The following is a 57,671-nucleotide window of genomic DNA, read 5'->3' as shown; positions in this document are numbered from 1 at the left end:
TTCTTTGTATTGGGGGGTGAGACCGCATTTTGAGGCGGTGTTTACAATCATTACTTTCTTGCCTTTGAGGTCGGCAAGGGCAAAGGGTTTTCCGTTGATATCTTCTACAGTAAACTGATAAATAGTTTGATTATCAGCGTTATTTTGTGCTTGTAGGTTTTCCATAGTGAGGATGAATAAAGTGATAATAAAAATGAAGTATTTCATAGAAAAATTAAAATTTGTGGCAAAGTTACGCAAAAGGTTTGATTTATTAAAGAAAAACTTTATATTTGCCCAAAAATTAATAACTATGTTTTCAGAAAAAGCTTTTAAAATATTTGAAGAAAGTATCGCGCAATACCATATTGCCGACGATGTATATCAGTCTTTTACAAACCCTTATCCATCAACCGACTTGCTCAATCACTTGCTCTATCGCAAGAATTGGATTGACACCGTGCAATGGCATTACGAGGATATTATTCGCGACCCACATATCGACCCAGTGGTAGCCCTTGACCTCAAACGCAAAATTGATGCTTCTAACCAGGATCGTACCGATATGGTAGAGTATATAGATAGCTATTTTTTAGACTTGTATAAGGAGGTGAGACCACTTCCTGAGGCTACTATCAACACCGAGAGCCCTGCGTGGGCAGTGGATAGGCTTTCGATTTTAGCACTGAAAATTTATCATATGCAGGAAGAAGTAAACCGCCCCGATGCCACTCCTGAACATCGCGCTAAATGCCAAGAAAAACTGAATGTTCTCCTCGAACAGAAAAAAGACCTCTCTACTGCTCTCGACCAGCTTTTAAACGATATCGCCACTGGCAGAAAGTATATGAAAGTCTATAAACAAATGAAAATGTACAATGATGATGAGTTGAACCCAGTACTGAGAGGAAGTAAATAAGAGATAATAAAAACTGCCCCAAACAATTTGAGGCAGTTTTTTATTTGTTAATTTTCAAATTTGCTAATTAACGAATACTTGCTTTGAGGTATTCTCTATTAAGGCGTGCGATATTTTCAAGTGAAATACCTTTAGGGCATTCTACTTCGCAGGCACCAGTGTTGGTACAGTTACCAAAACCTTCGTGTTCCATTTGGTTTACCATATTGAGTACGCGCTCGGTAGCCTCTACACGACCTTGAGGAAGGAGGGCAAATTGCGATACTTTAGCAGCTACAAACAGCATAGCCGAAGAGTTTTTACAAGTAGCCACACAAGCTCCACAACCTATACAAGCCGCAGCGTCCATAGAGCGGTCGGCATCGCGTTTAGGGATAGGAATAGCGTTGGCATCTTGCGTATTACCAGAAGTGTTCACAGAGATATATCCCCCTGCTTGTTGAATGCGTTCAAAAGCAGTTCTATCTACCATCAAGTCTTTGATAACAGGGAAAGCAGTAGCGCGCCAAGGTTCAATAGTGATGGTATCACCATCTTTGAACATACGCATATGCAACTGACAAGTAGTTACCCCACGGTCGGGTCCGTGAGCTTCCCCATTGATAAAGAGCGAGCACATACCACAGATACCTTCACGGCAATCGTGGTCGAATGCTACAGGTTCTTCTCCTTTTTCAATGAGTTGTTCGTTGAGTACATCCAACATTTCCAAAAAAGACATATGGTCTGAAATGTTGGTTACTTTATAATCTACCATACGACCTTTCTCTTGCGAGTTTTTTTGTCGCCACACTTTGAGTGTTAGGTTCATCGTTGCCATATCTTTCTATTTATAACTACGTTGTTTAAGTTCAATATCTTTAAATACAAGAGGTTCTTTATGCATTACCTCTTCACTAGGGTTGTAGGTATTCACTACTTCTTTAGGATTACCGGTGTACTGCCAAGCCGCTACATAAGCGTAATTCACGTCATCGCGGAGGGCTTCCCCATCAGGAGTTTGATACTCTTCGCGGAAGTGTCCACCACAAGACTCGTTACGCTCTAAAGCGTCTTTAGCAAATAACTCACCAAGTTCAAGGAAGTCGGCTACACGACCCGCTTTTTCAAGCTCTACGTTCATACCAGTGAGTTCACCAGGTACTTTTACGTTTTTCCAGAAATCTTCGCGTATTTCGCGTATTTCTTTGATAGCTTCTTTCAAGCCTTCAGCATTACGCGCCATACCTACTTTATCCCACATCACTTTACCAAGTTTTTTGTGGAAGTAATCTACAGAGTGGGTACCTTTATTGTTGATGAAGTAAGCCAAACGCTCTTTTACGATGCGTTCTGCTTCGTCAAACTCAGGAGTATCAGTAGGGATTTTACCGGTACGGATATCAGCGGCTAAGTAATCGCCAATAGTGTAAGGTAATACAAAGTAACCATCGGCTAAACCTTGCATCAAGGCAGAAGCTCCTAAACGGTTTGCCCCGTGGTCGGAGAAGTTTGCCTCACCAATAGCATAACAACCAGGTATAGTGGTCATCAAGTTGTAATCTACCCAAATACCACCCATAGTGTAGTGAGTAGCAGGATAAATCATCATTGGTGTTTTATAAGGGTTTTCGGCTACAATCTTTTCGTACATTTGGAAAAGGTTGCCGTATTTAGCTTCTACGATTTTTTCACCGCGTTTTGTAACTTCTTCTTTAGTAGGTTCTACACCGTGGATTTTACATTGTTCTTTACCGTAACGTTCGATAGCAGAAGAGAAATCCAAATAAACAGCTTCACCTGTTTCGTTTACACCATAGCCTGCATCGCAACGCTCTTTAGCAGCACGTGAAGCTACGTCACGAGGCACGAGGTTACCGAAAGCAGGGTAACGGCGCTCCAAGTAGTAATCGCGGTCTTCTTCAGGAATTTCAGTAGGTTTTTTGCGTTTTTCGCGTATCGCTACTGCATCTTCCATTTTCTTAGGCACCCAAATACGTCCGTCGTTACGCAAAGATTCAGACATCAAAGTTAATTTAGACTGATAGTCGCCTGAACGAGGGATACAAGTAGGGTGGATTTGAGTGAAACAAGGGTTAGCAAAGTAAGCACCTTTTTTGTGGATTTTCCAAGCTGCGGTAGCGTTAGAGCCCATCGCATTGGTTGAAAGGAAGTATACGTTACCATAACCACCAGAGGCGATAACTACAGCGTGAGCAGAGTGGCGTTCAATTTCACCAGTAACAAGGTTACGAGCGATGATACCACGAGCTTTGCCGTCTACTATTACCACATCGAGCATTTCGTGGCGGTTGTACATATCTATTTTACCACGAGCGATTTGGCGGTTCATTGCGGCATAGCAACCGAGCAAAAGCTGTTGTCCCGTTTGCCCTTTGGCATAGAAAGTACGAGAAACCAATACCCCCCCGAAAGAACGGTTATCTAAGAGTCCGCCGTAATCACGAGCAAAAGGCACGCCTTGAGCCACACACTGATCGATGATATTGCCAGATACTTCAGCAAGGCGATATACGTTAGCCTCACGAGCGCGGTAGTCACCCCCTTTTACAGTATCGTAGAACAAGCGATAGTTAGAGTCGCCATCGCCCATATAGTTTTTAGCGGCATTGATACCTCCTTGAGCAGCAATAGAGTGCGCACGGCGAGGAGAATCTTGGTAAGCGAAAGCTTTCACGTTGTAGCCTAATTCAGCAAGGGTAGCTGCAGCCGAACCACCAGCCAAGCCAGTACCTACCACAATCACGTCAATATTACGTTTGTTAGCAGGGTTTACGAGGTTGATATGGTCTTTATATTTCGTCCATTTGTCCGCTATAGGACCTTCAGGAATTTTAGAATCTAATATACTCATAAGATTAAGCTTTTATTAAAAATTTAATGTAATGGAAGAGGGCTATAAAAATAAAGCCTCCGCAGATAATGTAAGAATACCAATTACCTACACTGCTGATGAGCTTTTTGCGAGCATCGTCTTTCCAGCCCATAGATTGGAAAGCAGATTGGAATCCGTGCAACAAGTGCAAGCAAAGGAAAACAAAGCATAATACATAGAATCCCACACGTAGAGGGTCGTGGAATTTCTCTACCAATTCATCGTAGTAGCGGGTAGGGTCTGGAGCTAATTGCTCAATGTACTTGTAATTCATTTCACCTACCCAAAAATCATAGAGGTGAAGCCCTAAGAAAAGAAGAATTACAATTCCCGAAATGATCATATTACGAGACATCCAAGTGGAGTTAGCTCCCCCATTATAGCTGTAATATGCCTCACTACCACGAGCTTTTTTGTTTTGGATTTCCAAGACAAATCCCATAATGAAGTGGAACAACACCCCAGCGAGCAATACAGGTTGCATAGCAAACTGAATTAGCGGGTTAGTACCCATAAAGTGGGATAACTCGTTGAAAGTACTCTCACTAATCACTGAAGTAAGGTTTACCGCCAAGTGAATGATTAGAAAGAGAATGAGAAAGAGTGCCGAGAGAGCCATCGCCACCTTTCTTGCAACAGATGTTTTAAATAATCCTGCCATTCGTTTTATAGTTTTTTTATATATTTACGTTAAATAATTTCGCTACAAAAGTAAGGTTTTTTAATTATGTATACAACAAAAAATATACAAAAAACATTAATTTATATTCGGTTTAAAAAAGAAGAAGAAAGTTATTTGCTGAAAGTAAGGTATTAACAAATTTTAGAAGTTAAAAATTAGAAGCTAATTGCTGAATTGCTGAATTGTCAAATTGACTAATTGTTTGATCTCTTTTTCGGTATTAAAACTGTGTAAACACACCCTTAAACGCTCTTGTCCTGCAGGTACCGTAGGGGCTAAAATAGGCAATACCCCTATGCCTTGGGTTTGCAAACGCTCGGCAAGGGCTTTCACGCGATCGTTGCCACTTACTACCATTGCTTGGATAGCTGAATCGGAAGGAATAAATCCTTCAATGCCGTATTGGTTTATCAACGATTTGAAATATTCTATATTGTGGTGAAGTACGTTCATTGCCTCCGTTTGTTGCAATTGTTCGTAACCTGCGCGAATAGTCGCTACACTATGCGGACTCATAGCTGTTGTATAAATAAATGAGCGTGAGAAGTTTACCAAATATTGTATCACCTCATCATTAGCAACCACTGCTGCTCCGTGAGCCCCTAAGCCTTTGCCAAAGGTGACAATGCGCGCGAAGATTGCTGTTTCTAATCCTAAGGCTTGTACTAACCCACAGCCGTGTTTGCCAAAAACACCTATAGCGTGTGCCTCATCCACTGCTATATAAGCGCCATATTGTTGTGCTAAAGCTACCAAACGCACTAAATCTGGGCTGTCGCCATCCATTGAAAAAACGCTTTCAGTAGCGATGAGCACTGTTTTATCACCCGTAGCAAACTTTTTAAGCAGTTTTTCCAAATCGTCTAAATCGTTGTGTTTGAACTTGTACGAATGTGCTAAACTGAGTGAAATACCATCGCGTATAGAAGCGTGACTATAACTATCATATAAAATTACATCGCCACGACCTACGATGCAAGAGAAAAAACCTACATTGGCATCATAGCCCGAATTGTACAAAAGAGCCCCTTCAGCGTTATGAAAATCAGCGATATAACGTTCAGTTTCTGTGAATAAATGAGAGTTCCCCGATAGCAATCGAGAGCCTGTTGCACCGTGAGGTGTTGTGGCGCTTATTAGTTGGCTAACACGTTCAGTGATAGTGGGATTTGTGCTAAAACCTATATAATCATTAGAGTAGAAATCAATAGCAAATGATCGTTCACTAAGTTTGCGCAAGGCATTGTTCTTTTGGCGTTCAGTTAATTTTTCTCGGATGTGTTTCATATTGCAAAAGTAGAAAATAATGACGAATTACGAATTACGAATGACGAAAATTTGTTACCTTTGCCACATACTAAACTTCTTTAAGTTAGCTTATTATGCTGAAATTATAGGACAAACGGTAGATAAGGAATATCAATATTTTGTAAGAATAGGTTTAGAAAACGGTGGATTTGATTACGAAAAAGAGTTTAAAAAACGCAACTATTACAATATCCCCGATTTTAAACAAGTGTGGGAAGATACGCGTTATGGCGGTACTTGGTAACTTGGAATGCCTGAATGAAAAAACAAAGTTTTCTAATTCTCTAATTTGCTAATTAACAAATTATTTATAACTTTGCCCATTGTAAAATTTTAACTTATCACTTTTAACCTTTAACTTTTATGAAAAAATTGTATTCGATGCTCCTCGGCATCTTTCTATCAGCAGGTTTTACCGCTTGCAATCAACCTCAAACCAACTCTAAACCTGAAACTTCTAATGCACCTATAAAGTTAGAAACACCTCAGCGCGCTCAAGGTCAAACTGATGTGTTGAACCTCACGACCAATAAGTTAGATACAGTACGTGTGGGGATTATCGGTCTGGGAATGCGCGGTTATAGTGCCGTGGAACGCTATATGCACATTGAGGGGGCTAAAATCACCGCCCTTTGTGATATCCGTCCTGAGATGGTGGAAAAAGCCCAGCAAGTAATTGAAAAAGCAGGTCACCCACGTGTGCCTCAATACACGGGCAGTGAAGATGCTTGGAAAGCCCTTTGTGAACGCCCTGATGTTGATCTTGTTTATATAGTAACCGACTGGAAGCACCACACCCCAATGGCACTCTACGCAATGCAACACGGCAAACACGTGGCTATAGAAGTGCCTGCAGCGCTTGATATGGATGAGATTTGGGCGCTTATTGATACGAGTGAAAAAACACGCCGCCACTGTATGATGCTCGAAAATTGTGTGTACGATTACTTTGAGATTACAACCCTTAATATGGTACAACAAGGACTCTTAGGGGAGGTGATTCACGGCGAAGGCTCTTATATCCACAATCTCGATGAGTTTTGGACAGAATATTGGAATAATTGGCGTCTCGATTATAACCATAAACACCGTGGTGATGTATACCCTACACACGGTATAGGTCCTGTTTGTCAGGCATTAAATATTCACCGCGGCGACAAGATGAACTACTTGGTTTCGGTAGATACTAAACCTTTTAGAGGTAAGGAAGTATACCAAAAAGTAACAGGTAAAGACGCTGCTGATTTCCAAAATGGCGACCTTACCATTACAATGATTAAAACTGAACAAGGTAAAACTATTCAAATTCAGCACGATGTAGTAACACCACGCCCGTATTCACGTATGTACCAACTCACCGGAACCCAAGGTTTTGCTAATAAATACCCTATGGAAGGCTATTTGTTACAGCCCGAAAGTGTGGCAAAAGCCGAAGTTCCTAATCACGAAAATCTATCGGCTCACAACTTTATGCCTGAAGATGCTAAAAAAGTATTGATGGAAAAATACAAACCACGTATTTTGAAAGATTTGGAAGAACAAGCTAAAAAAGTAGGTGGTCACGGCGGTATGGATTTCATTATGGATTACCGTCTTATCTACTGTTTGCGCAATGGTTTGCCTTTAGATATGGACGTATACGATTTAGCCGAATGGTGCTGCTTAGCACCTCTTTCCAAACTGTCACTCGAAAATGGCAGTGCTCCAGTAGAAATCCCTGATTTTACTCGTGGTGCTTGGAATAAACAAAAAGGTTATAAACACGCGTTCGTTAATTAGTATCCCCACCCCTTTCCCTCCCCCAAGGGGAGGGGGTAGGATAATATATTTTTTTAACTATTTATATTGCATTCTCCCCTCCTTGGGAGGAGGTGGGGGAGGATTATAGAGCTTATGTCAAATGTATTACGCCTTCCTGCGGAACAACTCTACGCTAAGGAATTAGAGGCTTTAAAAGAAGAGGATAAAAAACAAGAAAAGCCCATAGGCTGGCAATTGTCGCCTAAAGCTGTGCTGAAATTTGTAACTGGTGGTACTGCCTGCGGGGTGGAAATTACTCCTAAGTACATCGGTCATAATCGCTTGGTGGAAATCGCTATAGCTACACTCCTTACCGACCGCTCTTTGTTGCTCATAGGTGAGCCAGGAACTGCCAAATCGTGGCTTTCCGAAAACCTTACAGCTGCCATTTGCGGCGATTCGGGCAAAGTGATTCAAGGTACTGCGGGTACCAGTGAGGAGCATATACGCTATTCGTGGAACTACGCAATGCTTTTGGCTAACGGTCCATCGCACGAAGCCTTACTTAAATCACCTATTTATCGCGCAATGGAAACAGGAACTGTCGCTCGTTTTGAGGAGATTTCGCGTTGTGCTTCTGAAGTACAAGATGCATTGATTTCTATCCTATCGGAAAAGAATATAGCCATTCCTGAACTCAGTGAAGAATTGCCAGCTCAGCGTGGTTTCTCTATTATTGCCACAGCTAATACCCGCGACCGTGGTGTAAACGAAATGTCATCAGCACTTAAAAGACGTTTCAATATCATTGTGCTACCTGCTCCTGCTACTTTAGAAACTGAAGTATCTATCGTAACCAAACGCGTAGCCGAAATTTCTAACAACTACAAGCTGAAAGCCGCCTTGCCAAGCAATGAAGCCATAGAGAAGATTGTAACAATTTTCCGCGAATTGCGCAAAGGAGCTACTTTAGACGAAAAACAAAAGCTCAAATCGCCTAGTGGAGTTATTTCTACCGCCGAAGCTATTTCGCTTATCACCAATAGTATGGCATTGGCAGGTAGTTTTGGCAACGGCACTGTAACCGATGAAGATTTAGCATCAGGATTGCAAGGAGCTGTGGTAAAAGATGAAGACAAAGATAAAATGGTGTGGAAGGAATACCTTGAAAATGTAATGAAGAAACGCGGAGCATCGTGGCGTGAACTCTACAACCAATGTTCGGCAATGAACAATTGATAATTATTACATTGGTATATTGGCAAAATTGCACATTTCCACATAGTAATAAATAAGCGAATTGTATTCAGGATGTGCTTGCATCCACTGATGTAAGATAGGTATAAAGGTGGCGATAATTTCTTTATCGCCACTTTTTAATATATGTTTGCTATAAGTTCGGTAAATTTGTTCTGCTAAAGGCGTTATAAGCGTACCTTGGTATGATTTAGGCGCAAAATCTTCAGCGCGCAGAAAAGGCATTACATCAGTAATTACTTCTAAATATTCATCGCGGTCTTTATAAGCTTTGTGCAACTGCTCTGCTAAGGCAGAAAACGCTTCAGAAGGCATCGTGAAATACATACCTTTCAAACTTTCGTACAGCACATCAATGAGTGCTATTCTTCCCGTTTTACGCAACTGAGCGAAGAGTTTTACATATTGCCAAAGCAGTTGGTCGGTGATGAGTACTTCTTCAGTGTTGAAATGCAGGTCTTTGAGAGATTGTACATATTGCAGGAAAACATCTAAGTCGTTTTCGGCTACTGCCCTCTTACAAAAATCGTAATATACCCAGCCCAACGAATATTTGTTGATACTGCTGTCGTTTTCCTTAAATTCCTCGAGAGCGATACGCAATGCTTCATCCAATTCACCTGCCTTTCGCAAAGCTGTTACTTCACTTACCATCATTTCTTTACAACTCTAAAAAGGGTGATTTTCTCATTGCCCGAAGCAACCATAGTTTGCTCATCTACAAAAAGGAGTGCGTGATAGGATTTATCCGAAAGTTGTTGCCAACTTTTGCCTTGGTCGTTAGAGAAGAAAAGACCATTAGGCGAAGTTGCTACCAAAGCATTTCCCTCACTATTAGGGATGTATTGCACACAGCTCGCATAACCAATAGCCTTATCGGTCGCGATAGGCTGCCAAGTTTTACCCCCATCGAAAGTGAGTGCGCCAGAGCCTTTGCGCTCTGTAGGTTGTTCATAATCACCACCGAGAACGATGCCCTGCTGGTCGTTGTAGAAAGCTATGGTGAAAGCCCCTTGAGTAGCTTGCCCTTGAACGAGAGGTAGCGTAGCGAGGTCTTGCCATTTATAGCCCTTGTTGTCCGAGAACAACACCCTGCTCTTACTGCCACCTGTTACTACCCATAGTTTGTTGCCATAGTGCGCCAAAGCCGAGTTGCTAGCGGCAAATACACTTTCACCCTCTTCGAGTTGGGGTGATTGTGACCACGTGAGTTTCGTCCATTGTTGTCCGCCATTGAGCGTTGTTACTACCGATAGGCGATTGTCGATAGGGTCGCCAATAGCAATACCAAATTGGTCGTCCGTAAAGCGCAATACATCGTAGAAAACATCGGGGTGTTCCTCGCAATATACTTCTTCCATACCACTTTGTTCAGCTTTGTAGAGCAAGGCAGGGTTGCCGATAGAGAGCATAAAAAAGTTCTGACTTGTCGCTGCCACCGCACGAAAATCGGAAATCACCCCGCGATTCTTCAAGTTAGAAGTCGCAATAGTTTGGTTTTGAGTGTTGATAAAACCAAAGGTAGCATCGGAGCCTGCAAAAGCCACGTTTTTCTCTAAGAGCACTATTGCTCGCACGCTTATCTTCTCTAACGGAAAGGACTTTACTTCTACCAATTTGATAGTAGTGTCGTTATAAGGATTAGAGTGCTTACACGCCACAAGGCAAAGCAATATAAAAATAATAGCAATATGTTTCATACATCAGTGATAAACAAAGGCAAAGATAATGTTTTTGGTTGGAATAACAAAGAAAGAATATATTTTTTTATCACTGACACGATTTGTCAGAGTAGTGCCTTATCTTTGCCCCGTGAAACCAAAAAACTAATAAAAAATGGTATACTTAGAAACTTTTTATTTCCCTTCAGTAGAAAAAGAGGAAGAAGAACTACAGAGGTTTTTCTATAGTGAAGAAGACAGGCGCCCTATAGAGCCAGCACTTAATTACATTGCTCAAAATGTTTATCCGTTTAGCCTTTTAGCCTATCATCTTAGTTGTTTAGATTTTGAGCCTATTACTATCCTTTATGGAGGCAATGGTTCGGGTAAATCTACTATTTTAAATGTAATTTCAAACAAATTGCATATTTCGAGAGAAGCACCTTACAATTCGTCATACTTGATGGAAAAGTACGTAAAAATGTGTTCTTTTAAGAGCAATTTTTACTATACAAATAAAGATTTAGATCTTGTAAATAAGACTAATTACAAGTACGATATTTTAGAAATTAGCAAGATGATTACTAGCGATGATGTGTTTAAAAAAATGATAGACAAACGCCTTAGAGATGACCAAAAACGCTTTAAGAGCGATATGATTATTGAAGAGAAGAGAGCAGCAGCAGGAACAGTGCCTAAGTCTATCAATTTGGAGGATGAGACAAGTATAGAACGTTTTAATGATTTTCTCAGTATGCGAAAAAGTAGCTATACCGAATACATCAAAAAAACGATAGGGGATATAGGACCTTCATTTTCTAATGGCGAAACAGGACTGATGTACCTTATGGAGCAGATTTCCAATCCAGGTCTATACTTATTAGACGAACCTGAGAACAGTATGTCGTGCGAAACGCAACTCAAATTAGTAGAGTTCATTGAGCTTTCAGCACGAGCTTTTAATACGCAGTTTATTATTGCAACACATTCACCCTTTTTGCTTTCTATTCCTAATGCAAAAATATACAATCTTGATACCCGCCCTGTAAGTTTATCTAAATGGTGGGAACTTGAGAATATGAAACGTTACTTTGAAATTTTTAATAAATACCAAACCGAATTTCAAAAAGCATTGTAAATCATTTTTATTACTAATTAATCTAACTGCTTGTGCGGCTCGCACCCTATTAATATTATGGCAAATTATAAAAATCTCCGTTTCCAATTCCTATTGGAACTTTTAAAAAACAGAGGCGAAAGTGGAGCTTCTTTCGCCGATATCAAAGATTATATCGAACGCCGCTTTGAAGATAAAGATATTCCTTTTGACTACAAGGAACGCACCTTTGAGCGCGATAAAAAAGATCTCCTAAGAGAGAGAAATATACGGCTCAATTACGAACGTTCTAATAATATTTATTCTATTAATTGGGAAGATGTAGATGAGTATCAAACACAAATGATGGAGCACGATTGGCTGATGGAAGCCTTGCGGCAAAATTCCTACAATCGTCAGTTTATACACTTTGAAAAACGCCCTACACGCGGACTCAATTGGCTCTACGGACTTATCTATGCCATCGACAATCACCAACTATTGGAATTTACTTATCACAAGTTTCGCGAAGATACCTATTTGTCTCATATTGTACAGCCCTACGCTCTCAAAGAGTTTGATTACCATTGGTATTTGTTAGCGCGCGATATGGTTAATAATACCGAAGAAACTACTATAAGTGTCTTTGCGCTCGACCGCATTAGCGATTTGGATATTCTCAAAAAAACATTCACCCCTGCACCTTTTAATGTAGAGGAACACTTTTGCAATGCTTACGGAGTGATAGCCTTACCTGCCCCACCTGAAGATATTATTCTCCGTTTTGACCGTCATCAAGGTAATTATGCCAAGGTACACCCTTTGCACCCCTCTCAAGAAATCCTTACTGACAACGCTGAAGAGTTGGTGATACGCCTACATCTTACCCCCTCCTACGATTTCGACCAAAAGTTACTTTCGTTAGGTAACCGTGTGCAAGTGGTTGAACCTCATTGGTATCGTGAGCATATTATAATGCGACTCAAGCAAGCACTTGATAATTACAAATGACGAAATACAAAATACGAATGACAAATTGGCAAAATGCTTTAAATGTTAAAATTAAGATTTTATTAGGAATTATTAAAGAATATTTTTTTACATTTGTCGCCTGAGAAAGAAGAAATTTTTTACACTGTTGCTTTTTGGCAGAGTAAGAGTATAATTTTGCAGCGTGAATATCAAAAACATATTATTAACTTTTAATCATTAAATCTTATGGCATTATATCGAGTAACTGTAACCCGTACCGTAGTCAGCAATGGCATATGCTTAGAACCCGGAATGTCTGTAGACATACCTACCCAAACCACCACCAACCCCGTATCAGTAAATGGCGGTCGTGAAGTAATAGCCGCTTTCCAGCGCATCTATGGTATAGATGTAAGCAAGAGTTATGGTATTTTCAGAACGGCACTGAGAGTTGAGAAAGTGGGGTAATAGCATTGAATACTAATTAATAAGAAATATATGATGAATATTGATTTAACAAATATTGGAATAATAAAACGAAATACTTTTAGAGATTGCACTTCTCTAAAGTCTATCTCAGTAAACGATAATAGTTCTACTAAAGTGAATTGTAAAGCTACTATTGATAAGAATTCTATCAAACAGCAATGTGATAAAGGACTTTTAAAAAACATTGTTTTGTCAAATAGTTTAACAGCTATAGGAAACAATGCTTTTTCAGGATGTAAATCATTAGAATCAGTAGAATTACCTTCTAATGTAATAATAATTGGAGAAAATACATTTGAGAAATGTGAAAAATTAGAAAAAGTTAATTTCTCAAGAACTTCTTCAAAATTAGTAGGGAGGAAAATTGAAGCAGGAGCTTTCTCTTTTTGCTCTTCTTTAAAAACTATTGCATTACCTAACAATTTAGAATTAATAGAAGAACAAGCCTTTTTAGATTGTACTGCTTTAAAACAAATTGAAATACCTGAAAATGTCAAAGAAATTAAGGATAGAGCTTTCTTGGGTTGTAACTCATTAAAGACTGTTACTATTACGGCTAAAGAGCCTCCTTCTTTAGGCGAAAAAGTCTTTCCTATTGAAGGGGTAACTTTTAAAGTACCTAAAGGAAGCATTGAAAAATATAGAAATGAAAATTGTTGGTTTCAGTATAAGGAAATGATACAAGAAGCTTAATACTATTGTTTAACATTAAATTTAATTTTTATGATTGCAATTGCTATATTGCCTTTAATTTGGTGGCTTTTGCCTTCTCTTATATGGGGAGGATTAGCAGGAGGATTAGCGGGGTTTGTTAGTGCTGCTATTATTGAGTCTCTTAAAGATAATAGGCGTTTTACTATCCTTGGAGAAAGAGCCTCTGGGAAGACTACTTTACATCACTTTTTAACAACTGGAGAAGTTTATATGGGAGAGTATAAACAGACTTCTCGAGAAAAAACAGCTAAAAATACTCTAAAGCTAAAAGATTATGAGCTAATTGTTAATGAGAGTGTAGATATTGGAGGAGCAGAGTTTATGCGTGACCAGTGGGAGAAATTGATTAATGAATCTAATGTGATTTGTTACCTAATTAGGGGGGATAAGGTTTTCGAAGGAGATACAAAATATATAGATTTGATTAAAGAGCATATTTCTCAAATTTTCGATACCAAAAAACCAGAACATAATTCTAATGCTGAAAAAGCAGAACATAATTCTAATGCTGAAAAAGCAGTACAAAAACTGTATTTATTGATTACTTTTTTGGATATGATTCCTCAGTATTCGGAAGACGCTGATATGGTTAAGAAGCAAATAGATGAAACTTTAAAAACATCAGCTTTCAAAAAAGGGACTAAAGCTATTTATGGTAGCTTGAAAACTCAAGAAGAAACAGAACGATTAGTTTATGAGCTAATAAATGATATTTTAGAAAGTTCAAAAAAATAAGTTATGAATATAAAAGCGTGGATACAGAGTTCTAACGAAAATGAAGATGATTTTGTGTTAGAAAATGGTAAGCTTCTCCCTATTGAAGATAAAATAAAAGGGAGAGAGTTTGTAAATTTAATGTTTGATATTAAAGAAAATGGAAAGGTTAAACATCAGGAACCTTTTTTGGAAATTGTACAGTCAAAAAAAGATAAGAATCTTTTTTTGATAGATATGAGTGCAGAGAATAAAGATATTCATCAGAGACGAGTAGCCGTTATGCTTTTAGTTGAAGGCTATGAAGAGACTGAGAGCAGTGAGTTTAAGAGATTGATAGAGGAAACTTTTAAAAGCACTACACCACAAACACAAGTTTCAGAAGAAACCATTGAGAAAATGATACAAACTATTGAAGGAGCAAAAAAGAACTTAGAAAAAAGTTTCTTTTCTAACCCTATTGTAATAGGAGCTATCATTGTAGGAATCATATTACTAATTTTAGCATTAAGCAAGCTATGAAAGCATTAGAAGAATACGCACCCAATGAAAGGAAAGTAGTCTATTTTATTGATGATATAGACTATAATAACTTAGGTTATAAAGAAGAAGGAAAAGAGTTACTCACGAACCCTGAAGTACTTCTTGTGCCTTTAAAAAGAACAGAGGAGTTTTTGGATAATTATACTATTATTGAGGATATTCAGCCTTACAATGGTATGACGCTAACCATCTCTCCTTACGACCGTACTAAATATTCTGAAGTCATAAAAGCTAACGAAAATTTTGCAGTAGAAAAGTTAGCAAATATACTTAGAATATGTCATTTGATAGGCGCTAAGAGTGTAAAGACAGAAAAGGTTTTTGCAGCAAAACACTCTACTGAGGAAAGTGCACATTTAGGAGGAAATATAAAAGCAGTTTCAGGGAGTATAGATGCTAAATCAACTTATCTTAATGAAATGGTTAGTAAGCTGAAATACGATGCTACCTACTCAGGAGGACAATGTGATTACGAGGCTGCAAGACGGTATTTGCGAAAATCACGATTATCGGGTGATAGGTTTTTAGAGGAATTGGTAGAGATGGCTAATGCTTCTAACAATAAATTACAAAGAATATCCCAAGAGATTTCTTTAAGTAGTAATATGGAAAGTACTAATGAGTTATTGTCGAAAATTAGCTTTCCAGTAGCAGGAGGTAAATTTCAACTTGATGAAAAAAAAGTTTCAGAAGAAAAATATTACTTAACTATAGAAATTGAATTTTAAAATTGTTAAACCATTAAAAAGTATTTAAATATGGAATTAATTGTACTTAAAGGGAAAGCTCATTCAGGCAAAACAGCTACAATCAACTATGTTTACAATGAATTAATAAAAAGAAATTGGAAAGAAGTAGTACCCTATACAGAAATCAGTCATGGAGACTTTTGGGCAGTTCTTAAAAAGAATGAAATAATACTCGGAATAGTTTCTCAAGGAGATTATGTTGGAGAAAAAGAAAATTCAGTTGAAAAACATTTGGAAAATATGAAAAAATATAACTGTTCAAAAGTTATATGTACAATAAGGAAAAATTTAATGAAAAAGGTGAATTTTAATTTAGGAGCAGGGAATAATAAAAATACTATTATTCTTGGAAAACCAATTCAAATGAATCATATACGAGAAATTAATCAAAAAGTAGAAGAAATCTTAGCTTTAGTATGATTTATAACTTACACCCCGAACTTACTCCCTTTATTGGGAAACTTTACCCTAAAGCACCCTTAAAAGTACTTTTCTTAGAGGAAAGTCACTATTTACCTGCTACTTATAATCATAAGGTAGGGCAGGAGTGGTATGAGCGTAGTACGGCAAGTTATGGCTTTAGTACCGAGGCATTGGCGTGGCTCAATACAGCGGCTATCATCAGGCACGATGTGATAGAAAGTAGCTATAAAAACCCTGCTCATAACATCTACCGCAATATAGGCAAGGTGTATAGCGAGGTGTTTGCCAAAGGAGATTATCCGCAGGCGTTGGAATACATAGCTTTTGGTAATTACTTTTTGCGTCCGGCTGAGGTGTGTGGCGAGAGTATCATCATAAACAGCTGGGACGAGGAAGTGCGTAGCTTTCAGCAGTTGGTAGCTTTAGAAAAACAGCTACAGCCTGCACTTATCGTTTTCGTGAGCAAAAAAGCTTATGAGTCGTTTGTGCGAGTTGCCCAAGCAGAAGGAGCAACTGCCTTACTTGCCAAAGCCAAGAGTGTACCTCACCCCAATAGTGCGTGGTGGAATCGTTCTATTACACAATATGAGGGACGTACGGGGAAAGAAGAGCTAGGAAGAGTGCTTAGAAATCCTTTATCTTGCTGAGGTCAAGGAACATTTGGCGTATATTTAGATCTTTATCGTTTTCTGTTAGGAATTGGAAACCAAATCTTTCATAAAAAGGAATAGCTTTCTTGTAAGCATCAATAGTAATCAATCGGCAGGCGTGTTTCTGGTTTATATGAATACAATCTGCAATAATTGCATTGACAATCAATGCACCAAGTCCTTTTCCTTTAAAAGTCTTGTCAATCGCTAAACGTCCTATTTTAATAGCAGGAAAACCTTTTAAATGGCGTTTGGGATGTGGTACTAATTCGCGTAAGAAGTTTTTATATTGTGTTTTAGAAGCAAAATTTGTTTCTTCCACTCGAAAACTATCACTTAAAAGACTATAATAACCTAAAGTTCTCTCATCATTTTCTATAATGAATGTAGTCGCAAGCATTTCTTTAGTGTATGGTATAGCTTCATTAAACAGAAAGTCGTTCAAATCATCGTCTTCACAATCAAAAGGTTTAATGGTATGGTTTTCTGTGAGTAACAAAATACCGCCATTATCAGGGTTATTTGTTGTCATCATCTTTTCTTTTAAAAAGTTCTCTAAAGCGTGTGGCTTCTTCTTCTATTTTTTTACGGTTTAGAACAATACCTTTTTCTTTAAGATAATTGTCGTAATTAGCTATTTTCTCCCAAAAAGCTTCGGCTTCTTTTCCAAGTAAGGTGGGAGTAGGTTGGATACTTGTTGCCATCTTTTATAGAATTATTAGTTAGAATTTTTGGCAAAAATACGAAATAATTGTCAATCAACAAAATCACTTTTCACTTACCACTTCTCCTAAATCCAAATAAACTAAGTATTTTCCTTTTACTTGCCAACCTATGGCTGTTAGGTTTTGTTGGTAATGCTGTAGTTGGTTGCGGTATTGGTCGTTGGGGTGTCCGGTTTTGTAATCTATGATATAGACTTCGCGAGTGGTGGGGTTGTAGGCAAGCCGGTCGGGACGGAAATAGTTGCCATTAGCGTCTATAAACTCGCGTTCCATAAAGTATTCGTAGTCCTTACTAAAGAAGGGTGCTAAAGTGCTGTCGCTGAGTAATCGCGCCATTTGGGGGTGCAATAACTCGTATTGTTCGGCAGTGAGTGTGCCCTCTTGTAGTGCATCGTTTAGCACAGTATCGAGGTCGGTGGCATAAGTGATTTTCGAGAATAACTCGTGAATGAGGTTACCGCGCTCCAAGGCTTCTTGTTGGTGAGTGTCCCATAATAGGGAAGCTCCCGTCGCAATCTTGTAGTTTGGCTGCTGCCAACCTTTTTGAAAAGGAATAGGTGATTCTTCAGCTGCTGCTTTCTCTTTCTTCTCGGGAAATACAGGGTTTCCAAAGGTATATTCCACTACATTCTCATTCCACTGTTTGTTTTCTTCTAAAAACTCTTTAAAGAGCGTACCATACGTTCCAGCACTGCCTTTGGGGAGCGAGGTGATTACATAAAGAAACGATTCGGGGCGCGTCATCGCTACATATAGCACATTTAGTTGGTCGAGGAGGTTTTGTTCGTGCAATTGTGTCATCAGTTCTTCGGCTTGCGGGTCGTAGTTCACTAAACTTTTATTGCTGTTTACCAGCAGATAGTCAAAGCCGTTAAACTGCTCGTGGTCTACGGGAAACCAAAGTTTTTCAGTGTGAGTGTCAATGAGTTTGCTATCGGCGAAAGCATAGATAATCACGGGGGCAGAAAGCCCTTTGCTCTTGTGAACTGTCATCACGGTAATGGCGTTTAATCCTTCGGGTGAACTGATACTGAGTTTTTCTTGCTGGTCGTCCCAAAACTCCAGAAAATCGGCTAAGCCTCCTTTGCGCGCATTCTTAAAATCGAATACAATATCCATAAAATGGGTGAGATAAGCATCGGAAGGACGGGCGAGATCAAAGCAATTTACCGCCAAAGCAACTCCTTCATACAGAGAATATTGGTTGAATAACTCTATAGAAAACTGAAAATCGGCAAGGAAAGTATTTACAGGCTCCTCTACATATTTGCTGAGGAATAAGTGAGGGTCTTTAGTTGATTTAAAACGCAGATAATCAAAGAGTAATTGCAGTTTGAGTTCTTCACTTTCGGGGTGATAAAGCAGGCGTAATAGGGTGACGAGAAATTGTACCGATGCCACGTTTTTCAGCAATAGCGAATCGGGGGAAATCACATTTCTTTGGTGTTCTGAAAGGAAAGAGGCAACAGCAGCTCCTTCGCGGTTAGTGCGCACCAATATCGTAATATCCTTATCGGCAGCCCCTGCACGGTTAGCGTGTTCTATTTTCTCTAAAATGGCTTCACAATAGCTGTGTTCGCGCGGTGAGAGTATAACGGCATTACTGTTGTTATCCTCTTCCGTAAACATATCCTCTTCTTCTGTAGTGATAAAAGAGAGATTGAAATAACCTTTGGGTAAGGATTGTTCTTTTTTGTTTTTGGGATATTCTTGTGCAGCGTTTTTATAAAGGTTTTTGTAAGTCTCACTTTGGAAAAGGTCTGCTGCAAAGTTGAAAAAGAGGTTGTTGAAATCGATAATAGCTTCTAAACTTCGGAAGTTTTTGTCGAGGTCTTTTACTTCTCCTTTGATGAGAAAAGGGTTTACTTCATTGTTATACAGACTCATAAACTGTTCAGCCTTGCCTCCTCGCCAACGGTAAATGGATTGTTTGGCATCACCCACAAGCAATACCGACCCGCGTTGTTTGTTTACCTCACTTTGTACAGCATTGAGGATAAGCGGTATAAAGTTCTGCCATTGCAGCACTGAAGTATCTTGAAACTCATCGATGAAATAGTGACGGAATTTCTCGCCAATACGCTCGTAGATAAAAGGTACGGGCTGGTTGCTGAGTTCCGAAGAAATCACCCCGTTGAACTCCCATATAGGCAAGATGTTTTCTTCTTCTTTAATGTTTTCTATTTCTTTTTGTATGCGGTTGAGCAAAGCCAAAGGCACAACATATCTCAGCGCGTTGTTAGCAAAAGCAAGGGTGCCAAAAGCCTCTTTGATAGCCAAAAACAGGTTGGCTATCACCTCTTGCAAACTGTCTATCAGGGCAGTGTCGTACTTCTTAGCTGCCGAATTAGCATAAAGCGGTTCGCCTTGTAATAGATTGTTTTGCCAACCAACGCCCCACGAAGGTTCCTTAGGGTTGTTGGCGGTGAGTTTATCGAAGAAATCGTATAAATAACCTCTGTTAAAAGCACCTCTGTCTAAACTGTGGTCGCGCATCAGTTGCATAAAGTCATCAGCGGAAGTTTTAATCGTTTTTAGGGCATTGTTGCGCTGGTTGAGTAGGGTGTTTTTGAGGGCTTTAAAATCAGATATTTCCTTGCCTTTCAGCAATTGTAAAGGCTCATAATAGTTTTCGTTAGTGAGCATTTCGGCTACGTCAAGCAGTTCTTTAGTAGTATCCCAATTCTTGTCGTCGTCTATTTTTTCGTTAGCAAAATCGATGAGTAGCTGGGTGAGTTCAGTATCATTCCCTGCTTTACTCATCAAATTATCTACCGCGCGCTCTAGTAAAGCCTTGCTATCCAATTGCACTTCAAAGAAAGGATTGAGGTGCAAATCGTGTGAAAAGCGGCGTATCAGTTGGTGGTTGAAGCCATCGATAGTGCTGATATTAAAGGCTGCGTAGTTGTGCAGTATATGCTCCAAAGTTTTAGCTGAACGCATTCTCAGTTCCTCATCGGGGAGCTTCAAATCCTTTGCTAACTCGCTAAACATAGGGTGAGGATTGGTGAGCATTTTGTCCTCACTGAATACGCCTAAAAGCTCAATGATGCGGTTCTTCATTTCAAAGACCGCCTTATTGGTGAAAGTAATGGCGAGCAATTGCCTAAACAAATCGGGGTATTTGCTGCCGAGGATAATTTGCAAGTAAGCCTTTACGAGGCTATAGGTTTTTCCAGAGCCTGCCGAGGCGTTGTATATAGTATAATTTGCTGGTTCAGTCATTTGTTAATTGTTAAAACTGTGCTGCAGGAGCGGTATCATTATTGAGTTTTTTGTCTATAGAGTTGTTTTTTCCTTTAGAGAAATCGTAGCTAACACCGAAGACTAACATATTGCGGTTGTTCTCTATGTGGGTATAGCTATGTTGGTTTACCAAACCTTCGTAACTGCTCTTCATTTTGTATTCCGAAGGCATTCCTAACCAAAACACGCCACCTTTAAGTGTCCAATTACCTAACTGGTATTCTACAAAAATATCATTGTTATTTTCATAAGTGCTCATCGTATTCCCATCTATGTAATAAATAGGAAAATTGAAACTGTAATCAATCCTCAAATCTTTATAGGTGAAAGTAAGTGATAGGTTGTTGTCGATATAATCATTGCGGGCACGTAGTCCAGCATCAGTAACCAAAGTTTCACGTGTAGGGGCTATATTAGCTGAAAATACAAATAAATCATTCTTTAATGGTTTAAAAGTGCCATCTAATGAAAAACCAAACTCCTCGTGATATTTACTATTTTCATAAGTGCTGAGTAGTCCGTTGCGCACGGGGTCTTTGATATAAATATCAGTAATCACACGTTGGGTGTTTTTGTAGAAAGGTTGAAGGTTAAAATCGGTGTACTCATTGTTGAAAGTATAAGAGAGTCCAGTCCAAAATATATGTTGTGATTTTAAGTAAGGATTTCCTGTCTCCAAGATGTTCGGCGCTTGTTGTGCTATATTGCTACTGAGTTCTGCACTACGCGGACTGCGGGGTACATAGTAACTTGTGAGGCGTAAACTCTGGTTATTAGCGAGTTCATAACCTAACACTACCTTCGGCGTAAACACCCATTCGGTAAAAGTGTTTTCGGCACTACGATTGTGGGTGTGGGTAAGCCCAGCACTGGCTCTGTACATAAAATTAGCTTTTTTGCCTACAAACTCGGTGTACAAATACTGATTGGTATAGGTAACATCGTAAGCCGAACTACCTGCCAAGTTACGTAAGTTGTTGTCGATAAAAGTACTGCTAATGCGGTAGCCTGAATTGAGTTTTCCTATAGTAAACTGATGAGTATGAGCTACTTCACCTACCCAACCGCGTTGTTTTACTTTCAAATCCATATCATCGTCGTACACATTCTGCTGGGTTGCGGTCTCCCATTCTTTTGAGAGGTTCTCTTTGGTAGTGTTGTAATAACTCCCTACGGCGTTCACGCTCAATTCATCTCGTTTGCCTAATTTTTTAGAGAAGTATAGGTCTACTTTGGGGCGCAACCAGTGGTCGTGATTTTTACCTGATAAAGTGTGATGGCTAATGGTTGTTCCTTGTGTAAATAGGTTTATGCCATTGCTATATGCAGAGCGATTCAAAAGTTCCATTTCGGCTTTAGCTTGGAAACTATAGTTTTGTGGTACTACTGCGCTATAACGCACCGAGGCGTTGTGCGCATTATAGCTAAACCCCTATTTTGACTGTTGGTCGTTTGCATAACGGACACCCGATAGTTCGTAATCAGAGTGTTTTTCATAATGTCTGTCGTTGTAATTGCGAAACTCCAATTTGTATTCCACTCCCAACGTATGTTTGCCTTTGGTGTAGTTACCATAAGCCGAAGCATCTACAAAGCCCGTAGTAAGTGCCGAAAGCGCATCCACCCCTACCGAATACCCCTCTTCAGCCGAACGAGTGATGATGTCCACCACTGTGTCAGCCCTATTGCTCCAACGCGCAGGCGGAATATCGTAATAGTCTATGCGTGCTACGTTTTGAGGAGCGATACCGCGTATTTGCAAGTCAGTTGCCTCTACACCGTTTACCAATACCAAGAGAGTACCCCTTTTAAGGGTAGCAATCTGGTTGGTTACAGGATTGAGGTGCAGGTTAGGCAAACTGCGCAAGAGGTCTTTGGCATAGCGTGCTTGTTCCACAGCTTTCTTCTCAAAGGTAAAACTCGCCTTATCGGTATATTGTGTTTTGTGCTGTGCTTTTATAATTACCTCATTGAGCACAATTGTATCCAAAGGAGTTTCAGACACTACTTCTTGCGCTGTAGTGGTCATAAAATAAACTAATAGTAAGGTGGTTAAAAAGAGTTTCATAGTGTTAATCTTTCTAATTTTGTAGGGTCATTTCTATTATCCCAAAAAGAAAGTATTTCAATTCTGTCGGTTATGCGGTAAATAATAGAGAAGTTTTTAAGAACTAATAGACTTCTTATCTTGAAATATGGAGTGCTCAAATAATGCTCTTGTCCAATAAAGGGATTATATATAAGCAAATCCTCACTTTTCTCCACTTCATTCATAATTTTTATAGAATAAGAGTTTGATTTATTATGGTTTGTCCAATAAGACAAAATATCATAATACTGCATTTCTGCTTCTGGTGTCCATTCTAATTTCCACATACTATTTCACGCGCTTTTTTTCTAACTTCAGTATAAGGTTTTAACAATCCGTTATTAGCTTGTTCAATACCTCTTTCTATGGAAGTTAATTGTGCTTCAGTGAAATGTGTTTCACTCCTTTCAAAAGAGATTTGTTGTTCCTTGAGCCATTCTTCTACTAAAAGTTGCTCTTCTGTGTTTAAAGGTTGTACTAATATATTCATAGTTTTTTAGGTATATTGTTAAGGATAATTAGTTAGTTGTATAGTTCCTTTTATCCTGCAAACTCGTCTAACATATCCAAAGATGGTACAAAGAAAAGTGTCCCTGTTTCGGCTGTGCTGAAATCTAAAAGACGGTCGTAATTACCAGCGGGATTGCCTATAAACATATTAGTAAGCATCTTTTCTACGGTGCTAAACGTATTGGCATAGCAGATGAAGTAAGTGCCCATTTGGTGACTTACGGGGTCGTGGAAAGGCATATTGTCTCTCACTACTTTCAAATCATCGCCTACATTGGCAAGTGCTGAGTGTGCATTGGTAGGCTTGGTATCCTCGTCCATTTCTATGTCCATTTCTTTGCTACGCCCTATTACTTTTTCTTGTTCGCTAACGGGGAGCGCACGCCAAGCGTTCATATCGTGCACGTATTTTTGTACGAATAGGTAACTTCCTCCTTGGTAATCGGGGTCTTCATCACCTACTACCGCAAACTGTTCGCGTTCTGCGCCACGTGGATTTTCGGTACCGTCTACAAAGCCAATGATAGCACGTCCATCCCAATATCTAAAACCTTGTACGTTTACAATACAGTCGGCGATGGGTTGCATTACCTCGTTAATAGCAGTAGCCATATCGTAAGCCAAACTTTGGTTGTGTGCGCGGATATGAAAATGCAAGTCGCCTTCGGTGGCTACAGCAGTGTGTTTACTACCTTTGATAGGCTGAAAATCTTTGAGTTCTTTGGGGAGAGGTTTGGGTAACCCTAAAGTAAGCCACGCCCTATGGCTAATGCCTATGGTTACACTAGCGCGACCTTCGGGAAAGCGGTCGGCTACTGAGTTGTTGAGGTTGCCTACTAACCCACATACTTTTTCAAAAGTGCTGTTTAGCAGTTTTTTTGTTATATTCTTCTTAAATGCCCATACCAAAAATACAGTATTGTTATTTGGCAAATCAATTACATTTTGATAATTCATTATTTTTATTTGTTAGATGTTAGTAAATTAGCAAATTACCTTACGATTCTAGCTTGCCTATTGATAGACTCTTGGTGAATAGCTTTGAATACCTGAATAACAAACTCTTCACTGAGGTTGCGTTGTTCGCCTTCTAAAATCATTTTGCCGAGGATTTCGTGCCAACGGGTATTTTGCAAAATGGCTACGTTGTTGGCTTTTTTTAAAGTGCCAATCTCATCGGCGATATCCATTCGTTTTTTGAGTAAATCCAATAATTGTTCATCAATAATATCGATACGTGAACGCAAATTTCCCAGCTGACTCACATAATCTTCTTCAGAGGTAGAAGTTTTTCGAATACGTAAATCATTCATTATTTCAACAAGGCGCTCGGGGGTGACTTGCTGGGCAGCATCGCTCCACGCGGCATCAGGATTGCAGTGGGTTTCAATCATCAATCCCTCGAAATTGAGGTCGAGAGCTGTTTGTGATACATCGAATATCAAATCGCGTTTGCCGGTGATATGTGAAGGGTCGCAGATAATTGGCAAATTAGGGAATTTGTTTTGCAGTTCAATCACCAATTGCCATTCAGGAATATTGCGGTATTTGGTTTTTTCGTAAGTAGAGAAACCGCGGTGTATCACCCCTAAATTCTTAATACCCGCACGTTGCAGGCGTTCTAAAGCTCCTATCCACAAAGGAAGGTCGGGGTTTACGGGGTTTTTTACTAAGATAATCTTATCAGTACCTTCTAATTCATCGGCTATCTCTTGAATGATAAAAGGGCTCACGGTAGAGCGCGCACCTATCCACAACATATCGATATCGTGTTCTAAAGCGAGCTTTACGTGGTCTTTATTAGCTACTTCGGTCGCTGTTTTTAAGCCTGTTTCTTCTTTTACGCGTTGTAGCCATTGGAGTCCTAAGGCGCCTACACCTTCAAACATACCAGGGCGGGTACGAGGTTTCCAAATTCCGGCACGGAAGAAAGATACATCGGTATTTTTGAGGCTGTGCGCTATTTTTAGCACTTGTTCTTCGGTTTCGGCACTGCAAGGTCCCGCAATCACTACGGGGTGGTTGAGGTGCAAATCGTCTAACCACTTTCTGTTTTCTTTTGTTATTTCCATTGTATTATTAGGTGTCAGGAGTCAGGTTTCAGAGGTCAGGGGTCAGGTTTCAGAGTTTGGTTCTTTTTAAGCGTAGGGCATTGCTGATGACACTTACTGAGCTAAGGCTCATTGCTAAAGCTCCGAGCATAGGGGAGAGCAAAATGCCAAAGATAGGGTATAGCACTCCTGCAGCAACGGGGATACCTACAACGTTGTATACCAAAGCAAAAAATAGGTTTTCGTGTATGTTTTTCATTACTGCTTTGCTGAGTTTTTTAGCTTTTACAATACCATTTAAATCGCCTTTTACTAAGGTGATTTCAGCACTTTCTATAGCAATATCAGTACCTGTACCCATTGCGATGCCTACGTTGGCTTGTGCCAAAGCAGGAGCATCGTTGATACCATCGCCTGCCATTGCTACGATTTTTCCTTCAGCTTGCAAACGCGCTACTTCAGCTTGTTTGTTTTGAGGGAGCATACCAGCTTTGTAGTTGCTGATGCCTATTTCTTTGGCAATAGCTGCAGCTGTAAGCGAATTATCGCCTGTGAGCATTACAATTTCTACTCCCAAGTCTTGCAACTCTTGTAAGGCTTGAACAGTAGAGGTTTTTACTCTATCGGTGATGGTTACTACCCCAATGATTTCTTTTTCTATGGCGAGAAGTGAAACGGTTTTTCCTGCTGCTTGCGCTGTTTTTACCACAGTTTGTATTTCTTCAGATAAAGGAGCACCGATTTCTTCCATCAATCGTTCATTGCCAAAGAAATAATTTTTTTCTTCGTAAGAGGCTTTTACCCCTCTGCCCGCCAAGGCTTCAAAGTTAGTAAAGGGTAGGGGAGTAGCACCTTGTGCTTGAGTGTATGCATTGGTAGCTTTTGCTAAAGGGTGTTCACTGTGCTGATTGAGACTATAGAGCACTTGTAACAAGTCCTTTTCACTTCTGTTGCCAAAAGTAAATACTTCGCTCACACTGGGTTTCCCCTCAGTAAGTGTGCCTGTTTTGTCGATGACTAAAGTATTTACTTTGTTCATCACCTCTAAGGCTTCGGCATTGCGTATCAAAATACCGTGTTGCGCTCCTCTACCTACGCCTACCATTACCGACATAGGAGTTGCTAACCCCAGCGCACAAGGGCAGGCAATAATCAACACAGCAACCGCGTTGAGCAATGCATATATGTAAGCGTTTTCACCACCCAATACAGACCATACTATAAAAGTAAGTACCGAAATGGTGATAACAATAGGCACGAAATAGGAGGCTATCTTATCGGCTAAGTTTTGAATAGGTGCGCGACTACTGCTGGCTTGTTGTACCAATTGCACTATTTGAGAGAGCAGGGTGTCACTACCTACCTTTTCCGCTTTCATCACAAATGATTGAGCACCGTTGAGCGTACCTGCCGATACTTTACTGCCTACTCCTTTTTCAGCAGGAATGGGCTCTCCCGTAATCATACTCTCATCTATGCTTGCATTGCCTTCGGTAATTACACCATCAACGGGGATTTTCTCACCAGGTTTTACACGAAGCAAATCGCCTAAGGTTACTTCTTCTATAGAGACTCTTATTTCCTCGCCGTGAACAATTTTAGTAGCCTCATTAGGAGCTAAATTCAACAGTTTTTTGATAGCCCCTTGCGTACGACTGTGGGCATCGGCTTCAAGCACTTGTCCTAAAAGTACTAAGGTAAGGATAACAGTAGCCGCCTCAAAATACAAGTGTACTGAGCCGTGTTCTTTGAATTGTTCAGGGAAAATATCGGGGGCTAAGAGACCTACAACACTGAAAAGCCACGCTACGCCAGCGCCTATTCCGATGAGGGTAAACATATTGAAGCGCAAGGTGCGGATACTGCGCCAAGCCCTTTCAAAGAATACCCAACAGAAATAGAACACCACAGGCAAGGAGAGTGCAAACTGCACCCAATTCCACGCACTTACGGGCATTAACTCATACAGCGGATTGTTGTGCCACATTCCGATCATTGCGATGATAAAGATAGGGAGCGTAAAGGCTACAGCACCCCAAAAGTGGCGGCGTAACTTTTTGCGCTTTTGCTCTTCCGCACTTTCACCTTCAGGAGCCTCTGTGCTTACTTGTTCAACCAAATCCATACCACATACGGGGCAATCACCGGGGTGGTCGTAGGTTTTGTTGCCCTCGCAGTGCATAGGACAATAGAAAACGCCATTGCCTTTAACTTTTTTGGGAGACTCTTGGTGGTGATGATGTTGTTGAGCTCCTCCTACTTGCTCTACTAAATCCATACCACATATAGGACAATCACCAGGGTGATCGTAGGTTTTATCACCTTCGCAGTGCATAGGACAATAGAAAACACCAGAGCCTTCAGAATTTGAAGCCTGATGAATGCTATAATGAGTACCCTCTAAGGCTTTTTCAAGAGCTTCAAAAGGGATTTCTCTATCAGTTTCGACAGTAGCTTTTTTAGTAGCGAAATCTACGGTAACAGCTGTTACGCCTGCTACTTCAGAGAGCTTTTTTTGTATGGTATTGGCACAACCTGTGCACCCCATACCTTCTATATTGTATTCCATAAATTATAAATGTTAAAAAGTTATTTGTTTTACGCTGCAAAGATACAGCAAAACATCTACTTGGATATTACACAATTTTGTATTTAATTTGTAAGATTTTAAACCTCATCTAAAGACTTACGTTTGTTATCTTTTATCTGCTTGAAAAAGCTAGGGGTGAGTCCTGTAACTTTTTTAAACTGATTGCTTAAGTGCGCTACGCTTGAATAGTTGAGTTGATAAGCTATTTCACTAAGCGTCAGTTCGTCATATACTAAGAGTTCCTTTACTCTCTCAATCTTTTGAGCAATAAAGAATTTTTCAATAGTTCTGCCTTCTACCTCAGAAAACAAACGCGATAAAGCCCCGTAATCTCGACCTAATTCACTGCTGAGTATTTCAGAAAGGTTAAACGATAGTTTGTTGTCTTGGTTATGTATCAAATTGATAATGATAGATTTAATTTTTTCAATAACAACACTTTTCTTATCGTTCATCACCTCAAATCCTAAGGGTAAGAGAGCTTGTTTGATAGCTTGTATCTCATCAGAAGAAAGTTCCTGTGTAAAAGTAATTTCACCCAAATTGATGCTTTGTGGTGTTAAACCTAATGCTTTTAACTGTTCATCGAGTACTATTATACAACGATGGCAGACCATATTTTTTACAAATAACTTTGTCATATATTTCCTTTAAGGATTAAGATATTATAAAGTGCTTAAAAGTGATACCCAAAACCTATATTCATATAGATGGGATACATATCAAAAGTAATTGTTTTAAAGTCCTTTTTGAAAATATTGTTTGTTGTATAGGATAATTCAGCATTGATATTGAAATGCTTGAACGCCTGCCAAGAGCCTCCTATCAGTGTGCCCCAATGCCAATGGCGGAGATAATTGCTAAAATCATAAGAGGCTATCTGTCCGTTAGTGAAACTTACTTTCTCACCGATAGGACTACCTTCTCGTAAATAACCTTCGGTTACATAGCCTGAGAAATTGCCGTCCATACGGTAAGAAGCGAATATTCCCAAATGAATTTTCCAACGGCTTGCAAGGCGATAATTCACCGCTATAGGTAAGGTGATGAATGAACTTTTATAGACTGTATGCACATCGCCTGTCCAAAAACCAGCCACGTGGTTACCTTGTTCTATAATTTCCATTCCGTAGTTCTTTACATTTGCATCAGTTTCCATACCTTTTTCTTCTAAGCGCAAACCTGCTGAGATACCCCATTTAGGGGTGAGCCATTTGGTGGCAGTACCTTCAAAAGAGCCGTTGAATTTGGGGGCTGTACCCTTTTATTTTGCGAATTTCTTCAGGAAGGGGCGTAGGGCTTGCTCCCCCGATGTTTACGCCCGCTTTTAGCTCGTATTCCCAACCTTTTTCTTCTGATTGTACAAGCGTTTCAGTACGTTCATTTTGAGCGTATAACAAACTGCCGAATAGTATTAAACATACAACAAAAATATTTGTTTTCATAACCTGATTATTCATAGTGATCCCATTCCTTTAATATGATAGATCATTTTTAGTAACTATTGATGTTTAACGAAGAATGACAGCAAAAACTGTGCAAAAACCGCATTTAGCAACAAAAAAAGAGGTTAGCTTTTTTAGCTAACCTCTTAAATAATTTATTTTAGGAAAGACATTATTTAATATCTTCAGGATTTAGAGTGAAAGTTATTTTCTTTTGAGAGCAAGTGAGCATTCCGTTATAGAGTTTTTCTATTCGTTTGCCATTTACATAAATATCAACGTCATAAATGTTATTATAAACTTTTTGATTCATAAAGACTTTTGTAACACCTGCTTCTAATTCATAACTTTGACCTTTGAATTTTACAGTGCATTTCTTGTCGGTTTTGTTTTCAACAATCACTTGTCCGCGTTCAGCAGTAGTAAATTTTACGTTTTCAGTTTTATCACCGGTAAGTGTTATATTTCCTTTTTTATTGGTACCACAAGGGAGGGTAACTGTATAATTGTAAGTAGCCATTGCTAAAGGAATCATTACTCGTCCTTTATTATCAGTGTTTAAAGGAATATTATTGATATTTATACTAGCGTTTTCTATAGCTTCGTTTTCACTATCGGTAACTATAAAAGTAACGGTAACCTTTTTAGGAATGTTGATAGTAGCTTCTTTTAGAGAGCCATCGAGATCTACATCTACTGATAGATAAAAAGGCGCTTCTTCAGTGAGGATAAAAAAGTGATAATCGGTAATGTTTTTTTCTTCTGGAGTAAAAATGAAGCGTACAATTCCCTCATTATTGGTATTGCCTGTTAGTTCTACTTGTCCTGAAATATAGTCCTCATTGCCATTTGTTCTTTCAAGGAGATTTGTAATACTTTCAAACTTGAAAGAGCCACCAACACCATATACTTTTTTATTAGCAACGGGTTTGCCGTCTTGGGTTACTTTGATATTAACGGCAGCCTTACCGTCTTCTTTTTTCTTTTTAACGGTGAGGTTCACGGTGTTATCACCAGCGCGGATTTCTTTTTCAACCACATCGGATACTGGCATACCATTTTTCTCTAACACAAAGTAAAGGGTTTTACCAATGTGTTTATTTGCTTCAAACTTGGTATTGGCATTCTTTAAAGATACATTAGCTATCGTTTTAGGGTTTTGATTTGCGGGAGCGTCTGTAACTTTTAAGTTAATGCCATTCACTTCACCACTTACAATTACTTCCACTATAGCTGTTTGTGTAGTGTTAGTAGTTGTGCTTGTTTGGGTAGTGTTAGTAGTTGTGCCCGTTTGTGTAGTGACAGTGGTAGTACCAGTTCGGGTAGTGTTAGTGGTTGTTCCCGTTTGGTTAGTAGAGGTTTGAGTACCTACGGGAGCAGTAGTCTCGTCGTCCTTAGAACAACTTATCACAAAAAGAGTGAATAGGCAAAATATTGCCCAGAAAGAATAAATGTTTTTCATACTATCTATAAATTTAACGTTATTGGCGTTGTTTTTTTTCGGGACAAAAGTATAACAAACTCACAATATGAGCAAATAAAAAATTAACTTTTTTTTAAAATTTTTACAGCATAATTGTAAGTTTAAGTCAATCTTTTAGTTACGTTTTGTTAAAATTATTTTCTAAATCATTTCGATTCCAAGAAAGGGGAAAATTATTTTGAAGAGAAGTGTTTAAAAAGGAGTGTCTAAAAAAGTTTTTGTGAGGACGTTTACACGACGCCCTCACAAAATATGATTGATTATCAGTAGATTCACCTTGAGAAAATCATTGGATTTTGACGAAGTTTTAGATAAAATTGTTTAGAAGTGATACCCAAAACCTATATTCATATAGATAGGATACATATCAAAAGTAATTGTTTTAAAGTCCTTTTTAAAGATATTATTCATTCCGTAGGTGAGTTCAGCATTGATATTGAAATGCTTGAACGCTTGCCAAGAGCCTCCTATCAGTGTGCCCCAATGCCAATGGCGGAGATGATTGCTAAAATCATAAGAGGCTATCTGTCCGTTAGTGAAACTTACTTTCTCACCGATAGGACTACCTTCTCGCAAATAACCTTCGGTTACATAGCCTGAGAAATTGCCGTCCATACGATAAGAAACGAATGTACCTAAGCGCAGTTTCCAACGATTGGCAAGGCGATAGTTCAGTGATATGGGCAGGGTAACAAATGAACTTTTGTAAGTAGTATGTACATCACCCGTCCAATAGCCCGCCACGTGGTTACCTTGTTCTATAATCTCCATTCCGTAGTTCTTTACATTTGCATCGGTTTCCATACCCTTTTCTTCCAATCGTAAGCTAGCTGAGATACCCCATTTAGGAGTAAGCCATTTGGTTACAGTCCCCTCAAATGAGCCATTAAACTTTGGGCTATATCCCTTTATCTTGCGTATTTCTTTAGGGAGTGGTATTGGGCTTGCACCTCCTATATTTACGCCAGCTTTTAGCTCGTATTCCCAACCTTTTTCTTCTGATTGTACAAGCGTTTCAGTACGTTCGTTTTGCGCGTATGAAAAACAGCTCAATAGCATTAAGCATATAATAACGATATTCTTTTTCATAACTTCATTATTCATAAGACAATTGCATTTCATCTACATAAAGAGTACTACCTACGGCTGCTGTAAAATCAGCGCCTTTTTCACTGGAACTAAGTACTATAGCGAGACTATACTTTCCTTCTTTTAGTTTTTTAGTATCGATAGAGCGACCTTTTATTGTTTTAAAAGGAATAGAGAACTGTACCCAATTATCGGTTTCTCTCTTGTCGGTTAGTTGTGCCATTAACACTATATTATTGTGCGTTTTGATGTTAGTGCCATCTAAATGAGGCACTTGAGAAGTTACCTCGTAGAACACTGCATAAATATCACATTTGTCTTTTTGGTTAGGTATTACATTGCCGTTTTTATCGGTAAGTTTTTCACCAGCTTTGTATTTGTAATATCCTGAGAGATGGGTAGGTTTTCTTTTGAAAGGAATCCCGAAATGGGTAGATTTTGCAGGGGTGAACAAATTTATTTCAAAACTTCCTGTGAAGAGATTACCAGCTGCGATAGGAGCACCAAAAGTTTTTCCTAAGACCCCTGTGCTTTGCGTTACGAGTTTCACGCATTTCCCTCTGTATCCACTCTCACTCTGACTTGTAGGGAACTCATCGGGTTTAGCATTACTGTTGGTAAATTTAAAACCTGCATTTCCGCTACTCCAAGCGATTTCTTGTCCGCTTACTGAGGTATCGTAAAAAGTGTAGTAACCATCAGTAATACGAGCGTTTTCGAAGTGATAGTGAGCGATAATTTCGTCAGTAAGACAACTCACTTTATAAGTTTTCTGCCAATTACCGTCCTCAGAGGTTACCACATAAGTTTGAGGGGTAGAAAAATTGCGTGCTGTACCACTGGTAGGACTGATAGTTGCCCCTTGTGTAAGGGTAAAGCGAGGTGCGAGGTTTTTTACGTTATCCAAAGAGTTTACATAGAGTTTTACCTCAGTGTTTTGGATTATGGGCTCACGAATGAGCAGATTGCCGTCGACCTCACAGGTTAGGATATCGGCTTCGGCATTTGGGGCTTCGCTTTTGATACAGCTTTGCAATGTGAATAGCGAGGCTGTAATGATAAAAAAGTTTTGAAGTTTCATATTTTATTGAGTGTTGAACTAAACAGATCGCAAAGGTATGAAAGAATTAACAAATTAGCAAATTAGCAAATTGTTTACGTTTGTTAAAACGAAACGAATGGAAAAATCGCTATCATTTTTTGTTCATTTTTTGTTAAAAATAATCAATCACTTTATTTACAGCATTTTAAATTTTTACACTTATGCTTTAGTATCAAAAAATAGCCACAAATTTGATAGTGTTTGACCGGTTTTTGATAGTGGTTTGCTTTCTTTTGACCTACCTTTGCCACCGAAAATTAATCGAAAAAAACATACCAATATGATGAGTAGAAAAATAAACAAACGTATTTTACTATCGCTTTTGCTCTGTAACTTTTCGGGTGCTCTTTTCGCCCAAGAGGTAAAAGGAGTGGTAAAAGCAAAAGCCGATAACAGCCCTATGATGGGTGTAACGGTGATGGTGAAAAACAAAACAGTAGGAGCATCTACTGATTTTGACGGGAATTATACCCTTCATCCCGTCGCTGCCACCGATAGTTTGGTCTTTTCATATATTGGCTACAAAACCCAAACTGTAGCTGTGAAAGGACGAAAGAATATAAGTGTGACCTTAGAAGAAGAAGTAACTGCCTTAGAAGGTGTTACCATATCGGTAGGGTATCGCGCTGAACGCAAAACCGACCTTACAGGGGCAGTATCGGTAGTAAAGGTAAACGAAATGATGTCTACCTCCGAGAACAACCCTATGAAAGCTCTCCAAGGTCGTGTAGCAGGGATGCAAGTAACTGATAACGGAGGTCCTGCAGGGAAGGCAACCATTCGTATTCGCGGTATCGGTACGCTCAACAACAACGACCCTCTTTATATTATTGACGGAGTACCTACCCAAGGCGGTATGCACGAACTAAACTCTAACGATATAGAGAGCATACAAGTATTGCGAGATGCTTCGGCTGCTAGTATCTACGGGTCGCGTGCTGCTAATGGGGTGATTGTTATTACCACTAAAAAAGGTAAGAAAGGTGTGCTAAAAGTGGATTTCGACCATTATACTACCATATCGATGTTTCACTCACGTATGAAAATGCTCAATTCCAACGAGTACGCACAAGTGCTTTGGAAAGCGGCGGTGAATCGAGGCAACAACCCTAACCAAAACCCATTGGGCATTCACTATGATTACACTACCGATGCTAACGGGCACGCTACCCTCAACAATTTGTATTACCCACGCGAGTATTTTGATAAAACAGGTAGCCCTATGTTACCTTCTAATACCGATTGGTTCAAAGAAATCACCCGTATGGGGGTAACCGAATCGTACAACCTTTCAGTTACTAATGGTACTGAAAAGGGGAATTACTTCCTCTCTTTGGGCTATTACAACAACGATGGTATGGTAAAGAATACTGATTTCTCTCGTCTTTCAGCTCGTATCAATACTGATTACAAGCTCTTTGGCGATGTGGTAACCATAGGTGAAAATTTCACCGTAAACCGTACCAGCGAGGTAGAACAACCGCACCAAATCACCGAATCGGCAATGATAGCGGTACCTTTTATTCCAGTACGCACTACCGATGGCAAACACTGGGGCGGACCTGTAAACGGATTGCCCGATCGTCAGAACCCTGCACGCCTTGTAGCCGATAATAAGGATAATCGCTACAATTATTGGCGTATGTTTGGAAATGCCTTTGTGAATATCCAGCCTATCAAAGGATTGAATGTGCGTTCTAACTTTGGTATAGACTATGGCAACTTCTATAAACGTGTGCTCAACCGTTCGTATGTTTCAGGATTTATGGAAGAAGGCAAAGAAAAAACTTTCTCTCAACTCGAGCAAGCTCACTGGACAAAATGGAACTGGGCTAATACTGCTACCTACGACTTTGAGCTCGGCAAGAGTCGTTTTGAAACCCTTGCAGGGATGGAGATGTACTCACAGAACGACCTTAATTTTGCTATTAAGGGGAATAACCTCGCGGTAGAAACACCTGAATATATGTGGCCTTCATTGGCAACTGGGGGTGTGAGTGGTAGTGGTTCAACTACGGGCTACAAGTTGCTCTCTTTCTTTGGAAAAATCAACTACGCTTTCGATAATAAATACCTTGCTTCAGTAACCCTCCGCCACGATGGTTCTTCACGTTTTGCCAAAGATAATCGCTGGGGTACTTTCCCTGCGTTCAACTTAGGATGGCGCATCTCTCAAGAGTCCTTTATGGAGAAAATCAACCATACAGTTTCCGACCTCAAATTGCGTTTCGGTTGGGGACAAAACGGTAACCAAGATATCAACAACTACGCTATCTACGACATCTTCGACCCTTACTATGGGGTAACAGGCGACTTTATATGGAACGGTATCTGGAAAACCTCTTACGACCTCGACGGCAAGGGCTCAGGACAATTAGCTTCAGGTTTCCGTCGTACACGTCTTGGTAACAAAAACCTCAAATGGGAAACCACTACCCAAACTAACTTTGGTATCGATTTCGGTTTCTTCGATAATAGCTTGTATGGCTCAGCCGAATACTATATCAAGAAAACTAAAGACATCTTGGTAGAACCTCCTTATGCAGGTATCAAAGGAGAAGGCGCTTACCAATGGGTAAATGGTGCTGCTGTTGAGAATAAAGGTTTAGAAGTATCAGTGGGCTATCGCAATGAAACTAAAGGCGGACTCAAATATGATATCAATGCTAATGTCGCTACCAACAAGAATAAAATTACAGAGCTCCCTACTTCAGTAATCAACTCTTATGGTGGTAATGGTAAATGGGACAATGGTTTAGGTCGCCCTATAGGCTCTAACAACTTCTATGGCTATGTAGCCGATGGCATTTTTAAAACTCAAGAAGAAGTAGATCATCATCCTATACAAAACGGTAAGGGTATCGGTCGTATCCGCTACCGCGATTTGAACAACGATGGCAAAATCGATGAAGACGACCGCACTTGGATAGGCAATCCACAACCCGATTTTATCTATGGTCTTAACCTCAATTTAGAGTATAAAAACTTCGATTTCACTGCTTTCTTCCAAGGCGTACAGAACGTAGATGTGGTGTCTAACGTGAAACGCCACACCGATTTCTGGAGTGTGCAAGATACGTATGGTAACAAAGGTCGCCGTTTGCTCGATGCTTTCGACCCCGTTACCAACCCTGATTCTGATATTCCAAGTGTATCAAGCGTAGACGACAACAACGAAGGACGTATGTCTACTTACTATGTAGAAAATGGTTCATACCTCAAACTTCGCAACGTACAATTGGGCTATACCTTGCCTAAAGAACTATCTGAAAAGATAAAACTCAGCAAGTTGCGCTTGTATGTAAGTGGTCAGAACCTATGGACGCTCAAAAGCAAATCGTTCACTGGTAAAGACCCTGAAAATCCTAACTACGGCTATCCTATCCCAATTACCTTTACGATGGGACTCAATGCTAGTTTTTAGTCCACTAAAAATAACAGACAAATGAAAAAGATAATATATACCACCGCGATATGTGCAGCGCTTTTTACAACAAGCTGCAGTTTTTTAGACGATAATCCACAAGGGATTATGAGTGAGAAAGAGGCAATCTCTAAAGCCGATGGACTTGCAACCGCTGCCTATGCTGCTTTAGGTAACGACCACTACGATACACCTTTTAGCCTTTGGATATATGGCAACGTACGCGCCGACGATGCCTATAAAGGCGGTCAGGATGTGAGTGATATTCAAGTGTTTCACTTCTACGAGATAGCTCAAAATATCGACCCTACTTATGCGGAAGCTGATAAGTTCTGGTTTATGTGTTACCAAGCTGTTTCGCGTACCAATACCGCATTGAAAGCACTACAACAAGCATCGGATACCGAAGTGCCTAACCGCCAATCACGCATAGGCGAAATGTACTTTTTGCGCGGACACTTCTACTTTATTCTTAAAACCATTTTTGGGCATATACCTTTCGTAGACGAAAACACTCCTGATAGTGCCTACGAAACTACCCCTAACACCTTGCCTAACGATGAACAATGGCAAAAGATAGCTGCCGATTTTAAGAAAGCTTACGACCTATTGCCTGCCACTCAAGCACAAAAAGGGAGAGCAACCAAAGGGGCAGCAGCGGCTTACCTCGCTAAAACTTACTTGTACAAGGCCTATCGCCAAAGTGAAAACAACAGCGTAACTAGTATCAACAGCCAAGATTTACAAGAAGTGCTCACCTATACCAGCGCTGTGTTAGGCTCTACTTACGGTTTGGAAGACGACTTTGCCTTCAACTTCCTTCCTGGGGGCTATGAGAATGGTAAAGAGTCGCTCTTTGCTGTGCAATACTCAGTAGACGATGGTACTCAATACGGAAGTCTCAACTGGGGTGATGTACTCTCTACACCACAAAAGTTAGGCTGCTGTGACTTCCACAAACCGAGTCAGAATTTGGTAAACGCCTTCAAAACAGTGAATGGATTGCCCGATTTTGATAACTTCAACAACAACGATTACAATGCGGCTAACGATAAAGCCGACCCTCGTTTGTTCCACACCGTTGCCTTACCTGGCTTGCCTTATAAGTACAACACCGAGTTGATTTACAAGAACGACTGGAATCGCAATAGCAATGTGTACGGCTTCTATGCCTCCCTCAAAGAGAATGTAGACCCTTCTTGCTCTTGCTTCCGCAATATCAACCCTTTCCGCGGTAATTCTAAGAACCGTATCGTAATACGTTATGCCGATGTACTCCTGATGCGCGCTGAAGCCCTTATCGAGCTCAACCGTAGCAACGAAGCCTTGCCACTTATCAATCAAGTACGCCAACGTGCCAAACAAAGTACTTCTATGATTCCTTATGCTACCAATGCTAATATTGCCTTATACCAAGATGGCGTAAATATCACTTGGAATCAAGAAAACGCACGCAAAGCACTCCGTTGGGAACGCCGTTTAGAGTTTGCTATGGAAGGCAGTCGCTTCTTCGACCTTGTGCGTTGGGGTATCGCTGACCAAGTGCTCAACGACTATTTTACTAAAGAGAAAACACGTCGCCCAGCAATATTTAGCAGTGCTTATTTCACTAAAAACAAGAATGAGTACATCCCTATTCCACAAAACCAAATAGGGTATGTAAAAGGTATTTACAAACAAAATGCAGGATTCTAATATGAAAACAACAGTACACAAACTCGCCCTCGGGATGGCAGCTTTGCTCGGCTTGTTTAGCTGCGACGAGAAACACGAAGGCGAACTTATCAACGATAAAGAGGCTAAAATCAATGCCTTCCAAGCCAATGGTATCGATGGAATTATCGACGAGGAGAAACAAACCATTACCGTTTACGCTCCTTGGTCGGCTACGCTTACCAATATGTCCACCTCCCTCAGCTTGCCCGAGGGAGCTACCTCAGTGCCTAAAGGTGCTACAGGAGTAGATTTGAGTAAAGGTGCCAAGTATCGCATCTTTAATGGTAACCTCTATTGGGATTATACCGTTACCGCTCAGTACCCTAAGATAGAGAACTTTGTTATCGGGAAATACAAAGCTACTATCGACCACAGTACGGGTAAAATAAGTGTGAAATACCCCAAAGGAGAAGCAGTAACAGCGCTAACTCCTACTTTTAGCACTACCCCTAATGCTACTGTAAGCCCTGCTTCGGGAGTTGCCCAAAACTTTACTCAAAGCGTTACTTACACTATGAACTACCGTGGTGAGAGTTTTGCGTATAATGTAGAGATTATACCTACCAATTTTGCGCCTATTGCCTTTGTAGGTACAGCTAAGAGTGCTTCTGCTATCGCCAATGAAGACGAGAAAGCTGCCTACACTTGGCTTGCCGAAAACTACGACACCGCCAAATACATCTCGTTTAGTGACATCAAAGAAGGCAAAGTTAATCTCAACGACTACAAAGTGATTTGGTGGCATTGGGATAACAACAAAGAGTTGCCTGCTGAAGCCAAAGCAGATGCTGTTGTGAACAAGATGAAACAATTCTATGCTGCTGGAGGTTCGTTCTTATTGTCTTCTTGGGCTGTACAGTACGTAGTCGATTTAGGTATCGCCTTAGACGGCAAAGTGGTAAATAATATGTGGGGAGAAGGCAACAGTCCATTTGCAATTGGTGATGACTGGGGTATTTGCTATAAAGGCAACGAAAGCCACCCCCTTTTCAAAGGATTGACTAAGAAAACAGGTTCTAACGATGTCGCCTTCTTACTCTCTAGAGGGGTAAAAGCCAAAGCACATAATGCCTTATGGAACTTTGAGTGGGGTGATTATGCCAATAATGTAGCAGGCTGGCAAACTGCCAGTGGTGCTAAGTTATTAGCAAGTTTCCACTGGAATGATGCTATGAACCGCGCAGCGATTTTTGAATATATCAAACGTGGCAATGCAGGTCGCACCATTTGTATAGGTATTGAAGGCTACGACTGGTATAACGAAGATAATTCACCTGCTAATACCTACAAAAGCAATATCGAATTGCTTACTGCCAACGCTTTAGAATATTTAGCAAATTAATAAATAAAGATGATGAAAAGAACACTTACATTAGCGCTTTGCGCTACCGCCCTAATAGCTTGTGAAAAAAAAGAATATTGTAGTAACGACCCTAATGCGGCTCCCGATGCCGCTACTTGTTATGCCGTACAAGATTACGGTCGTACTTATAAACATTTCTTCCAGCCCAAAAATGCGTGGGTAGGCGACCCTATGCCGTTCTACGATAACGGTAAGTTCCATATCTTTTACCTATACGACCAACGTCCAGCACCTGCAACCTTCCACCCTTGGTATAGTGCTACCACTACCGATTTGGTAAATTATACTGATAATGGTGAAGCAATCGCTTGTGGTGCTGATGGTTCGCACGAAGATGCCCTCGGTACAGGTTCAGTATTCAAAGATGGGAATACCTATTACGCTTTCTACACAGGGCATAACGGCGATTTAGACCCCAAAGAAATCATCTATTGGGCTACCTCTACCGACTTGAAAACGTGGACAAAGGATACACAACATTCCTTCCGTGCCCCCGACGGCTATGACCGCAATGAGTTTCGCGACCCTATTGTATTTAAAGAAGGAAATGCCTACAAGATGCTCCTCAGCACCCGTGCCGATATAGGAAGCGGTGTGTGGAAAGCTGTTGTAGCTCAATTCACCTCTACCGACCTTAAGAACTGGACGAAAGACCCGAATACTCCTTTCTTTTATACTGACCCTTCTGCCTTTATGGTAGAGTGTCCCGATGTGTTTACACAAGGAAACTACCAATATTTGATATTCTCTAACATCGAAGAAAGCGTACGCCGTGTGCAATACAGATACCGTCGCGTAGGAAGCACAGATTGGATAACCCCTGCACAACAAGATTTAGACGACCGTGTGTTCTATGCCGGAAAAACCGCTACCGACGGCACTCACCGCTATATATGGGGGTGGAATCCGTCACGTATCAACTACGAAGATAACGCCGCCTACCACTGGGGAGGTTCATTGGCAGTGCACGAGCTCACTCAAAACGCCGATGGAACCCTTAACGTGAAAATGCCCACTGCTTTTGATAGCAAGCAAGCCATATCTGCCTCACTTGGCAATATAGCCTTAGACAACAATAACCGTGTGTTCGACCGCCTTGGCACTGGGTTTAACAAGATAGTTGCCAAAATAAAAGCCAATACCGCCACCGAGTTTGGGGTGATGTTTGGTGCTTGTGGTAACCTTTATGAAACCTACCGCGTAACGCTTAATCTCAACAAAGGAGAGTTGCAACTCAACCGCGTGATTAGAGACGGAGGCACTGCTACCATCAATAGCATAAAACTCCCCACGAACGCCAACAAGGAATACACTGTGAAAATAGTGCAAGAAGGCTCAGCAGCAGCAATCTATGTGAACGATGTAGTAGCCCTTTCTATCCGTTGCTACAAGATGAACCAAAACCCTTGGGGAATCTTTGCTAACGGAACAGCCAACTTCCAATTCTAAGAATTGAAGAATTCGCAACGTTTTCTAAAATTCGTTATTAATTTCTTAAGTATTGATTAAGTGGACACTATGTGGTTATTAAGTGGTGCTAAGCAATAGAAAACCCATTGAAAAAAACGCAATATTTTATCTAAAACATTGCGAAAAACGCAAAAAGAATTATTCTTTCATTACTTTATAAATTGTGGTATACATAAACTTTGTCAAAGTCCATAGACTTTGACAAAGTCTATACCCCATAAATTTGTAAAAACCAAATAAAATAACTACATTTGCCACACCAAAAAAATAGAATAAACAAACCCCCATCACCTTTGCAGCTTGCCCCTCTCCTTGGGAGTAGTCTCTGAATACTTGCAAGAGAGTATGTGATGAACGGGGTGAGGATTTAAATAAAAGTATATGAATAACAAACTAATAGCAGGATTAGGAGTCTTAACGCTCACTGCCTGCCAGCAAAACACCGATGACCTCATTATCGAGGACTTCGAATCAGGCACTTATGCCAATTGGGCGGTAGAAGGCGACGCCTTTGGCGCGACTCCCGCCACCGGTAGCTATACCGGTCAGCAGCCCGTAACAGGCTTTGAAGGCAAGCACCTTGCCAATAGCTTCAACAATGGCGACGACTCTCGTGGAGCACTAACCTCCAAAGAGTTCACCATCGAGCGCGATTACATCAACTTCCTCATAGGAGGAGGCACACACCCCGATACCTATATCGAGCTATTAGTCGACGGAAAAAGCGTGCTACAAACGCGTTCCCTCTACGAAACCGAAACCCTACAATGGCTCACTTGGGATGTCAAAGCCTATAAAAACAAGAAAGCTACTATCCGCATTGTCGATAACCAACGCGGCGGTTGGGGGCACATCCTTATAGACCAAATCGAACAAGGCAACAAACAAAAAAGCGTTTTTATGACTGATTACACCCGTACCTTTGAAGCCAAAGACAAGTACCTGCTCATCCCTATCGAAGACCAAGCAGTTGAAAACAAAGTTCAACTCTCGGTAGAAGGTGACCCCGTAGGCGAGCCAATGACCATCCGTATCGCCCAAAACAAAATCGACTACTGGGTGCCTATCGCTATCGAGGCGTACAAAGGCAAGAAAGTAACCCTTACTTTCGCAGTAGCCAAAACTACCGATATGGGCTTAGCCGAAATCAAACAGTCGGCTGAATATAACTTCAACTACAACGAAAAATACCGTCCGCTATACCACTTCACCCCTCAATACGGCTGGATGAACGACCCTAACGGAATGGTATACCTCGACGGAGTGTTTCACCTCTTCTATCAATACAACCCTTACGGAGCGCGCTGGGGCAATATGCACTGGGGTCATACTGTTTCCAAAGACTTGGTGAATTGGGAATACAAGCCTTTTGTATTAGCCCCCGATAAGTTAGGAGCGATTTTCTCAGGCAGTGCTGTGATTGACCACGATAACACAGCCGGCTTTGGCAAAGGCGCTATGGTGGCAATTTTCACTTCAGCAGGCGAACGCCAAACACAATCTATCGCTTATAGTCTCGATGGCGGAAAAACCTTCACCAAATACGAAGGCAACCCCGTACTCACCGATGCCAATATCATCGACTTCCGCGACCCGAAAGTATTTTGGCACGCGCCCTCTAAACAATGGGTGATGAGCCTTGCCACTACCCAAACGATTACCTTCTACGGTTCTAAGAACCTCAAAGAATGGACACGCCTCAGTGAGTTTGGAGAAGGTTTAGGCGGACACGGCGGTGTGTGGGAATGCCCCGATCTCTTCCCGCTTACTTACGAAGGAAAAACCAAATGGGTGCTCTTCGTGAGTATCAACCCAGGTGGGCCTAACGGCGGAAGTGCTACTCAGTACTTCATTGGTAATTTTGATGGCAAAACTTTCACCCCCGATACTATGAACTATCCACTTTGGTTAGACTACGGACGCGATAATTATGCAGGTGTAACGTGGAGTAATGTCCCCGCCACCGATGGTCGTCGCCTCTTCATAGGCTGGATGAGCAACTGGGATTACGCCAATGAAACCCCTACTCAAAATTTCCGTAGCGCGATGACTGTTGCCCGCGCTTTGCGTTTAGTGAATAATGGCGAGCATTTGGTAGTAGCCAGTGAGCCCGTAAAAGAGTTGGAGAGTTTACGTCGTGAAGCGGTACTCTTAGGTGATAAAACACGTACCAACACCTCCGATGCTATAACTTTTGAAAACTTCTTGCCCAATAATCAAGGAGCTTATGAACTCACTTTCACGGTAACCCCTAACGAAACCGATACTTTCTCATTCGCTCTCGAGAATACCAAAGGTGAAACTATCAAATACCTATTTGATGGCGCTAATAAAACTCTATCGGTAGACCGCAGTAAGAGCAGTGTAGCTTTCAATGCCAATTTTGCTGAAACGCCTATCAAAGCCCCAATGGTAGCTAAGAAAAGCTATACCGTACGCTTGTTAGTAGACAAAGCCTCAACCGAGCTCTTTGTGAACAACGGCGAAGTAGTACAAACCAATGCGGTATTCCCTACCGAAGTGTACAATACTCTCCGCTTCAATACCAGCAAAGGTACCCTCACCCTTAAAAATGTAACTGTCTATAAATTGAAATAAATTATGCAACAAAATAATAACTATTTAAAGTATTTATTGCCTGTACTCCTATCATTCTTCTGTATGGGCTTCGTAGACCTTGTAGGCGCAGCCTCTAACTTTGTAAAAGACGATTTTGGCTTGACCGAAACCACCGCCAAAGCGCTCCCTGCAATGGTATTCTTTTGGTTTCTGCTTTTCTCAGTGCCCACAGGCGTACTGATGAGCAAAATAGGTCGTCGTAAAACCGTACTCCTCAGCTTGGTGATTACTATCTTAGCGATGGTAGTGCCCTTTATCAGCTACAATTATACCACTATGCTGGTAGCTTTCTCCTTGCTTGGTATTGGTAACACACTGATGCAAGTATCGCTAAACCCACTAATGTCAGCCATAGTAAAAGGCGACAAACTCGCCAGTTCACTCACTTTTGGTCAGTTTATCAAGGCAATAGCCTCGTTTTCTGCCCCCTTGCTAATGAGTTTCTGCTTTGATAAATTCAATGATTGGCGATTCTTCTTCCTGCTCTTTGTAGCTATCTCGGTAGTAACCCTCTTGTGGCTGGGTGCTACTCATATTGAAGAGGAGAAAAACGACAGCAAGAACGCCACCTTTGCCGAGTGTTTTGCACTGCTTGCTAACCCTTATGTACTCTTGTGTTTCATAGGTATTATGTGCCACGTAGGGATAGACGTAGGAGTCAATGCCTCGGCACCTACAATCTTTATGGAACGTTTAGGGCTTACCACTACCCAAGCCTCTTTTGCCACCAGCTGGTATTTCTTATTTCGTACCATAGGATGTTTGTCAGGAGCTTATATTCTCACCAAAGTATCAGCTAAGAGTTTCTTTACCCTCAGTGTGCTTTGTATGGTAGCTTCAATGGCGATACTGTTCTTTTTCAGTGATAAGACAATGCTCTACACCGCTATTGCTTTGGTAGGTTTTGGCAACTCCAATGTATTCTCAATCATTTTCTCGCAAGCCCTCTTGCAGAACCCTACTAAGAAAAACGAAGTATCAGGCTTGATGATTATGGGGCTCTTTGGTGGTACTATCTTCCCTTTTGCAATGGGCTTAGCCTCCGATGCGATGAGTGGCTCACAGATAGGAGCCCTTATTGTCCTCAGCATAGGAGTATTATATCTGTTGCTAATGAGCACTCGACTCAAAGCAAATGCTAACACTTAGTCGTTAGAGAGCCCTACAAATTGTATAATTCGGATTAGTCAGAAAGGTTTGATGACTGATAGTATTTATTACTATTAGTAGGAAATCTCAAAAAGAATTTATAACTTTGTACGCTGAAAAAGAATTAACAACAACACTCTCGCCTCCTTCCCCCCAAGGGAAGGGCAGAGGATAATATACAATACAATGAAAAATACAGTAGTAGGATTGGGAGAAATCCTTTGGGATGTCTTCCCTGAAAGAAAAGTATTAGGCGGTGCGCCCGCTAATTTCGCTTACCACGTGTCGCAATTTGGCTTCAATGGCTATGCTGTGAGTGCCATTGGAGGCGACCTCCTTGGTAAGGAAATACTAAAAAGTTTAGAAGAAAAAGAACTCAACTACATCATTGAGAAGACTGATTTCCCCACAGGTACCGTAAAAGTACAGTTGGACGGTCGCGGGGTGCCTACCTATGAGATTAGCGAAAATGTAGCGTGGGACAATATTCCATTCTCTTCGCGTATTGAGAACTTAGCAAAGAACACTAATACCGTGTGCTTCGGGTCGTTAGCACAGCGCAGTGAAATATCGCGTGCCACTATCCACAAGTTCTTAGATTTAATGCCTGCCGAGAGTTTAAAAGTATTCGATATCAACTTTCGCTTGAAATATTTCAGCAAAGAGGTAATCGCCGATTCGTTAGACAAGGCAACCGCATTAAAAATCAACGATGAGGAGATTGTGAAAGTAGCTGAAATGTTCAATTTGCAAGGAACTGATGAAGAGGTATGTAAGCGCCTATTGGAGAAATACAATCTCAAATTCCTTATCTTAACACAAGGTACACGAGGTAGTTATGTGTTTACGCCTAATGAGAAATCGTTCTTAGGTACGCCTAAGGTTACCATCGCCGATACGGTAGGAGCTGGCGACTCGTTCACGGCTGCCTTTGTAGCCTCTTACCTCAATGGTCGCAGTATTGCCCAATCGCATCAATTGGCGGTAGAAGTATCGGCTTACGTATGTCAGCAACACGGTGCGATGCCTCGCCTTGCCGATGCTCATTTGGAGTTGTTTAGATAAAATGACTTTTAGGAAGTATCATATACTTTTTTTATATTTCGCTCTCTTTGCTTGCCTTGCTTGCCAAAGGGAGCGAAATCCCCGCTATGTGATAGGGGTGTCGCAGTGCAGTGAAGACCTTTGGCGACAAACGATGAACGAGGAGCTAAAACGCGAAGTAGCCTTTTACCAAGCCAATACTGAGCTACTGATTCGCAGTGTGAAAGACGATACTCCTAAGCAAATTGCCGATATAGAGTGGTTTATAGAGCAAAAGGTAGATGTGCTCGTCGTTTCGCCTAACGAGTCGGAAGCGTGTACACCAGTTATTGAAAAGGCTTACCAGCAGGGTATTCCCGTGATTTTGGTAGATAGGAAAATCGCTACTGAGAGTTATACTGCCTATGTAGGAGCTAACAATTACCAAATAGGCAAAGAAGCGGGACACTATGCGATAGGTATTCTCAAAGGCAAAGGCAATATAGCCGAAGTGCGTGGTACCAAAGGCTCAACTTCCGATGCGGAACGCCATAAAGGCTTTGTAGATGCCCTTAAGAACGCTCCTGAGGTGCGAATAGTAGCCGAGACCTGGGGCAACTTCCTCAAAGCAGATGCCAAAGTGCAAATGCAACAACTTTTTCAGCAACACCCCAATATCGACCTTGTGTTTGCGATGAACGACCCAATGGCAGCGGCTACTCACGAAGCAGCGATGCAATTCAACGGTAAGATACCCTTTATCATAGGGGTAGATGCGCTACAACAAGAAGGAATTAGCAATATAGAGAACAACGTGCAAGACGCGTCGTTTATCTATCCTACGGGAGGTGAAAAGGTTATTGACCTTGCAATGAAAATACTCCATAAACAACCTTTTGAGCGCGAGAATATCCTAAATACCACTGTGGTGGACAAGAGTAACGTGCGTATTTTACAGTTGCAAACAGAGCAAATTGCTCAAAAACAAGCTAAGATAGAGGATATCAATCAGCAGCTGAGTGAGAGCCTTATTCAGCATACTACTCAGCGCACACTCTTCTACATTTCTATTACTGCCATTGTGTTGATTACCATATTTTTGGCAATAGCTATCAGAGCATATCGCACCAAGAGTCGTGCAAATAATCTGTTAGAAAAACAAAATGAAGAAATCAAACGTCAGGCTACCGAATTGCAACAACAAAAAGAACGCTTAGAGGAAATCTCGGCGCAATTAGAAGAGGCGACCCAAGCCAAATTACTCTTCTTTACCAATATTTCTCACGAGTTCAAAACGCCGTTGTCGCTTATCTTAGGACCTGTGCAAACGCTTTTAGCTCACAATTCACTCCCCAAAGAAGAACAAGACTTGTTATTCCTCATCAAAAAGAACAGCAACCGACTTTTGCATCTCATTTCCGAAGTAATTGAGTTCCGCAGTTATGAGAATGGCAAGATGCAAATGTACTTCACTAAGGGCAATCTAAAACGGTTTCTTACTGAACTCAATTCTTTTTTTAGTGACCGTATCAAACAAAAGAAACTCAACTTTCAGTTTCTTGCCGAAGATACTTCTTTTGAAATGGCTTTCGATAAGGAAAAAGTGGAGAAAATCTACTTCAACTTGCTTTCTAATGCACTGAAATTTACACCTCAAGGTGGAAGTATCACCGTGTCGTTAGAAAAAGAAGACCTCCCTCTACCTCCTTCCAAAGGAGAAGTAGCTGTGCTACGTGTGTTCAATAGCGGTTCATATATTCCGAAAGACAAACAAAGTGAGGTGTTTGAGCACTTCTACAAAATAAATCCCGATAGCGAAGGTTCGGGTATAGGTTTGGCATTGGTGCAAGCCTTAGTTGCCTTACACAACGGTACCATCAGCGTAGAGAGTACAGAAGGGGAGGGGACAACCTTCGTCATTCGTCTGCCTTTCACTCAAGAACAAGTATCGGTAAAAGCGGTATACGACAGCAATTACATAGAAACTCATCTCGACTTATTGCCTTCGTTGCCCGCACCTACCGAGAAACTCAAACTACCTACGGCTTCTCCAACGGCTTCGGAGAAACCTACTGTACTGATTGTGGAAGACAACGAGGATATGCGTCAGTTTATTCGATATATCCTCAGTGATGACTATAACCTTATCGAAGCTGAAAACGGTGAAGAAGGCTTTGAAGTAGCTAAAAAATACCTCCCCGATGTAGTAATCAGCGATGTGATGATGCCTAAGACTGATGGCTTCGATTTGTGTCAGTTGATAAAAACTAACGTGGCTACTAATCATATTCCCGTGATTTTGCTCACTGCTTATGCGTTAGACGAGCAAAAGCAAGTAGGTTTTGAGAGTGGTGCCGATGCCTATATTGCGAAACCTTTCAACATAAAATTACTGAAAACACGGGTGCGCAAGCTCATAGAAAACCGTAAGAAGATACGTGAGAGTTTTAGTAATTTCCTCTTGAACGAAACCAAACAAGAGACTTTAGGCAAAGTAGAACAACAATTTATCACCGATTTTACCCAGTATGTTGAAAACTCTATCGCCAACCCCGAATTGAATATAGACGAAATTGCCGATGCCTTAGGTTTGTCGCGCTCTAATCTATACCGCAAAATCAAATCCCTCACCGACTATTCGCCCAACGAACTTATTCGTACCATACGAGTAAAATACGCCAAACAATTGCTCAACAGCAAAGCCAAGAGCATCTCGGAAGTCGCTTATGAAGTAGGCTTCTCCTCACCATCTTATTTTGCTAAATGCTTTAAAGATTTTTACAACGAAAGTCCAACAGAGTACTTGGAACGAATTAGGTAATAACTTTTATATTAAATTCGTCTAATCTAAAAAATATTTTCTTTACAGAAGTTTAAAAGCATTTATAAAAATATTTCCCATATTTTCTTGCACTTTTCATTTCTTATTCCTACCTTTGTGCCGGTTATTACCAAACTTACTAAACAATGTTAAAGTATCTTCTCTTCTTTTTTGGTACTTTAAGTATCTACGCTCAAAAAGAGTACTGTTTTCAGTACGATAGCGCTGGCAACCAGCGCCGTGCGCTCTTGTGTCTCAATGCAACCGATGAAGCTACTGATGAAGAAATTTTTGATGAACTCCCTGATAATCTCAAATCTTCAAATAGCGATAACTCAAAAGTACAGCTATATGGTGTGCCTAACCCCGCTACCGACCAGATAGGAGTCTATTGGCAACACAGCGAAAATGGAACACTCACGCATTTAGCAATCTTCACCCTCAACGGACAGTTAATGCAACAAATTGATAACCTCCCACCTACAGAACCTTACCATATCAATATCTCCACTTGGTCAGCAGGCTATTACTTTATGGTGGCTACATTCTCGGATGGTAGCAAGAAAATCTTTAAAATTGTAAAAAAATAACAATACCTATATTACTGTGAAACGCTTTTTATTCCTCATAACACTTTTTTATTCTCTTAACTTTACAGCTCAAGAGGTTTATCCTTTACAACCTATTGAGCGTACTTCGTTTTATGCTGAACCTTTAGATGAACCTATTGATACCGAATTACCCTCAGGGAGTATTACAGCACGAGAAAGTGGAGCAAATACAATTGGTTTGACTACAGGCGAATTGAGTGTATCGGGTAGTGGTGCAGCAGTCTATACAGTACCTATTGCCGTACCTCAAGGTATTGGAGGTGTAGCACCTACCTTAGCACTTACCTATAATAGCCAAAGTGGTAATGGAATAGCAGGCTATGGCTGGCATCTCGCAGGCTTATCAGTAATAAGTCGCGTAGGTAGTACAATGTACCACAACGGCAAGATTACTGAGGTAAACCTCACTAATACCGACCAGTTTGCCTTAGACGGACAGCGATTGATACTCAAAGAAGGTACCCACGGTGAGAGTGGAGCACTCTACGAAACAGAGACTTTTTCACAACTGCGTATCAAAGCAGTAGGTAGAAGCAAAAATCCAGCTTTTGGACCCGATTACTTCGAGGTGCTCTATCCCGATGGCTCTAAAGCCTATTATGGCAAAGATAACAACAGCCAGTCGCCTATGGAATATGCCATAAGCTACTGGGAGAATGCGCAAGGAGTGAGCATACGATATTTTTATACTATAGAAAATAATCACCTTCGCATTGAACATATTGAATATGGCTACAATACAAAAATTGAGTTTAAATATGATAATCGTACACGTCCTGAAGTTGCCTACATAGGAGGTATGGAATTTACAAATGGGAAAATACTATCACAGATTAATGTAATAGATAATAATCTTCCTTATAGAAACTATAAACTTAGTTATAATACTAATAGTTTGGAGTATAACCGATTAACTTCAATACAAGAAAAAGTAGGAGAAGAAGAATACTCCCCCATAGAGTTTAAATATTGGGATACAAAAGGCTCTGATCCTAACAAGAAAATCTTAAATCGTATTTCTACCATAGAAACTTCTTTTGGAAAAGTAAATGCTCTAAATACAGCTACTATTCCTATAGATCTCAATGCAGATAACTTCACTGATTTTATTTTATATCCTACTATAAAAGAAAAAAATAGAAAAGAACTTATTTTCTTTGATAACTTTAGTCAAGATACTATAAGTACTATAGCACAAACGACTACAGTTCCTAAATTTGATAATATTTTTCCAGTAAAAATGCTTACCAAAGATGGACATTTGTATAAAGCACAAGGGTTTGTAATGGCCACTCAAGATTTTAAAAAAATTATCCTAAAAGTTTGTAAACGAGGAGCTAATTCTATTATTGTTGAAGATACTAAAGAGTGGAATTTGCCTACTTATTGGGATGAAAGAGCTTATTATCAAGGAATATTAGACAATAGAGAGGCTTCATTACCTAATCCTCCTGAAAAACAATACAGAGAAAATCCGAACTATCAATTACTCTCAGGAGATTTTGATGGTGATGGTCTTACTGAATTGTTAGGAGTTGAGTTTGCTTTTGCTTATGAGAAATGCCATATAATGAAACGTGAATGTTTATGCGAATTACAGGAAAAAGGGAAAGGTATTTATCTCATAGATTTAGATAGGCGTAAAGAGAAAAACTACATTTATGGTATTGGTTATATAGGAGATCTTTTGAGAACTGATTTACTTTGGACGATGGATGTGAACGGCAATGGTAAAACAGACCTTGTACGTGTTACCAAAGGAGCTATTTACATTTATGAAATGAATGATAATAAAGAATTGAAACTTATCAACGAACATCGTAGCTCCAATATTTATATAGATGAGATACATCCTATAGCAGGAGACTTCAACGGGGATGGTAAAATAGATTTTTTACTTCCTACCGAAAATAAAAGTAATAAGTTTGAAGTATTGCTTAATGCTGGTATTCGTTTTTTATCTATTGACCAACATTTTACATTTAACTTTAAAAAACAAAATGAAGAAATGATTCCTATTAGGGGAAAATTTCCGATTCTCTATCAGAAAGTTATCAATAATTATAGTTTTATTCCTATAGATTTCAACAATGATGGAAAAACAGATATTGTACAATTTCACTCTGTAATAGCGAAAAATAAATACGATATTACCAATGGTGTAGAGAATAGTCGTAAGATAGTAGTATTTACTAATATCCAAAAAGGTAGGGAGATAACCTTTAGTGAAGGCGAGGTGAAAATTTTAGAAGAAGGAAATACCCCTCATATTATATTTTCATCTCCTGATGAGCGGGATAGAGTAACTGATATTTCTCTATTTTCAGGAGATAAAATACAAACACTTTCTTTACGAGAAAACAATAGGGAAGATGTATTGGTTAGAAATGTAATCAATGGTGGTGTTAGGCAGACTATTGCTTATAAAAATATGGCAACTTTGCTGAACTTAGATAGAGAAAAGGGAACTTACTATTGGGTTTCTACTTATCCTGATGAGTTATATCCATACACTACACTTCCTAATATGCAATCTGTGCGGCTGGTTTCTCAGTTAGAACGTGAAGGCATAGGAGTACCTAAGGCAATCCAGCGTTATGTTTATTACAATGCTATCACTCATACACAAGGATTAGGTTTTCTTGGATTTAAAGCGATAGGAAAAACCAATTGGTTTCAACTTAATAAGGAGTATGACCAAGTACTTTTTTCTTTTAAAGAAATGAACCCTCTACTTAGAGGAGCTTTAATCAATGAGTATATTGTAGATAAACAATGGTTTCTACCTACCTATATCATTCGTAATATACCTTTCAAAAAAACCACCTACCAATACACCCATACCCTCAGTCCTAATAAAGTCTTTAAACTTCAGCTTACTCAACAAACCTCCGAAGACAAACTTTCAGGACTGACGACTACCAATAATTTCACTTATGATACCGATGGGAACCTTACCGAACAACGTACCCAAACCGACGGTTATAGCCAAAGTACGCGCATAAGTTATTTGCCTAAAAGCGAAGCTCCATATTTTATAGGCTTACCTCAGCAGAAAGAGACCACCACCACTTTGGCAGGCGATAGTTTTAGCACTGCCGAAACTTTTGCTTACGACAAAGGCTTACTCACTACCCATAAAACCCAAGGCAATGGTACAGGGTGGCGCACTACTTCTTATGATTATGATGAGTATGGCAACGTAACCGAGCAAACCGCCACTGCTGAAAACGGTGAGCAACGCACCGAACGCTATACCTATGACCCTACCCATCGATTGGTTACCTCCCATACCGACCACGAAGGACAAGTAACTAAGTTCGCTTATAACAACAAAGGTTTCTTAGAACGCGAAACCTCTCCATTAGGGCAAACTACTCTTTATGCCTATGACCTTTGGGGCAGACCTATCCAAACAACAGATTTCTTAGGTAAGAAAACTACAACACATTATGAATTTAACGGAAGTATTTTTAAAACCATTACCGAAAACGAAGAAGGTACTTATAGTGCAGAGAGTTATAACACTTTAGGTTGGTTGTTAGAAAAAGAAAGCAACGATGCTTTCAACAACCATTATGTAGTTAGCTACGAGTACAACGGCATAGGGCAACAAGTAGCTGTAAGTACACCTCACCTTGCAGGAGGTGCTTCTCAAAAGGTGAAGAGGACAGAATACGATGTGTATGGGCGACCTACCACTATTACGAGTCCCGAAGGCAAAGTAACTCACTTCACTTACGACAAGCTCAAAACCACTGCCGATGACGGTCAGCAACAAATTGTAAGCACTCGCGATGCCCAAGGTAACATCGTAGAACACCAAGATACAGGTGGTACTGTGCGCTATACCTACTTTGCCAATGGTAGCTTAAAAACAGCCGACTATGGAGGAGCCATACAAAAGATAACCCAAGACGGCTGGGGTCGCAAAACGAGCCTCACCGACCCTTCAGCAGGGCGCTACACCTATCAATACGATGCTTGGGGCAACCTCACTGAAGAAACTACCCCTAAAGGAAAAACTACCTTCAACTATGCACAAGGTACCGATCGCCTGAGTGAAAAACATATCACAGGCGATTATACCGATATGCGCATACGCTACACCTATAACGCCGACAAACTGCTCACCCAAATAGACAACCAAAACAAAGACGGCAATAACGACAGTTACCGATATGAGTATAACGGATTCAAACAATTGGTTCAAACTACCGAAACCAACCCGCAAGCAGTATTCACTAAAAACTATACTTATGATGCCTTTGGACGTGTGCAACAAGAAACCACTACCGCCCAAACTGCAGGCAAACGCGCGAGTGCTGTGGTGCAATACCGCTACCAAAATGGCGAACTTGTGGAGATGAAGGACGATAAGGGGATAACTCTTTGGAAACTGACTGCAAGTAATGAATACGGACAGCCATTGAGCCTCTACAAAGGCAAAACCAAAGAACTTTTAGACTACAACAGTCATTTCCCTAAAACACAAACCGTACAAAGGGAAGATACCCCACTAAACGTATTGCAATACGATTTCAACCCACAACGAGGACTACTCAATCATCGTACTTATAGTTTTTTTAACCAAAAAGAAGAATTTGCGTATGATACCACCGACCGCCTCACTCGTTGGGGTAATGCCACCCACCAATACGACGAACGCGGAAGGATCACAGAGAATAGTGCGATGGGTACCTACGAATACGCCCAACACAGCTACCAACAACAAAAACTCACCACCAATGAAGCAGGTGAGACGTATTTAGAAAAATACCCACTACCCACTGTAAAGTATAACGCTTTTAAAGCTCCGGAGCAGATATACGTAAAGGACAAAGAGCGAATAAGCTATGAATATAACGCCTTTGGCGAACGTTCACATTGCTATTACGGTAATGCCGAAGTAGAAAAAGCCAAACGCCCACTGCTAAAACACTACAGCCACGACGGTAGTACAGAAATCGTATGTAACAAGACTGATAACAGCACCAAGTTTATACTTTACTTAGGCGGTGATGCCTATAGTGCCCCTGCAATACACATCTCAAACGATGAAGCTTCAAAACTCTATTACTTACATAGAGATTATTTAGGCTCTATAGTAATGCTCACCGATGAGAACGGCAACATCGCTGAAAGACGCCATTTTGACCCTTGGGGACAACCCATAAAAGTAGAAGACGGCGCAGGCAATACCTTAGACAAACTTACCCTATTAGACCGTGGTTTTACAGGACACGAACACCTGCAAACGGTAGGCTTGATACATATGAACGGGCGGTTATACGACCCAGCGCTACACCGCTTCTTACAACCCGATAACTTTGTACAAGACCCTTTTAACACCCAAAACTTTAATAGATATGGCTATTGTTTGAATAATCCACTGGTGTATGTAGATGAGAATGGAGAATTTATTATAACAGCTATTATAGTAGGTGCTATAGTAGGCGCTGTAGTAGGTGCTTATATAGGAGGTTCTCAAGCCAATGGTACATACAATCCTTTTAGGTGGGATTATAGTAGCGGAAATACTTGGCTTGGTATAGGTGGAGGAGCTCTGATAGGCGGAGTCTCAGGAGCAGCTGCTACTTATGTAGGAGGATTAGCGGCAACAGGATTAGCTACTTATGGAATTACTGGTGGAATAGTAGGAGGAGCAGCTGTAGGAGCAGCTAGTGGAATAGTAGGAGGAGCAATAAGTGGTGGTTTTATGTCTTTATTACCTGGAGGAAATGGTAAGTTTTGGAGTAGTGCTGGTTGGGGAGCTTTGTCTGGTTTTGTAGGAGGAGCTATATTAGGAGGAGCTACGGGAGCTCTTACCACCCCTAAAGGGCATAATATTTGGACAGGACGAGAAATTCCTCAACCTGTTCAAACTTTAGAAACAACACCAATGGGTGTTCATTTAGATGTAGAAAATAACATAACAGGTAATTTAGAACTAAAAGCTCCAACTTCAGTATCTTTAGAAATACAACAACCTAAGTTAATTCCTATAAGACCTCTTGATGAAAATCTTAAACTTTTAACTCCTGGACTTAAATTAGCTGATAATAAATTGGCTCAACACGCTTATCAATGGGGAATTGGAGAGAAAGGGATAGCCTTAACAAAGACTCAATTAGGTGCAATGAGAAAAATAGCTAATTATATTTATAAAAATGCAAGTACAATACGTCAGGGAACTTGGGGTAATCCTGATTCTGGAGGTTTTTATAATGCATTATTTTATTCTAATGGACGACATGTTATTGTTACAAGGTCAGATGGGACAATGATCACAATATTAAAAAATGCTACTGGTAATAAACATTTTAATAACGCTACAACTATATGGCAACGATAGAACAAATAAAAGACTATAAAATATGCAATATAATAGAAGTAACTTTAGAAGGAATACTTTTAGAATTGCATTTAAACCTCAAACACTTGGACAGTGAAAAATCTATTAGTATCTTGGCTTCTGATGTGGGAGAAACATTGCTTTTTTCAATAGGGAATTATTGGAAAGATAAGAACAATATTAAATATGAAGCATATACTATACAAAGAATAGGTAGTGATTCCTCTTTATCAAAATTAATAGGAGATAAAATTACAAATATTGAGTTTGGCATAGGAAAAACTCTTTATACAGAAGAGCAAGTAATCTATTACATTATGTTGCAAACAAACGATAGTAAATGTCTATTCTTTAATAATGGTGATGAATGCGCCTATTCATTAGATAAAATAAATAAAATTTTAGCCGATGATATCTATGGTTACAAATGGGAAGAGATTCCTCCTTATTTAATTTAAAAGAGAATTTTTACTATGGTTTTTATTTGAACTGAAAAGAATGTGGTAGCTATGAGATGTACGCTTTCAGCACAAGGAGATATTATTCACGTAAAATCAAAATTATGATGACAGACAGGAAACAGTTACTTTTAGACTTAATTCTTTTAAGAGGTAAGCCCCAAGATATAAAAAAAAGAACTTTCTAAATATTCTTGGGATAGTGTGTCTTCTATTGTCAAAATAGATACCCCAGCTGGCGCGAGCTTGTAGCTCGTGCCTACTATAAATAGAGCTTGTAGCTCATACGATTACGATCCCCGATGGGGTAATGCCATCCACCAATACGACGAACGCGGTCGCATTACCGAAAACAGTGCCATAGGTACCTACGAATACACACGTAATGGCTACCAACAACAAAAGCTCACTACCAACGAATCAGGCGAGACATATTTAGAAAAACACCCACTACCCACTGTAAGGTACAACGCTTTCAAAGCTCCTGAACAGATATATGTAAAGGATAAAGAGCGAATAAGCTATGAATATAACGCTTTTGGCGAACGTTCACACTGTTATTACGGTAATGCTGAAGTAGAGAAAGCCAAACGCCCAATGCATAAACACTACAGCCACGACGGTAGTGTAGAAATCGTATGTAACAAAACCGATAACAGCACCAAGTTTATACTTTACTTAGGCGGTGATGCCTATAGTGCCCCTGCTATACTCATTTCGGATGGTGAAGTGCAAAAGCTCTATTACTTACATAGAGATTACTTAGGTTCTATAGTAATGCTCACCGATGAGAACGGCAATATAGCCGAGCGTAGACACTTTGACCCTTGGGGACAACCCATAAAAGTAGAAGATGGAGCGGGAAAAGTGTTACAAGGTTTAACTTTATTAGATAGAGGTTTTACGGGACACGAACACCTGCAAACCGTAGGGCTTATCAATATGAATGCTCGTTTGTACGACCCTGTTTTACATCGTTTCTTACAACCCGATAACTTTGTACAAGACCCTTTTAATACTCAGAATTTTAATAGGTATGGCTATTGTTTGAATAACCCACTGGTATATGTAGACCAAAATGGAGAGTTTTGGCATTTAATCATAGGTGCTGTTATTGGTGGAATTATTAATTGGACTACACACGGAGCTAAGTTTTCAGCCCAAGGATTAGGATATTTTGGTGTTGGAGCACTCGCAGGAGCATTAAGTGCAGGTGTAATGGGTGGTACATCATCTGCATTAGCTGGTGGTGCTTTTAGTGCAGGATTTTTGGGATCCTCTTCTGCGGCTGCTGTATCCTCAAGTTTCTTTTCAGGTGCAGTTATAGGAGCTGCTTCTGGTCTCACAGGGGGAATAACCTCTGGAATAGGTAATAGTTTAGTCTCAGGTCAAAATATTGGACAAGCACTAAAAAATGGAATTAACGATGGATTAACAGGGGCTGCTTTCGGAGCTATAACAGGTGGTATAGCTGGTGGTATTGATGCTGTAATTGATGGAAGAAACTTTTGGAGAGGAGATAGAAAAATACTTGATGTAGGTTTGCCTATCCCCCAAGTAA

Annotated in this window: 44 protein-coding genes and 2 pseudogenes (1 of these 46 running past the window's edge); 25 read left to right on the top strand and 21 right to left on the bottom strand. The window is 40.3% G+C overall.

The window, feature by feature from the left end:
* On the bottom strand, window positions 1–207 hold the start of the coding sequence (locus tag JMN12_RS09755; protein WP_203138883.1) for a glutathione peroxidase. The gene continues 348 nt to the left of window position 1, outside the view; 207 of the gene's 555 nt are visible here — the first part of the coding sequence; the start codon lies at window positions 205–207; its stop codon lies beyond the left edge, outside the window.
* 85 nt (window positions 208–292) lie between these two features.
* Here JMN12_RS09755 and JMN12_RS09750 point away from each other — a divergent pair, with 85 nt between their 5' ends.
* Window positions 293–898, top strand: coding sequence for a DUF4254 domain-containing protein (locus JMN12_RS09750; protein WP_203138881.1), 606 nt, complete (start codon window positions 293–295; stop codon window positions 896–898).
* A gap of 67 nt (window positions 899–965) precedes the next feature.
* Here JMN12_RS09750 and JMN12_RS09745 read toward each other — a convergent pair whose 3' ends face one another.
* From JMN12_RS09745 to JMN12_RS09730, 4 genes are all read right to left on the bottom strand, one after another.
* Window positions 966–1,718: a succinate dehydrogenase/fumarate reductase iron-sulfur subunit gene (locus JMN12_RS09745; protein WP_002673219.1), complete on the bottom strand. Its 753-nt coding sequence runs from the start codon at window positions 1,716–1,718 to the stop codon at window positions 966–968.
* A gap of 6 nt (window positions 1,719–1,724) precedes the next feature.
* Entirely contained in the window at window positions 1,725–3,752 is a 2,028-nt protein-coding gene (locus tag JMN12_RS09740) for a fumarate reductase/succinate dehydrogenase flavoprotein subunit (RefSeq protein ID WP_203138880.1), read from the bottom strand.
* Between the two features lie 4 nt (window positions 3,753–3,756).
* Window positions 3,757–4,434, bottom strand: a complete 678-nt coding sequence (locus JMN12_RS09735; protein WP_088593879.1) for a succinate dehydrogenase cytochrome b subunit — start codon at window positions 4,432–4,434, stop codon at window positions 3,757–3,759.
* A gap of 183 nt (window positions 4,435–4,617) precedes the next feature.
* The gene (locus tag JMN12_RS09730) at window positions 4,618–5,742 is read right to left on the bottom strand and encodes an aminotransferase class I/II-fold pyridoxal phosphate-dependent enzyme (protein WP_203138879.1); all 1,125 of its coding nucleotides are present in this window, start codon (window positions 5,740–5,742) and stop codon (window positions 4,618–4,620) included.
* A 19-nt stretch (window positions 5,743–5,761) separates the two neighbouring features.
* Here JMN12_RS09730 and JMN12_RS09725 point away from each other — a divergent pair, with 19 nt between their 5' ends.
* The 3 genes from JMN12_RS09725 to JMN12_RS09715 all read left to right on the top strand — a co-directional run bounded on the left by JMN12_RS09725 (window position 5,762) and on the right by JMN12_RS09715 (window position 8,742).
* The gene (locus JMN12_RS09725) at window positions 5,762–6,007 is read left to right on the top strand and encodes a hypothetical protein (RefSeq protein ID WP_203138878.1); all 246 of its coding nucleotides are present in this window, start codon (window positions 5,762–5,764) and stop codon (window positions 6,005–6,007) included.
* Window positions 6,008–6,126: 119 nt separating this feature from the next.
* Complete coding sequence (locus JMN12_RS09720) at window positions 6,127–7,542, top strand: Gfo/Idh/MocA family protein (RefSeq protein WP_203138877.1); 1,416 nt, start codon at window positions 6,127–6,129, stop codon at window positions 7,540–7,542.
* Window positions 7,543–7,656: 114 nt separating this feature from the next.
* Window positions 7,657–8,742 carry an ATP-binding protein gene (locus JMN12_RS09715; RefSeq protein WP_002677472.1) on the top strand — a complete coding sequence of 362 codons (1,086 nt, stop codon included), beginning with the start codon at window positions 7,657–7,659 and terminating at the stop codon, window positions 8,740–8,742.
* Window positions 8,743–8,748: 6 nt separating this feature from the next.
* On the opposite strand, the gene JMN12_RS09710 is transcribed toward JMN12_RS09715, so the two are convergent.
* Both JMN12_RS09710 and JMN12_RS09705 read right to left on the bottom strand, forming a co-directional pair.
* Window positions 8,749–9,417 (bottom strand): hypothetical protein, encoded by a 669-nt coding sequence (locus tag JMN12_RS09710; protein WP_203138876.1) that lies wholly within the window; start codon window positions 9,415–9,417, stop codon window positions 8,749–8,751.
* Window positions 9,414–10,460: a WD40/YVTN/BNR-like repeat-containing protein gene (locus tag JMN12_RS09705; RefSeq protein WP_203138875.1), complete on the bottom strand. Its 1,047-nt coding sequence runs from the start codon at window positions 10,458–10,460 to the stop codon at window positions 9,414–9,416. Before JMN12_RS09705 ends, JMN12_RS09710 begins: the two co-directional genes overlap by 4 nt.
* 136 nt (window positions 10,461–10,596) lie before the next feature.
* Here JMN12_RS09705 and JMN12_RS09700 point away from each other — a divergent pair, with 136 nt between their 5' ends.
* The 9 genes from JMN12_RS09700 (at window position 10,597) to JMN12_RS09660 (ending at window position 16,768) form a co-directional block, all read left to right on the top strand.
* A complete protein-coding gene (locus tag JMN12_RS09700) occupies window positions 10,597–11,559 on the top strand; it encodes an AAA family ATPase (protein WP_198467353.1) in 963 nt (320 codons plus the stop codon).
* 57 nt (window positions 11,560–11,616) lie between these two features.
* Window positions 11,617–12,528 (top strand): helix-turn-helix transcriptional regulator, encoded by a 912-nt coding sequence (locus tag JMN12_RS09695; RefSeq protein WP_203138873.1) that lies wholly within the window; start codon window positions 11,617–11,619, stop codon window positions 12,526–12,528.
* A gap of 207 nt (window positions 12,529–12,735) precedes the next feature.
* A complete protein-coding gene (locus tag JMN12_RS09690) occupies window positions 12,736–12,957 on the top strand; it encodes a DUF6140 family protein (RefSeq protein WP_203138871.1) in 222 nt (73 codons plus the stop codon).
* A gap of 30 nt (window positions 12,958–12,987) precedes the next feature.
* Window positions 12,988–13,671, top strand: coding sequence for a leucine-rich repeat domain-containing protein (locus JMN12_RS09685; protein WP_203138869.1), 684 nt, complete (start codon window positions 12,988–12,990; stop codon window positions 13,669–13,671).
* Between the two features lie 30 nt (window positions 13,672–13,701).
* A complete protein-coding gene (locus JMN12_RS09680; protein ID WP_203138867.1) occupies window positions 13,702–14,427 on the top strand; it encodes an ADP-ribosylation factor-like protein in 726 nt (241 codons plus the stop codon).
* A gap of 3 nt (window positions 14,428–14,430) precedes the next feature.
* Window positions 14,431–14,928 (top strand): hypothetical protein, encoded by a 498-nt coding sequence (locus JMN12_RS09675; RefSeq protein ID WP_203138865.1) that lies wholly within the window; start codon window positions 14,431–14,433, stop codon window positions 14,926–14,928.
* Window positions 14,925–15,677 carry a hypothetical protein gene (locus tag JMN12_RS09670; RefSeq protein WP_203138863.1) on the top strand — a complete coding sequence of 251 codons (753 nt, stop codon included), beginning with the start codon at window positions 14,925–14,927 and terminating at the stop codon, window positions 15,675–15,677. Before JMN12_RS09675 ends, JMN12_RS09670 begins: the two co-directional genes overlap by 4 nt.
* A gap of 30 nt (window positions 15,678–15,707) precedes the next feature.
* Window positions 15,708–16,118, top strand: a complete 411-nt coding sequence (locus JMN12_RS09665) for a hypothetical protein (RefSeq protein WP_203138860.1) — start codon at window positions 15,708–15,710, stop codon at window positions 16,116–16,118.
* Window positions 16,115–16,768 (top strand): hypothetical protein, encoded by a 654-nt coding sequence (locus JMN12_RS09660; protein ID WP_203138859.1) that lies wholly within the window; start codon window positions 16,115–16,117, stop codon window positions 16,766–16,768. The genes JMN12_RS09665 and JMN12_RS09660 overlap by 4 nt, the downstream gene beginning before the upstream one ends.
* Here JMN12_RS09660 and JMN12_RS09655 read toward each other — a convergent pair.
* The 14 genes and pseudogenes from JMN12_RS09655 to JMN12_RS09590 form a co-directional block, all read right to left on the bottom strand.
* Window positions 16,746–17,306: a GNAT family N-acetyltransferase gene (locus JMN12_RS09655; protein ID WP_088593885.1), complete on the bottom strand. Its 561-nt coding sequence runs from the start codon at window positions 17,304–17,306 to the stop codon at window positions 16,746–16,748. The two genes, JMN12_RS09660 and JMN12_RS09655, sit on opposite strands and share 23 nt — an antisense overlap.
* Complete coding sequence (locus JMN12_RS09650; RefSeq protein ID WP_203138858.1) at window positions 17,290–17,475, bottom strand: hypothetical protein; 186 nt, start codon at window positions 17,473–17,475, stop codon at window positions 17,290–17,292. Before JMN12_RS09650 ends, JMN12_RS09655 begins: the two co-directional genes overlap by 17 nt.
* A 63-nt stretch (window positions 17,476–17,538) precedes the next feature.
* The gene (locus JMN12_RS09645; protein ID WP_203138857.1) at window positions 17,539–20,721 is read right to left on the bottom strand and encodes a UvrD-helicase domain-containing protein; all 3,183 of its coding nucleotides are present in this window, start codon (window positions 20,719–20,721) and stop codon (window positions 17,539–17,541) included.
* A 10-nt stretch (window positions 20,722–20,731) separates the two neighbouring features.
* Window positions 20,732–22,810, bottom strand: a pseudogene (locus JMN12_RS09640) (TonB-dependent receptor domain-containing protein).
* Window positions 22,807–23,118, bottom strand: a complete 312-nt coding sequence (locus JMN12_RS09635) for a type II toxin-antitoxin system RelE/ParE family toxin (protein ID WP_203138856.1) — start codon at window positions 23,116–23,118, stop codon at window positions 22,807–22,809. The pseudogene JMN12_RS09640 and the gene JMN12_RS09635 overlap by 4 nt, the downstream one beginning before the upstream one ends.
* Window positions 23,106–23,321, bottom strand: coding sequence for a hypothetical protein (locus JMN12_RS09630; RefSeq protein WP_016479107.1), 216 nt, complete (start codon window positions 23,319–23,321; stop codon window positions 23,106–23,108). Before JMN12_RS09630 ends, JMN12_RS09635 begins: the two co-directional genes overlap by 13 nt.
* A 50-nt stretch (window positions 23,322–23,371) precedes the next feature.
* On the bottom strand, window positions 23,372–24,298 hold the full coding sequence (locus tag JMN12_RS09625; RefSeq protein WP_203138855.1) for a Dyp-type peroxidase: 927 nt from the start codon (window positions 24,296–24,298) through the stop codon (window positions 23,372–23,374).
* A 35-nt stretch (window positions 24,299–24,333) separates the two neighbouring features.
* Complete coding sequence (locus JMN12_RS09620) at window positions 24,334–25,413, bottom strand: bifunctional 3-deoxy-7-phosphoheptulonate synthase/chorismate mutase type II (protein ID WP_203138854.1); 1,080 nt, start codon at window positions 25,411–25,413, stop codon at window positions 24,334–24,336.
* Between the two features lie 49 nt (window positions 25,414–25,462).
* Window positions 25,463–27,961 (bottom strand): heavy metal translocating P-type ATPase, encoded by a 2,499-nt coding sequence (locus JMN12_RS09615; protein ID WP_203138853.1) that lies wholly within the window; start codon window positions 27,959–27,961, stop codon window positions 25,463–25,465.
* 98 nt (window positions 27,962–28,059) lie between these two features.
* Window positions 28,060–28,623: a helix-turn-helix domain-containing protein gene (locus tag JMN12_RS09610; protein WP_009421255.1), complete on the bottom strand. Its 564-nt coding sequence runs from the start codon at window positions 28,621–28,623 to the stop codon at window positions 28,060–28,062.
* 35 nt (window positions 28,624–28,658) lie between these two features.
* Window positions 28,659–29,442 (bottom strand): annotated as a pseudogene (locus JMN12_RS09605) (porin family protein).
* Between the two features lie 157 nt (window positions 29,443–29,599).
* Window positions 29,600–30,889 (bottom strand): carboxypeptidase-like regulatory domain-containing protein, encoded by a 1,290-nt coding sequence (locus JMN12_RS09600; RefSeq protein ID WP_203138851.1) that lies wholly within the window; start codon window positions 30,887–30,889, stop codon window positions 29,600–29,602.
* Between the two features lie 342 nt (window positions 30,890–31,231).
* Window positions 31,232–32,014 carry a porin family protein gene (locus JMN12_RS09595; protein WP_203138849.1) on the bottom strand — a complete coding sequence of 261 codons (783 nt, stop codon included), beginning with the start codon at window positions 32,012–32,014 and terminating at the stop codon, window positions 31,232–31,234.
* Window positions 32,007–33,080, bottom strand: coding sequence for a PCMD domain-containing protein (locus tag JMN12_RS09590; protein ID WP_203138848.1), 1,074 nt, complete (start codon window positions 33,078–33,080; stop codon window positions 32,007–32,009). Before JMN12_RS09590 ends, JMN12_RS09595 begins: the two co-directional genes overlap by 8 nt.
* A 301-nt stretch (window positions 33,081–33,381) precedes the next feature.
* On the opposite strand from JMN12_RS09590, the gene JMN12_RS09585 reads away from it, so the two are divergent.
* The 12 genes from JMN12_RS09585 to JMN12_RS15280 all read left to right on the top strand — a co-directional run.
* Window positions 33,382–36,525, top strand: a complete 3,144-nt coding sequence (locus tag JMN12_RS09585) for a SusC/RagA family TonB-linked outer membrane protein (protein WP_088593898.1) — start codon at window positions 33,382–33,384, stop codon at window positions 36,523–36,525.
* Window positions 36,526–36,546: 21 nt separating this feature from the next.
* Window positions 36,547–38,220 carry a RagB/SusD family nutrient uptake outer membrane protein gene (locus JMN12_RS09580; protein WP_203138844.1) on the top strand — a complete coding sequence of 558 codons (1,674 nt, stop codon included), beginning with the start codon at window positions 36,547–36,549 and terminating at the stop codon, window positions 38,218–38,220.
* A complete protein-coding gene (locus JMN12_RS09575) occupies window positions 38,207–39,583 on the top strand; it encodes a DUF4960 domain-containing protein (RefSeq protein WP_203138843.1) in 1,377 nt (458 codons plus the stop codon). The genes JMN12_RS09580 and JMN12_RS09575 overlap by 14 nt, the downstream gene beginning before the upstream one ends.
* Before the next feature lie 12 nt (window positions 39,584–39,595).
* Window positions 39,596–41,053: a glycoside hydrolase family 32 protein gene (locus tag JMN12_RS09570; protein WP_198005894.1), complete on the top strand. Its 1,458-nt coding sequence runs from the start codon at window positions 39,596–39,598 to the stop codon at window positions 41,051–41,053.
* 402 nt (window positions 41,054–41,455) lie between these two features.
* Window positions 41,456–43,672, top strand: coding sequence for a GH32 C-terminal domain-containing protein (locus JMN12_RS09565; RefSeq protein ID WP_203138842.1), 2,217 nt, complete (start codon window positions 41,456–41,458; stop codon window positions 43,670–43,672).
* 3 nt (window positions 43,673–43,675) lie between these two features.
* A complete protein-coding gene (locus JMN12_RS09560) occupies window positions 43,676–44,842 on the top strand; it encodes an MFS transporter (RefSeq protein WP_203138837.1) in 1,167 nt (388 codons plus the stop codon).
* 186 nt (window positions 44,843–45,028) lie between these two features.
* A complete protein-coding gene (locus JMN12_RS09555; protein WP_203138835.1) occupies window positions 45,029–45,907 on the top strand; it encodes a carbohydrate kinase family protein in 879 nt (292 codons plus the stop codon).
* Entirely contained in the window at window positions 45,882–48,686 is a 2,805-nt protein-coding gene (locus JMN12_RS09550; RefSeq protein ID WP_203138833.1) for an ABC transporter substrate binding protein, read from the top strand. The genes JMN12_RS09555 and JMN12_RS09550 overlap by 26 nt, the downstream gene beginning before the upstream one ends.
* Before the next feature lie 146 nt (window positions 48,687–48,832).
* Window positions 48,833–49,276, top strand: a complete 444-nt coding sequence (locus JMN12_RS09545) for a T9SS type A sorting domain-containing protein (protein WP_088593907.1) — start codon at window positions 48,833–48,835, stop codon at window positions 49,274–49,276.
* Between the two features lie 16 nt (window positions 49,277–49,292).
* Entirely contained in the window at window positions 49,293–55,652 is a 6,360-nt protein-coding gene (locus tag JMN12_RS09540; RefSeq protein ID WP_317193628.1) for an RHS repeat-associated core domain-containing protein, read from the top strand.
* Window positions 55,640–56,110: a hypothetical protein gene (locus tag JMN12_RS09535; protein WP_203138831.1), complete on the top strand. Its 471-nt coding sequence runs from the start codon at window positions 55,640–55,642 to the stop codon at window positions 56,108–56,110. Before JMN12_RS09540 ends, JMN12_RS09535 begins: the two co-directional genes overlap by 13 nt.
* Before the next feature lie 255 nt (window positions 56,111–56,365).
* The coding region (locus tag JMN12_RS15280) for an RHS repeat-associated core domain-containing protein (RefSeq protein ID WP_317193627.1) at window positions 56,366–57,671 on the top strand (1,306 nt) is incomplete at its 3' end.

Source organism: Capnocytophaga genosp. AHN8471 (assembly GCF_016806945.1).
Classification (GTDB): Bacteria; Bacteroidota; Bacteroidia; order Flavobacteriales; family Flavobacteriaceae; genus Capnocytophaga; species Capnocytophaga periodontitidis.
The sequence above is the reverse complement of the archived record's forward strand: the minus strand, read 5'-3'. Positions and strand labels throughout refer to the sequence as shown.

Excerpts from the sequence above, each read along its gene's own strand:
- JMN12_RS09535 (WP_203138831.1), top strand. The coding sequence starts at position 55,640 with ATGGCAACGATAGAACAAATAAAAGACTATAAAATATGCAATATAATA.
- JMN12_RS09620 (WP_203138854.1), bottom strand. The coding sequence starts at position 25,413 with ATGGAAATAACAAAAGAAAACAGAAAGTGGTTAGACGATTTGCACCTC.
- JMN12_RS09660 (WP_203138859.1), top strand. The coding sequence starts at position 16,115 with ATGATTTATAACTTACACCCCGAACTTACTCCCTTTATTGGGAAACTT.
- JMN12_RS09735 (WP_088593879.1), bottom strand. The coding sequence starts at position 4,434 with ATGGCAGGATTATTTAAAACATCTGTTGCAAGAAAGGTGGCGATGGCT.
- JMN12_RS09610 (WP_009421255.1), bottom strand. The coding sequence starts at position 28,623 with ATGACAAAGTTATTTGTAAAAAATATGGTCTGCCATCGTTGTATAATA.
- JMN12_RS09655 (WP_088593885.1), bottom strand. The coding sequence starts at position 17,306 with ATGATGACAACAAATAACCCTGATAATGGCGGTATTTTGTTACTCACA.
- JMN12_RS09745 (WP_002673219.1), bottom strand. The coding sequence starts at position 1,718 with ATGGCAACGATGAACCTAACACTCAAAGTGTGGCGACAAAAAAACTCG.
- JMN12_RS09680 (WP_203138867.1), top strand. The coding sequence starts at position 13,702 with ATGATTGCAATTGCTATATTGCCTTTAATTTGGTGGCTTTTGCCTTCT.
- JMN12_RS09560 (WP_203138837.1), top strand. The coding sequence starts at position 43,676 with ATGCAACAAAATAATAACTATTTAAAGTATTTATTGCCTGTACTCCTA.
- JMN12_RS09665 (WP_203138860.1), top strand. The coding sequence starts at position 15,708 with ATGGAATTAATTGTACTTAAAGGGAAAGCTCATTCAGGCAAAACAGCT.
- JMN12_RS09570 (WP_198005894.1), top strand. The coding sequence starts at position 39,596 with ATGAAAAGAACACTTACATTAGCGCTTTGCGCTACCGCCCTAATAGCT.
- JMN12_RS09690 (WP_203138871.1), top strand. The coding sequence starts at position 12,736 with ATGGCATTATATCGAGTAACTGTAACCCGTACCGTAGTCAGCAATGGC.
- JMN12_RS09710 (WP_203138876.1), bottom strand. The coding sequence starts at position 9,417 with ATGATGGTAAGTGAAGTAACAGCTTTGCGAAAGGCAGGTGAATTGGAT.
- JMN12_RS09740 (WP_203138880.1), bottom strand. The coding sequence starts at position 3,752 with ATGAGTATATTAGATTCTAAAATTCCTGAAGGTCCTATAGCGGACAAA.
- JMN12_RS09670 (WP_203138863.1), top strand. The coding sequence starts at position 14,925 with ATGAAAGCATTAGAAGAATACGCACCCAATGAAAGGAAAGTAGTCTAT.
- JMN12_RS09700 (WP_198467353.1), top strand. The coding sequence starts at position 10,597 with ATGGTATACTTAGAAACTTTTTATTTCCCTTCAGTAGAAAAAGAGGAA.
- JMN12_RS09600 (WP_203138851.1), bottom strand. The coding sequence starts at position 30,889 with ATGAAAAACATTTATTCTTTCTGGGCAATATTTTGCCTATTCACTCTT.
- JMN12_RS09580 (WP_203138844.1), top strand. The coding sequence starts at position 36,547 with ATGAAAAAGATAATATATACCACCGCGATATGTGCAGCGCTTTTTACA.
- JMN12_RS09685 (WP_203138869.1), top strand. The coding sequence starts at position 12,988 with ATGATGAATATTGATTTAACAAATATTGGAATAATAAAACGAAATACT.
- JMN12_RS09555 (WP_203138835.1), top strand. The coding sequence starts at position 45,029 with ATGAAAAATACAGTAGTAGGATTGGGAGAAATCCTTTGGGATGTCTTC.
- JMN12_RS09565 (WP_203138842.1), top strand. The coding sequence starts at position 41,456 with ATGAATAACAAACTAATAGCAGGATTAGGAGTCTTAACGCTCACTGCC.
- JMN12_RS09720 (WP_203138877.1), top strand. The coding sequence starts at position 6,127 with ATGAAAAAATTGTATTCGATGCTCCTCGGCATCTTTCTATCAGCAGGT.
- JMN12_RS09595 (WP_203138849.1), bottom strand. The coding sequence starts at position 32,014 with ATGAATAATGAAGTTATGAAAAAGAATATCGTTATTATATGCTTAATG.
- JMN12_RS09590 (WP_203138848.1), bottom strand. The coding sequence starts at position 33,080 with ATGAAACTTCAAAACTTTTTTATCATTACAGCCTCGCTATTCACATTG.
- JMN12_RS09725 (WP_203138878.1), top strand. The coding sequence starts at position 5,762 with ATGACGAATTACGAATTACGAATGACGAAAATTTGTTACCTTTGCCAC.
- JMN12_RS09575 (WP_203138843.1), top strand. The coding sequence starts at position 38,207 with ATGCAGGATTCTAATATGAAAACAACAGTACACAAACTCGCCCTCGGG.
- JMN12_RS09675 (WP_203138865.1), top strand. The coding sequence starts at position 14,431 with ATGAATATAAAAGCGTGGATACAGAGTTCTAACGAAAATGAAGATGAT.
- JMN12_RS09625 (WP_203138855.1), bottom strand. The coding sequence starts at position 24,298 with ATGAATTATCAAAATGTAATTGATTTGCCAAATAACAATACTGTATTT.
- JMN12_RS09585 (WP_088593898.1), top strand. The coding sequence starts at position 33,382 with ATGATGAGTAGAAAAATAAACAAACGTATTTTACTATCGCTTTTGCTC.
- JMN12_RS09650 (WP_203138858.1), bottom strand. The coding sequence starts at position 17,475 with ATGGCAACAAGTATCCAACCTACTCCCACCTTACTTGGAAAAGAAGCC.
- JMN12_RS09545 (WP_088593907.1), top strand. The coding sequence starts at position 48,833 with ATGTTAAAGTATCTTCTCTTCTTTTTTGGTACTTTAAGTATCTACGCT.
- JMN12_RS09615 (WP_203138853.1), bottom strand. The coding sequence starts at position 27,961 with ATGGAATACAATATAGAAGGTATGGGGTGCACAGGTTGTGCCAATACC.
- JMN12_RS09705 (WP_203138875.1), bottom strand. The coding sequence starts at position 10,460 with ATGAAACATATTGCTATTATTTTTATATTGCTTTGCCTTGTGGCGTGT.
- JMN12_RS09550 (WP_203138833.1), top strand. The coding sequence starts at position 45,882 with ATGCTCATTTGGAGTTGTTTAGATAAAATGACTTTTAGGAAGTATCAT.
- JMN12_RS09730 (WP_203138879.1), bottom strand. The coding sequence starts at position 5,742 with ATGAAACACATCCGAGAAAAATTAACTGAACGCCAAAAGAACAATGCC.
- JMN12_RS09715 (WP_002677472.1), top strand. The coding sequence starts at position 7,657 with ATGTCAAATGTATTACGCCTTCCTGCGGAACAACTCTACGCTAAGGAA.
- JMN12_RS09630 (WP_016479107.1), bottom strand. The coding sequence starts at position 23,321 with ATGAATATATTAGTACAACCTTTAAACACAGAAGAGCAACTTTTAGTA.
- JMN12_RS09695 (WP_203138873.1), top strand. The coding sequence starts at position 11,617 with ATGGCAAATTATAAAAATCTCCGTTTCCAATTCCTATTGGAACTTTTA.
- JMN12_RS09635 (WP_203138856.1), bottom strand. The coding sequence starts at position 23,118 with ATGTGGAAATTAGAATGGACACCAGAAGCAGAAATGCAGTATTATGAT.
- JMN12_RS09645 (WP_203138857.1), bottom strand. The coding sequence starts at position 20,721 with ATGACTGAACCAGCAAATTATACTATATACAACGCCTCGGCAGGCTCT.
- JMN12_RS09750 (WP_203138881.1), top strand. The coding sequence starts at position 293 with ATGTTTTCAGAAAAAGCTTTTAAAATATTTGAAGAAAGTATCGCGCAA.